Here is a 57,671-nt window from a genome sequence, read left to right as displayed (position 1 = left end):
ACAGCGTAATTTTTGAAACCCAAAATGCTAAAGCCACACAAACCGCTACATTTAACATAAGCGGGGCGTTATCTAATGGTAAGCTTTGCGTTTGGCGCAGTAATGAAAACGAACAGTTTGTACGGCTGGCTGATATTACACCTAAAAACAATACTTATGCCATTACCCTTGACCCTAAATCTATTTATTCTATATCTACAACTACAGGCCAGCAGAAGGGATCATTTGCACAAATACCGGTAGAAAAAAAATTCCCGTTCCCATATTATGAAACGTTCGATGAATATGCCTCACCTAAGCAATATGGGTATTTGCCACATTATACTGCTGATATTTACGGAGCTTTCGAGTTAGCAGAGCGTCCCGATAACAAAGGAAAGTGCCTGCGTCAGGTAGTTCCAGTGCGGCCGATTTCCTGGGCACCTGATTGGCAGACTTACACGATTTTAGGAGATGATAAATGGCAGGACTACGAAATTGGAGCAAATGTATATTTGAACCAAGGCGATACAGCGGCGGTAATGGGTCGCGTCAATGATGTCGGCTCCGGCTATGGGACCATTCCAAAAGGATATTTCCTGCAACTCGGAAGTGATGGCCAGTGCCGTTTGGTAGTAAGTCGTGGCAAAAGGGAAAAGAATAGACTTGTGGGCGATGCCGAACAGCAAGCACTCATTAAAGAGGGTAAGGATTACAGCGAGGGAGGAGAAAAGATTCTTGGAGTTGTAAAAGTTGCTGACGTTTTACCAGACACATGGCACAATTTGAAACTTCGTTTTAAAGGATTTGCAATAACTGCAATAGTAGATGGCAAGCCAGTATTAAATGTAACAGACACGCTTTATTCACACGGAATGGCCGGATTGTTAGCATTAGGCGGAGAAACGAAACTGAGTACACCATACTTTGATAATCTTTTAATCAATGCGCCTGGAGCGAAACTTCCAACTCCTACTGTTTTTTCAAAAAATATTAAACCAATGTATAAAAAGATTCAGAAATGATTGAAGAGTTGAAAAAATATATAATTCGCCTATTCATAAAAAATGGGAGACAGGTTATATCTAAACACAATAAAAAAGCGCAGTAAAAAAATAATAAACGCGGATTCATAAAAGAACAATGTTTACACTAAAGGTTTGGCCGGTTTAATGACTGGTACTGATCCTAAACTGATAAATACCGCTCTTTTCGACAACGTGCTTATTAACAAGGTTAATGCAGAAGTACCTGAACCAGCTACGTTCACCAGTATATCACCTTTATATAAGAAATAACTTTTCAGCTATAAAAAGTCACCGTCTAAGATTTCGCTCAAGAATTTATAATCCAAAATAATAACAAAATGAAAAAAAGCAATTTCGTTGTACTCTTTATCGCTGGCGTATTTTCCACGTCAGTTTGTTTGGCACAAATTAAAACTGCACCACAACAATTCAAATATCAAGCTGATTTAAAGAAAGAGGGTACCAGTAATAGAAAAATTGCTGGTATAGATTCTCTGCTGCAGTCTTTTGTTGATCAAAATAAGGTAAGCAGCGTTGTTGGCTTTGTTGCCAAAGGCGGTAATGTGGTATATAAAAAAGCATTCGGGATGAAGGATGTAGAGAACAAGGTTCCGGCTTCAGCAGATGATTATTATATTTTATTCTCACAAACAAAAGCAATAGTTACGGTTGCCTTTATGACACTTGTTGAGAAAGGATTAGTAAAGATTGATGATCCTGTCTCGAAATATTTTCCTCAAATTCCTGATAGGGTGGCTATAGCTGTCCGTAGCGATGGCACTTATGAAACCCGTCCTGTGGCGAGGCCAATGACGTTTATAGATCTAATGTGCCACTCTTCGGGATTGAACGCTGGTATTGTTGCCAGCAACCGCCGTACTGAAAGGCTAAGAGCCGATTCTATCCGAAAAGCAAATGGAGACACCGCAAAAAGCATAACTCCAGGCCAGCGCAGTGGCGGCACGGGCAATTGGAAGTATCTTAAAGATGCAATGGAAGATTTGGCAAAATATCCGCTCGGTTTTGATCCCGGAAGCGAGTACAGCTACCATATTAGCAGCAATATGCTGGCTTATATGGTTGAAATAATTTCGGGCCAGCCTTTACGCCAGTACGTAAGAGAAAGCGTACTGGAACCGCTTGGCATGAAAAATACGGACTGGTATTATGAGCCTGCAGCACTGCCTCGTTTTGTTAAAGCCTATAATGCCGTTAATGGAAAACTGGAACCCGCATCAAATATGTTCAGCGAAGGAGCAATAAGTAAAAATCGGACTTATGCCGAAGGAGGCCTGGGACTGAATGGCCCGATTGAGGATTATGCTAAATTCTGCCAGATGCTGCTGAACAGGGGAGAATTTAACGGTAGAAGAATCTTAAAACCCGAGACCATTGACTTGATGACAAAAGTTAACCGCTTGCCTGAAGTAAATGCCGGTGGTAAAAATTTTCGTTTCGGTCTTGGATTTGAATTGTATAACCAAAACAGAAAAACAATCCCTGAAGTGTCTAACACGGCGTATGCCTGGGGTGGTGCGTACGGTACCCAATATGTCATTGACCCGGAGAACAACATGATCGTATTGTTTTACATCAATATGCCTAAACATGATGACGTGTTGTATCCTTCTTTCCTCAGCAAAGCATATCAACTCTTCGGGAAATAACCGGTTAATGGGTAGTTCAAACGGAACCCTGAAAAGCGATTATTTTTATCTTATTGCCTGAATGTAATGTAGTTAAAACCATCCATCAATAAATTTTTGCCTGCTTTAAACCGAAACATCTCTGAATCAACTTATCAATCTAAATTTATGAAACAAACCAAGTTTACCAGTAGGATTTACTCAATTACGGTGCAGCCTATGCCAGCCAATTCTTTAAAGGCCCCTGCGAATTTGCGCCATCTTTTTGTGGCGTTACTTTGCTTTTTTTGCCTTTCCCATGCGTATGCACAAAACCCTCCGGCTCGTCCGCCCAGGATTGCTACCCCTAATGATGATTTAGTGTCATTTGAGGTAAATGATGACCAAAGTGCAACATTAAGGCTATATGCGCCGAATGCGAAGTCTGTTGAATTAAGCGGCGACCTCAAAGCGGTAAAGATTGACCGTGCCGAAAACGGCGTATGGACCATGGTGACAGCCCCGCATATTGATCCAAGTGCCTATCGCTACTACTTCACCGTGGATGGCATGAAAGTAAACGATCCGAAAAATCCGATGGTGGCGGATTTTCGCCCGACGGTAGATCTTGTACCCAAAGGCGACACCCTGTTCTGGCAAAGGAAAGCCGTTCCGCATGGCCTTTTGTCCATTGTATATTATGAATCTGCCGCTACAAAAACAACCCGGCGAATGTATGTTTGGACGCCGCCAGGGTATATTTCGAACGGAAAAAAACTTCCGGTACTGTATTTAATGCACGGTGCAGGTGATAATGATACCAATTGGCCGCTGCAGGGAAAGGCAGGATGGATACTCGATAATTTATTTGCTGAAAAAAAGATTGTTCCAATGATTGTTGTTATGCCGGACGGCAGTATCCCAGTTGAAACTTTTGCGCATGATCTGGGAAGCAATATTGTACCATATATCGAAGCGAATTTCCGTGTACAGGCAGATACCAGGCACCGGGCTATAGCAGGGCTTTCTATGGGCGGGTTTGAAACGCTGGAAACACTTCTGGATTATCCCGGCATGTTTTCATATGTCGGCGTTATGAGTTCCGGCTGGTTTTCAAGAGGCCCGGACGCACTTACAAAATTCGATGAGCGGGTGAAAGCAGTAGCCCCGGTCTTAAAAGCGAATATAAAATATTTCAAATTTACAACAGGCGGACAATCAGACCTGGCTGTAAGATTTACTCCTCAAACAAGAGCTGTTTTTACAAAATATGGCATTGAGTCAGAGTTCAGCGAGATGGATGGGGGACATTCAATGTATGTATGGAGAAATGATCTTCATTATTTTACCCAGAAAATATTTAAATAAGTAGAAAGCATGATTTATAAAAGATATTCTTTAGTTCTGCTATTGAGCCTGATAACTGTCATCACTGTTCAGGCGCAGCGCCAGCCCCCAATTAAATTGTGGCCCAATGGCGCACCGGGATCAAATCCAAACGGCGGAGAAGAGATTATACGTATAGACCCGGGAGGTGGAGAGCAAGTCGTGTCCAATGTTCATGAACCGTCTATTACTCCTTATTTCCCAAAAGCGGGAAAAGCCACAGGTATTTCAATTGTTATAGCACCCGGAGGCGCTCATAGAGAACTTTGGATGGACCATGAGGGATACAATATCGCCCAGGAATTGGCAGATCATGGCATAACGGTATTTATTTTGAAATACCGCCTGGCACGTGATAAAAATTCAACCTACACGGTAGAGGGCCATTCTGTAAAAGACATGCTGAGAGCAGTAAGGTTAGTCAGAAGCCGGGCATCAAAATGGAAAATTGACCCCCAAAAAATTGGTATAATGGGCTTTTCTGCCGGCGGACAGGTTGCCGCACTAACAGATTTACAAGCTGATAGCGGCGATATTAAAGCTGCCGACCCTGTGGAGACCGTTAGCAGCAAGCCAAATTTTCAAGTGTTGGTATATCCGGCCTGGGTAAATGATATTACGCTTTCCAAATCATCTGCACCAGCGTTTATTGTTGGTGGCTTTAAGGACATGGAAAGTATTTCAACCGGCATGCCTAAACTTTACTTGAAATTCAAAGAGGTTAATGTACCGGCAGAACTCCATATATACGCTGGTGTAGGCCACGGTTTCGGTGTTAATAAGGTCAATAAAGGCCCTTATTCAAAGTGGCTGGAGCCTTTACTGGCTTGGATGTTTGACATTAATAAAATTGGCGGTGAGTAAATTATTTATGAATTTAAGTAACCTGTCTGCTGTATGAAGAAGAAAATTCTGATCGCCTTAACAATTGCCGGGTTAGCAACAGGCCGGGCCGGGGCGCAGGCAAATAAGAGCGGCACAGTTGACTTTGATGCAGGTTGGAAGTTTCATTTAGGTGGCATGCCGGGTGCCGGGGAAGTAAAAACGGATGATTCGAAATGGCGTACGGTGGACCTGCCTCACGATTGGAGCATTGAAGACGTGCCTGGGACATAGTCGCCTTTTAGCCCCGATGCTATCAGCCAGGTTAATGGGGGTTTTACCACCCAGGGCACTGCATGGTACCGTAAAAGGTGAATTAAAGGATTTTATGGAGATACACAGCGCTAAGCTTAAACTGACGGCGAAGGGCGAAGTGATCAAATCGGAAAAGATCGGAGGTCGCACGACCTATTATACGGATGGGCAGGAGCTTTTTAACTAATCCTAAATTAGCGACCGTACACTATTCTGTAACTCGTCAACGATCTGCCAAACTTCCTTTTCAAAAACCGGTTGCCAAGGTACATTCATTCAAAATAACCGATCGCATCGAATTGTAATTCGCCTTATATGGCAACCCCAAAAAGTGAATAATTCTGCCTTAAAGCGCCTCCTGATGGGATTGCTTCCCCTTTAGTAGTTGAATTTGAGTTTGAGCAGTCTTTTTCACGCAAAAGCTTGGATATTCCTCCGCTAAATGCCAGTTATCGCAGTTAAGGGCAGACAGTAGAGATTGTTCATTAACCCCCTCGACGAAATCTTAATCAATCTCCTTAGGAGTTACTAATGGTAATATAAAGTAGAACTCTGACCCGGAGGCATCGCTGTTTACCCCTACGGTCCCACCATGCCGTTTAATGATCTCCGCTGAGATGTAAAGCCCTAAACCCAGGCCTGAAAATTTTTTTGACGATTCCTGTACCCGATAAAACCTGTCAAATACGTACTGCTGCTGTTCGAATGGTATACCGATACCAAAATCCCTGACCGAAAGCTTAACGGTCTGATCGGTTATATCGCTTCTGATGATGACCTTTTCGGCTCCCGGCGAGTATTTGATAGAGTTGGATAAAAAGTTATTGATAACCTGTTCCAGACGGTGCTGCTCGCCATTTATTTTAGCCGAAACATTATGGGCTATAATAATTTGATGAGTTTGTGTGGTAACCTGTACTTGCGCTACTACCTCTTCGATGAGATTTTTTAAATCGATCTCCGCATAATGGTAGACCATTTGACCAGCATGGATCTTACTTACGTCAAGCAAGTCTTCAATTAGGGAGGTTAGTTTGCCTAACTGTTTATTGGCTTTAAGAATAAAATCTCCGGCGGATGAGTTTTCCTGCGGAGGAATCATTTTTTGAAGGATCTGGAGATATGCTTTGGTAGTAGTAATGGGCGTTTTGAGTTCGTGGCTGGCGACATTCATAAACTCATCCTTCTTTTGCATTAATTCTTCGATTGCCTTTTTGTCTTTTTTTTGTTCAATGAGTGCATCTTTCAAATGCAACCTCATAATATCAATGGTCGCCGCTAATTTTTCCGCTTTGGTTACTGCCTTATCAGCAAAGTCAATGCGGGCTTGCGTACTGAATTCAACCAGCTCCCTGGTAAATAAATTTATTAGGATAGGCAAAATTTCTATCAATGGTCTGATTTGCTCGTCTGATGGTGTTCCGCCCAGGAAAACAATTACAGACTGTTCCGGGCCCAGAAAACCTATGGAGTTTTGTAACGTGTTAGCTTCAGGGAAAGGTAACAAGCCCTGATGGTGCCCGTTTTTAGAACATCCTGAAGTGAAGTCAAGCCAAAATTTTCCAGTGGGTAATGTTTGGGGAAAACCGGGCGCAGGCAGCAGTATCCCGATTTCACGATCGACAATAAATACAAATAAATGCGCGCAACCCAAAAAGTGCGCTAACTTGTTTGCTGCCTGGAACCGGTTGGTCGGGTCATTTAAGCCTGCGACAAGTGATGACAACATTTAATCGGGAATTACGCAAACCACAGCGGTGCAATTCTGAAATCCGCTAAATTGCCCGTTTACCCTTGCCACTTGCCCATAGGTATTGCAGCCTGCATAATTTGCCCCTTGAAGCGTCTCATTGACTTTTTCCAGTTCGAAATCAAATTCTTTTCCCATTCGAAGCCTTGTGGCTACACAGTCAAAAAACAAGGCTACGTTTGGCTTATGATCGCCGAGTTGTTTTATCGCGCCCGCGGCTGCTTCGACCGCCGCTTGTTTTGAACAATCGTTATCTGTCGCCATAAAACTAACATAGGCGCCGTTTGGGATATCGCTTGCCATGGCAACGGAACCATCGGGAAGAACCGCTAATGGCACCCTAAGTTTATAATCACCGGCAACCTCGATCCCAATAATATTATGCAGGAAAAAAGAAATAGGCTCATCAGCATTGAAATTTTGCCCGGTGGTCTCTGCATGGTCTTTAAATAATTCCACGGCAGAACGACCGTTTAAACTAACGAGTTTCATTCCATCGGTTTCTGTCACACGCATCCTGGAACCAACAGGCTTCCAGCCATGGGCAGCGCCAACACCAATAGGCTTGTTTGACAATATTTCTAATATAACTGCAGCATCAGTGTAAGCTTCCGTGTCGTAAAATACGTGCGTCTTTTGAAAATTTGCGTTATCGCCCGCGCCGCCGCCAAAAAACTGGTATTTTCCCGTCGTTTTTTCAGTTAACAACTCTATCAGTTCATCGGTAAACCCCGATAACGCGTCGGCAAATACCATTGCAGAATAATATTGATATTGGTAGTCGTGACCAGGAGATAAGACGTTTAACAACTCATCAGCTACTTTTTCACGGCTCGCAGTTATGGCTTGTCCAATGCCGGCCCTGAATTGCAACTCAGTAGAATACAAGGCTATTGCACAAGCGGAATCAGTGCCGAAATCATTTGAAGTAAATTCACCGGCCGAAGAACTGCCCACCAGAATTCCCGGGATGCAGGTTTCCTTTATCGTACGGAGTAGCGCCGCGTAATCATACACGGAGGAAGCGAAAACGATCACCACGTTTGGTGTTTTGTCAACAAGTTTTTCGATGATCTTTTCTCCAAGCTCTTTTCCGGCAGCGCTGCCATCGTTTTGCTGGGTGAAAACAATTGCGGATTTAGTCATTGTTTTTTATATAGAGGTCTTTTTAAAGTATTTAATGGAAACAACGATCTACCGGTTTTGATTTAAAAAAGCTAAAATTTTCTGTCAATTTAGTTATTGGGCATAATGGGTAACGCAGACAAGGCCATATTCACCCTTTGGAATAATACCTGCTATAATATTTAATTGGTTACATTTTCATTTTCTGTTACTTCTTTGCGGATTCGGTACCGATAACATTGATTTGTTGCAGTACATTACGTAAAACGGGTACCAAGCTTAATCATTGATCTTATCGATCATCAACTTACAATGGCGAAATATTTACCCTACGGGCCGTCATTGAACGATTGAGCAAAAATATGTCCGGAGGATTTAAATTATTCCAGGATCATATGCACAAGCTAAATGACATGAAAGGTATTTATGAATTATCAGATACAGTTAGAAAACGCACACTGGTTTCTACCGTGTTCGACAGCAATTTGTACTACCAAAATGGTATCTATCGAACACCAACCATACTCGCTGGTTTGGATCATAACTATCTGATAATGAAAGAAAATTGATTGCTTGAAATTGAAAAAAAAGGGATAATCTAACGATTATCCCTTCGGGTGGAGCCGGAGGGATTCGAACCCTCGTCCAAACATGGTATAAGGTAAGCTTTCTACATGCTTAGCTGTTATTTAATTGTAGGGACTATGGAAGGTTAACCGCTTACCTGTACCTTAATCCTTAGGTGCTTTGTTTCGCTCGCTTACCACACCTTTAAGCAGGCTATTTCCGTTTTTCGATGCCCCGGTTGCCGATCCAACAGAACAGAAAACCGGCGGGACAAAAGCTATGCTAATTCTAAATTAGGCAGCTAAGGCGTAGTTATTTTCGCCATTTGTAAGTTTGAGCGTTCAGATTTAAGCGCTAATTCACCCAACGCGCTGCATGCTTACTTATTTATCTCCATCCTGTCAATTCCGGTCGACCCCATTTTTTGAGTTGGCAGTATTGTTTGCCAGTTTGCAGATGAAGCAAAGATACGAATTTGTTTGGTTTACGGGCGGGTTTTAGGCGTTCAAAAAATTATACCTGCCGCCTTGTTGCTGAAAATGTTGTAAATAATATTATATTTAGTCGCACTAAACTTATCATTCATATTTAATGTTTCTCCCCGTCTTCATTAAGCATCACCCAAAAAATGGCCAGCGTTTATATAGTATAAGCCATATTGTTTTTTTGCTATTTCTGATGTTTTTTTTCGCAGTACCGGCATTTAGCCAGTTTAAGCAGGTCCATTTGGAAGGTAACGAGAATAGTCATGTCGAAAAAATGGATTTTTACTCGGGGGCGGAAGGGTACATTGCTTTTACCAAAACCCTGGGCTTTACTACAGATAGCGGCAAAACAGTTGCATATAAGCCTATCACTCTTTCTAATGTTAATTACAATGGTTACCAGGTAAATCTAACCTTCGGTTTTGAATTGAGCGGTGTAAAGGCTTTCGACCGTAACAAGCTGCTGGTATATGGAAGTTATGCACTGGTGCCTGCTATTTTATATTCTGCAGATGGCGGAAATACGTTTCAATTGGTTTTTCACTCCCAACCTAATGACGTCCCCGATTCCTTTGTAAGGGACATGGCCTTCCCGGGGAATGGCAGCATAGGTTATGCAGTAGATACATACCGGGTGTTGAAAACTACCGATGGGGGCCTTTCATGGACAGTTAACTTCCGTGATTCCGGAACACATTTTACTAACCTTCAGGCTGTAAGCGATAAAATTGTACACGCTTTTAATACCGATTGGCCCGAATTTAATGCACGATATGTCACTACTGATGGCGGTGGTAACTGGGAACCTGTTTACAGTAACACGGGCATAAATTACCTGTGTTTTTTTAACGCCAATGTTGCCTGGTTAAATACTAAGGACGGCAAAGTTTTTACATCGACAGACGGAGGCAGCAATTGGACGTTGCAAAATAATATTGCAATAGCACCCATCAACCTATCAAAAATGATAGTGGTAAACGATAGCATCGCCTATGGCATACAGGGCTTTGAGGTATATAAAACAAGTAACAAAGGCGAAATTTGGGAGCGGCTGCACCGCGATAATAACTACAGCTATCTTGGCTACTCGCTTAACGATATCCAAATAAAAGGAAACGCCATTTGGGCTGGCGGTGCACATGGTTATCTTGCATTAAGCGGTAACAGCGGCGGGAAAGTGGTACCGCGGGCCTATTTTACCATAGATGAAACCCAGGCCGAAACCACAGGTAACATAAAACTAACTAACTACAGCAAAAGCGGAAATAATTACAAGTGGCTGGTTAATGGTAAGGTTGTAGCTTTTACATACAACGCAGTATATGCCGCCGAATTATACGGGCCGAACGATACCGTTCAGCTTGTGGTATCAAACTCTGCTTATTCCGATACTTTAACAAAAGTAACCTCGTTTAGCCAGGCGGTAAAAATATTGGCCATCACACCTGCCAGCGCAGCAACCGGTGAGCAGATCTATATCAGGGGCGAGCATTTTAAGAATATCACCGGCGTTACACTGGGTGGGGTGCCCGTGGCATCGTTTAGTGTAGATCCGTATGGCGAAGGGATAGGCGTTGTAGTTGGCAAAGGCGCCACTGGCGAAGTAAAGGTTACTTCTACAAAGGCAAGTTCAACCTTTGCTGGGTTCACTTATATACCACCACCCCAAATTATCTCGTTTTCGCCGGCAATTGCTGCTAAAGGCGATTCCGTTACCTTAAAAGGCACTGGTTTCGATCTGGTGGGCGAAGTGTATTTTAATAAAAGACAGACGGGCTTCAGGGTGGTATCCGAAACTGAAATAAGGGCGGTAGTGCCCGGAGGCGATGCCAACGGAAACATTATTTTAAAAGGATATCCGGGTGCAGATACCATAAGTAATTTTAAGTTAAAACCCGTTATCAGTTTGCTTGATGTGAATATAGGGCGTTACAACTCGCCGGTTAGTGTAATAGGCACAGGTTTTTACAATGTAAAAAGTGTAGAACTTGATGGTAAACCGGTTGTTAGTTTTCAATTATATCATGAGACTTACGCATACACGGATAACATAACAGCGGTGTTGGGTGAAGGTGGTACTGAGGGTGAACTTGTGGTTACGTTAGATAACGGCCTAAGTGCAACTTACTCAGGGTTTAAGTACCAATTTACGCCGGCAATAATATCATTTACGCCCACTGCCGCCGCTCCGGGCAGCAAGGTAACTATTACCGGTAATAATTTCAGTACTACACCTACCGAAAACTTTGTGTATTTCGGTTCGGTTAGGGCGGTTGTAAACTCGGCTACCAAAACTACAATGGTAGTTACTGTACCCGCCGGGGCGGTTTATGCCCCCATTACCGTAGCATCCCAATATGCCACCTACAACTCCTCGCGGTATTTTACGCCCACATTTAATGGCGGTACCCCGATAACCGCCGCTTCTTATGGTGCGCTTACCAGCGCCTGGGTGGGCAATAACCCACGATCATTTAGTATAGGCGATTTTAATAAAGATGGCAAAGCCGACATATCTGTTACTGCTTTTGGCGAAAGTAACAGCTTCAACTATTATATGCTCAACAAAAGTACTTCTGGCAACATCTCGCTTTTAAGAGCACAAAGCCTAAGGCTTACATACGGAAACGGTTATAACACCGATGGTGCTAACCTTTCGGAGGTGGCAGATTGGGACTTAGATGGCGACCTTGATGTGATACTTGCCGGTACCTACGAGGATAAACCTGCATATGTGAAGGCCGTTTTCCGGGATTCTATCACATATAAACCGAGTGTGCCGGTATTGGTGTCATCTTTCCAGACAAATTATTTTTATGACGAGAGGGGAATACCAACAGGATTAGGTATAGCCGATATGGATGGCGACGGCCAGGCAGATTACCTCACGTCGGGCTTTCTGCCAGATCATTCTTTATTTCCCAACCTTAAGTTGGCCGATCTGGATGGCGATGGTAAAGCCGATGTATTGGTTCGCTTTGGTGACACACTTGCCGTGTACCGCAACATCAGTATAAAAAATAATATCAAATATGCGCCGAGAGTAAACATACTTGTAGGAGCCACCATCAGTCGTATAGCCCTGGGGGATTTTGACAATGACGGTCGTACAGACATAGCTATGACGGTGAAAAATTCCCCTGGCCTTATCGTTTGGAAAAATATCAGCAATAGCGGTAACATAGCACTTACGCGCGCCCAAAGTTTCGGTACCGACATTGCCCCCACAAGTATTGCGGTTGGCGATCTTGACGGCGATGGCCGGGTCGACATAGGTATTTCGGTGGGCATTGATAAGGTTTTGCTGTATCCAAATAAGAGTGGCGCAAATATTGGGTTCGATGCACCGGTAATTGTTGCGCTTAGTGCACAAACTGAACTTGCTTTTTGCGATCTGGACGGAGACAGCAGGCTGGACCTTATCGCATTAGACCCCGGTGGACTAAACGGGATCGAGCAGGGCTTAAATATTATGCGATACCTTGCCGGCGGGCCGCAAATTACTTCTTTTAGTCCCGAAGGCGGGCCTAAAGGCACTGTTATTGAAATTAAAGGTTCGGGTTTAACCGGCACTACTGCAGTTACCATAGGCGGTACAACGGTGCTCTCATTTAAAGTAAATTCTGATAACAGTATTACCGCTACCGCAGGCGAAGGTTCTAAAGGATATATTGCTCTCGACGGCCCTAAAGGGCCCGGTACATCGTTATCTGTTTTTCACTTTTTACCCGAGCCCGCAGTGTATGTAAATGGTTACCTCACTCAGGCAGCCGCATTTAATTTAGGCGATTCGGCTTCCCTGGATCTTACGCCTTACGACGAGCAGTTTAAATTTCAATGGTATAAAAACGGCGTGGCTATGGCAGGTGCAACCGGCCCGCATCTTACTGCCAAAACAAGCGGTACCTATGCAGGTAGTATGCAGTATGGCAGCGGGCCTGCTATCATGTCGAAACCGGTGGAAGTGCGCGCAATATTAGCTTTACCTGTGAATAATTTTACTGTGGCCGGCACTAACATAACTTGCAGGGGGAGCAAGAATGGTATTATCACTGTAACGGCCAAAACCCCGGCAGCATATACGGCAAATATTACGGGTGCCCTAACCGGGGGAGTTAAATTTTATTCTGATAGAAAAATTGAAAATCTTCCGCCGGGCGAGTACAACGTATGCCTTACGGTGGATAATTATCCCGAATATCAGCAATGCTTCAGCATAACTATCAGCGAGCCTAAAGACTTATCGGTTTACGCCATTGTGAACAAAACCACTAACATGGTAGAGCTTAACTTGGATGGATCTAATCTTTATAATATCAGTGTTAACGGCAAAATATACACAGCCGATAACAGCGTAACCCTGCCACTGGAACAAGGCTACAATAAGATAACCATCAGTACCGATAAACCTTGCCAGGGCATTATTGAAAAAGTGATCGACATTGCGAACAATGTTTTGCCATACCCCAACCCCGTTGTTGATGTGCTGAATATAAACCTGGGAAATAACGTAGCGCCTAATGCAATAATAAGCATCACCAATATTAATGGCGGGCGCATTTTATACACTAAGGAAATTGCCAATCCTTACGGGGTGCTGCAGGTTAACATGGGCGGCTTTCAATACGGGATATACCTGGTAAAGCTGAAATTGGGTAATAAAGAGAGTGTTTATAAAATAACAAAACGGTAATGAAAATAAACCGGGCATTATTCGCTATTTTAATAGTGTTATCAGCTTGTGGCAAGGGCGGCGGCCCTTCTAAAAATGATGATGTTATTCCGACAGTAACTTTGGTTGCCCCGCTTCAAAATGAGGTTTGCTACAGTGGTGCTGTATTATCCGATACGGTAAGCACCGTTGACTTTGAGTGGAAAGCAACCGGGGGGGCAGATTTGTATGAGCTTTATATAACTAATTTGCTTAACAGCCAGGTTGTTAAGCAAACAGTAAATGTTGCAAAGTATACAGCAAGGCTTAAAAGAAGCACACCTTATTCGTGGCGCGTTGTAGTAAAAGGCACCACGCATGATGTGGAGAGCGCGGGGTGGAGATTTTATGTTGCAGGCCCGGCTGCAACCGTTTATGCACCTTTCCCTGCAGAGTTGATCAGCCCGTTACAGGGCGAAAGTATGGTAACAACTTACCCCGTAACCCTAAGTTGGAAAGGGAGTTCGGTATCTGGCAATATCGCATCCTATGATCTTTATTTCGGTACAGCAAGTAACCCGCCCTTGTTTAAGAGTAATTTATCGTCGGCATACAGCAATTATGGTGTAGATGTAGACCGCGGGCATACCTATTATTGGCGTATTGTAACCCGCGACAGCAATGGCGCGACGTCAATCTCGCAACTTTTTCAATTTAATAACAGGTAGTTATTTCACCCTTTGCTGATGTTAGTAATTTGCTTAGGAATCATCTGAAATTGAATGCACAGATAGCATTTATTTGATTGCAAATTGCTTTACCCCGTTAGGTGTTTTAAAACCGGTACTTTACTCATCAACCAGATCAACAACCACGATATCACAAAGCATAATAGCGCTACAAGCGGGATACTCAGCCAGGGATTAAAAATGGCGTACGAAACTCCATTCAGCACCAGTATATTCAATATCAGTGCATGGACGAAGTAGATCCCCAGCGTAAATTTCCCTGCATTTGCCAAAATACGTTCTAATTTGGGTGCTATTTTTACCCTAACGTTCTTCGCGATGAGGAATGCGCTGGCAGACAGCATTACCACAAATGGGCCCACCGGCTCGTAAAAGTAGGTACTCAATTCGTTCGTTCTTACCTCGAGATAATAAGTACCGATGGTGATAATGATTGCGAAGCAGATGAATACTAATACCGCTATAAAAGCCACACCCGGGAAATTGAATTGTTTATTGGCTAAATAATAGCCGAGTACCAGGTAGCCGATGTATCCGCTAAAATATCTTAGTTCTACCGCTGTTTCAAAGCGAGTAAGATAGGGACTGCTTATTAATATCGTGATAACCCAGATTGCCAAAAAGTAAAGGAGTTCTTTCTCTGAGGCGTTCCGCACAAATTTGCTGATGATGGGGATGATGAGGTACAGCCCCACCAGTAAGTATACATACCATAAATGATAGGAACTGCCAATTTTAAGCTGATGTAATACCAGGTTGATATTGCCCAATATCCCGCCATTGAAATAAATAATTTCTTCGTACCATTGGTAGCCCACATAAACCAGGCTCCAGAACAGGAAGGGTAGGAGTAATCGGCCAAGCCGCTTTTTCAGAAAATCGCCCAGTTCATAATCCTTGCCCAATAGCAATGCCCCCGTTATCATCACAAATACAGGAACCGCAAACCTAACTGTGGCGTTGTAAACATCCGCAGCCATCCAATTGCCCAGCGGAACAGTTTTGTAATTGAAAAGCAATGGCGATGCCGTATGCAAAACCACTACCGCAAACATGCCTATCAGTCGTAAATTATTTATCCAACTTACGTTTTTGCTTTTAGCTGCATGGATAGTTTCGCTGAATTTCATGTTGTTGTGCCTGAATGTAGGTAATTCTCCGGAAACGAGCAAAGCCGCTAATACACAAATCTTTGCGTATTAACGGCTTTGGATTATAATTTGGGGCTTTATGGCAAATGCCATTGTGCTAAACTCTTCCCGGATATGCTTTCAGGCCCTCGGCCAAGCAAACCATCGCTTTATTAAGTTCATCGTTATTCAATACATAAGCCATGCGCACTTCGTTAATGCCCGCGCCGGGGGTGCTGTAAAAGCCGGTTGCGGGTGCCATCATTACGGTTTGGTTTTGGTAGCTAAAGCTCTCCAGCATCCACTGGCAAAACTTATCGGCATTATCTATCGGGAATTTGGCCACCACGTAGAATGCGCCGCCCGGGTTAGGGCAGTAAACGCCTTCAATTTTATTCAGTGCCGATACCAGGGTATTGCGGCGTGCGGTGTATTCTTTGTTAACGGCTGTAAAGTATTCGTCGGGGGTATCAACAGCTGCTTCGCCTGCAATTTGCTCTACCATACCTGCAGAAAGGCGTGCCTGTGCAAACTTTAAACCTGCTGCAATAACCGCTTTGTTTTTGGTAATAAGGCAACCCAAACGGGCACCGCAGGCGCTGTAACGCTTGCTTACCGTATCCATTACGATGACATTCTCATCCAACCCATCCAAATGCATGGGGGAGATGAAGGTGCGGCCATCGTAGCAAAACTCGCGGTAAGCCTCATCGCTGAAAATGTACAGGTCGTATTTCAACGCCAGTTCTTTCAATCCATCCAGTTCCGCTTGCGAATAAAGGTAACCTGTAGGGTTATTAGGATTGCAAATGATGATCGCCTTAGTTTTCGGACCGATCAGTTTCTCAAACTCGCTGATAGGCGGCAGCGCGAAACCGTTATCAATATATGATAAAATGGGTTTTACCACCACATCGGTTTGGTTGGCAAAGCCGTTGTAGTTGGCGTAAAATGGCTCGGGGATAATCACCTCGTCACCATCATCCAGGCAGCTCATCATGGCAATAGTGATCGCTTCCGAGCCGCCGGTGGTAACAATTATATTTTCGGGTGTAATGTTGTAGCCCAGCTTGTTATAATACTCTGTAAGTTTTTTGCGATAGCTCAGCGTTCCCTCAGACGGAGTGTAAGCCCATACCTTAAAGTCTATATTCTTAATAGCATTCAGCATCCCCTCCGGGGTTTCAATATCCGGCTGGCCAATATTTAAATGATATACTTTTTTGCCCTCAAGCTTAGCTTTATCGGCAAATGGTGTTAGTTTACGTATAGGTGAAGCAGGCATGCGCTGCCCCTTTTGAGAAATTTTTGGCATGGTGCAAAATTAGTAAAAAAAATATAGCCCAATAAGCGCCATTGTAAAGCCTTTTGGTCTTATAAAAGATCTGTGGACCTTTTTTACACGGAAGTGTTCCACATTAAATGGGAACACTTATTTTAAAAACAATATTGATTATCAGTATTTTACAGTTTTTCGTGAAATACTTTGGAACACCCCTGTTCGTTAAGTAATCCTTATAAGTTGCTGATAATAAAATAATTAACCAAAAATGCAAATTCGACTCAAAACGAGATAAAACACTTTTTTGGAACGCCTATTTTCAGAACAAGTTAATGACTTTGCAATTTGCATAGTGTTACCGGAATGTTAACAGTGGGGCCTTTATCAGAACTATAAAAACCTATAAACGAAAAAGGCACCGAATTTATCGGTGCCTTTAATATTTTCACTACCTCTTCCTTGAAGAGCAAAGGGGTAGATATTTATTTACTGCTTGCTGTTACTTTCTCAACAACTTCGCCAGATATAATTAAATATTTGGTTGGCGTTTTAGAATTTGACGTAACTACAATCGTTTTGTTAAATGCCGATACACCCGCCGCGTTGTAAGTGATCTTGATGGAACCTTTACCACCTTTTAGTACCGGTGTTTTGGTATAATCGGCAATGGTACAGCCACAGGTAGGGCGTACGTCAGTTAAAATAAGAGGCTCCTGGCCAACGTTAGTATACTCAAATACGGTGGTAACGGGTATACCTTTCGGTATTTTACCAAAATCGTGTTTTTCTTCGGTGAATTTAAACTCGGCTTTGGTATCATCCTGCGCCATCGCGGTATTAGCAGTGAAGGCAAGGCCTAAAAACACTGCGCAAATCATCATTATTTTTTTCATGGTTCCTGTTTGATTCTTACAAATATAAAAGGTTTAATGTAAATTAAAAACTATTGCACAAACTATATGTTTTACTACTACCAATTACAAAAACAGAATAGAATTTTATAATTTTACCGCCTAAACAAAATATTGTATGCCCGAAACTGTAATACACCATGGCAATGAACTAAAAGCTGCCGAACTCAGTTTTGATGATTTCAAAAAAATTGTGATCAACGATTACCGCGTTGGTTACGAAAGCAGGCAGGCCAGTATTTTGGGCCGCAGGGAAGTACTTACAGGTAAAGCCAAGTTTGGCATTTTTGGCGACGGCAAAGAAGTCGCCCAGTTGGCTATGGCCAAAGTTTTCCGCAATGGCGACTGGCGCGCAGGTTACTACCGCGACCAGACTTTTATGTTTGCCACAGGTATGAGTAACCTGAAGGAGTTCTTCGCGCAGTTATACGCGCATCCTGATATTGAGAAAGACCCCGCATCGGCCGGCAGGCAAATGAATTGCCACTACGCTACCCGTTATGTTGATAAAGACGGTAACTGGGTAAACCAGGCCGAAACAAAGAATACCGCGTCGGACCTTTCTACTACCGGCGGGCACATGCCGCGCTTATTGGGACTGGCCTACGCATCTAAATTATATCGCCAAAATAAAGAGCTGGAATACCTTAAACAGTTTTCGGTTAACGGTAACGAGGTTGCTTTTGGTACCATTGGTAACGGTTCTACTTCCGAGGGTTTATTTTTTGAGGCTTTTAATGCCGCCGGCGTTTTACAGGTGCCAATGGCTATTTCTATATGGGACGATGCTTACGCGATATCCGTTCCCGCCAAACTGCAAACCACCAAAGAGGATATTTCCGAAGTACTAAAAGGTTTTCAACGCGATAGCAAAGGCGCCGGTTACGAGATATTTAAAGTAAAGGGATGGGATTATGTGGCCCTTTGCGAAACATACGAACGTGCTATAAAGATCTGCCGCGAAGAGCATGTACCCGTGATGATCCACGTAATAGAAATGACCCAACCACAAGGGCACTCTACGTCGGGTTCGCATGAGCGTTACAAATCAAAAGCCAGGTTGGGATGGGAAGATGAGCACGATTGCCTGGTGCAGATGCGCAAATGGATGATAGAATCGGCCATCATCACTACCGAAGATATTGACGAACTGGAAGTGACCGCTAAAAAGCATGTACGCGAATGTCAGAAAGAGGCCTGGGCCGACCTGGAAGGCGAGATAAAAACCGAAATGGACGAGGCTGTTGAACTCATAGAGAACATTGCCGAGTATTCGCCGAAGCATAACGAGTTACACGCGCTGACGCATGAACTGCAAAGCTGCGTTGACCCGGGCCGCAGGGATACCATTGCTGCCGTACGCAAAGCATTACGCATTACCCTTGGCGAAAATTCGCACGAACGCAAGGTGCTGGCCGATTACCTGAAGGATGAATTTGTAAAAAACAAGGAACGTTTCAACTCTAAATTATTTACAGATACACCGCACTCGCCGTTATTAGTACCGGTTGTTAAGGCTGAATATACTGAGGACGCCAGGCTTTTAGATGGCCGCGAAGTGCTGAATGCCTGCTTCGATGCTAATTTCGAACGCGATAAGAGCATTGTAGCCTTTGGTGAAGATGTAGGTGCCATAGGCGATGTAAACCAGGGTTTTGCCGGTTTACAAGCTAAATACGGCGATCTGAGGATCACCGATACCGGCATCCGCGAAGCTACCATAATAGGGCAGGGGCTTGGGCTGGCCATGCGCGGCTTAAGGCCCATTGCCGAGATTCAGTACCTCGATTACCTGTTATATGCCCTCACTGTTTTAAGTGATGATGTGGCCAGCTTAAGCTACCGTACCCGCGGCGGCCAAAAAGCGCCGCTCATCGTCCGTTCGCGCGGCCACAGGCTGGAAGGAATCTGGCACTCAGGCTCACCGCTTGGCACCATCCTAAACTCCATGCGCGGTATGCACATTTGCGTACCCCGCGATATGACACAAGCCGCAGGAATGTACAATACGCTGCTACGCGGCGATGAGCCCGCGCTGGTAATAGAGTGTCTTAACGGGTACCGTTTAAAGGAAAAACTACCAACCAATGTTGGCGAGTTCACCGTACCATTGGGTAAGGCGGAGATCTTAAGGGAAGGCAACGATATTACGGTAGTAACCTATGGCTCCACCCTGCGTATTGTTATGGAAGCAGCCGTGGAACTGGAGAAGATGGGCATCAACATAGAAGTTGTTGACCCGCAAACGCTGTATCCATTCGATACCGAGAACGTATGCGCCAATTCGCTGCGTAAAACCAATAAACTGCTGGTAGTTGATGAAGATATCCCCGGCGGAGGTTCTGCCTATATCCTGCAGAAAGTGATAGAAAAACAAAAAGGCTATTACTCACTGGATGCACAGCCAAAAACACTCTGCGGCGCAGAACACCGCCCGCCATACGGCTCAGACGGTGACTACTTCAGCAAGCCATCGCTTGATGATATAATAGAAGCCGTTTACAGCGTAATGAACGAAGCAAGCCCGGGGAAGTATCCGGCGATTTATTAAGAGATTATAATGGAATTATTGAAAAGCCCTTGGAATTATCTGAGGGCTTTTTTAGTTTTTTTTATTGTATTTTTGAATTATGGAGACGCTTATAGTACAACCCAAAACCAGGGAGCAACTTGCTGCTTTAAAAGCCTTTGTTAAAGCTCTTAAAATCGACTATACATCGAGTGAAAGCCCTTACGACCCGGAATTTGTAGAGAAAATATTACAAGGCCGGGAAGATATCAAAAATGGGAAAGGTGTTAAGATTGACACTAAAGACCTATGGAAGTAATTTTTAATCCTCGCGCTGTTGAGGATTTAAATTATTGGAAGCGGTCGGGAAACAAAGGCGTTCAACAGAAAATTGGTAAATTAATAGATGCTATTAAGGAAAATCCATTTGAAGGAATCGGAAAACCTGAACCGCTAAAACATAACCTATCAGGAGTATGGTCGCGAAAATAACAGGCGAACATCGGTTGGTTTATGACGTTAACGAGCAAAATGAAGTAGTTATTTTGAGTATTCTTTCATTAAAGGGAGATTATTAATCCATCCAGCAAACCCACAGTCGAGTTTACTCCTAATATTACCTGAAGCTTTTTGATTAGCCTTGTGGCATACCCCTAACACGTTATCACCTAATGGAACTTTTTAATAGCCTGCTCCGCTTGTTTTTTGATGTTTTTATCAGGAGCACATTTATAAGTGTGCCTGTGATAATCATTATCTGGGCGATTTTTAAAGGCAAAGTTCAAACACAAAATGCGTTAGCAATTATAAAATGGCTGTTGATTTCTCATACAGTTCTTTACATTGTTCAGCTGGTTGGCGAGTTTGGTTATAGTTATTTTGGGGGAGTAGAATACATGCAATACATTATTCCCGCACGAGCTGTAGGCTCTTATGCAATTTTCTATTGGTTTATGTGGGTCTCAGTTACCCTTTTGCCGTTCTCGTTACTCATCAAAAAGTTAGGCAGAAATGCTTACTTTCTTTTTTTAGTTGCTCTCTTAATGAATTTGGGATGGTTGTTTGAGTTGTTTGTGATACATGTAACCAGTCTACACCGCGATTACATCCCTGGTGTTGATGCTTATCTACTATACCCTGTTGAAATAAGTGTGCTATTGGAAGGCGTAACATGCGGTGTAGTTGCCGTTGTTATAGGGCATTTTGCAAGTAAGAGAAGAGACAAAATTAATGTAACTGGATAGTTCCAATTCTTTAAATCTTACATCTCACTTTTTCTTCTTCCTGTTCTCCAGCATCGCCACAATACTTATCCCTGCACAATCTGCAATTAGTTGTGTAGCTATCTCCATCGGCATCGCTTCCTCAAAGGTAAAATTAACGCAGCCTTTCTGGAATTTGGCTAAAGGCAGCAACGGCTCATATTTTTGATGTATCGTCGGGTTCATATACATGGGCAGGCAATGTAACGAGATATGTGCTTTTACGCCGGATAGCGCGTATTTCATGGTTGTAGCTTCTTTGTAAATGATCATTTCTTTACCCATCATAGGCTCCACAACGGAAACTACGGTTTTATCATTAGCCATAATGGCGTCGTGAAGGGCGGTCATGATAGGCTGGCGCTCGGGGAGTTGCTGGCTGATGTATTCGGTGGCTGTCATGGAGGCTCAAATTGGTAAGCTAATCTAAAATTTTAAATCGGGTTAAAAAAATGCGGCAGCACCACGGTATTCATAAGTAAACGATCTTTTTTACCCAATAAAATTCTGTTCGCCTACAAATTTTAACAAAAAATAAAATTATCTCTTGACAAATTGATTTTTACTTGTACATTTACGGCATAACAACAACAATGAACAATTCACGTGCATATTTTTATGGTTTCTACTTTTACTTTAGCAGTAAAAGCCGGGACTGATATGTACTAACAAAACATACAAAAAACTGAAAAGTCCCGGCCCAAAAAGGCGGGACTTTTTTGCTTTAACACAATGATGAAAACCGAAATACCAAGAGTTGCCATACAGGGGATCCGCGCTTCCTTCCACGAGGAGGCCGCATTTAAGTTTTTTGGCGAAAAGATCCACACGATAGAGTGCAACTCGTTTAAACAAACCTTCGAGGCGCTAAAGAACGGCGAAGCCGACTACATCGTAATGGCCATAGAAAACAGCATTGCCGGCAGCATCCTGCCCAATTACTCGCTGTTGATGAGTTACAGTTTCCCGGTGGTAGGAGAGGTATACGTGCCCATACAGCTGCACCTGATGGCTTTGCCTGGTGTGAAGTTTGAGGATGTAAAATACGTAACATCGCACCCCATCGCCATTCGCCAGTGTGTTGATTTTTTTGATGAATATCCTAACCTGAAGATAGTAGAGAGCAACGATACCGCCGCCTGTGCCAAACGCATCCGCGATGAGCAATTGACCGATACCGTTGCCATAGCTAACGCGCTTGCCGCAAACCTTTACGGACTGGATGTTTTGGAACGCAGGATAGAATCTAATAAAAAGAATTTTACCCGCTTTTTGATCCTGACCACGCACGAGAACGCTAAAAAGAAAGCGGGTAACAAGGCATCGCTTTGTTTCCAGGTGAGTAACGAGGTGGGCTCGCTGGCCAAGGTGCTCAACATCTTCGCGCAGGAAAACGTGAACATGAGCAAAATTCAAAGCATGCCGGTTTTAGGCAAGCGTAACGAATATAATTTTTATGTAGACATAGAGTGGGCGGAGACCAAGCATTACGATGCCTGCATTCGCCAGATCTTAAAATACACCCAAAACTTCAATATTTTGGGCGAGTATGAACGGTTCGAGGAAGAAATAGCACCCTTATTACCAAAGGCACAAAAAGCAAAAAAGTATATCACCATCAAGAAAATAGAATAAAGCCGGTAAGAAGTCCGGAGTCGGAAAGTCCGAAAGAAGGAAAATAGAGATCGGTTATTCGACAGTAACGATAGCCCGAAAGAATAAAATTAAACAGATAACAATAAAATAACATAACCCCAAAATTACTTCCGGACATTCGGCCTGCCCGATTCCGGAACAATAAAAAACGATATGAAACTGAACTTAAACATACAACCGCTTAATACCTGGATCAACAAAACAGGTATCGAACCACTTGTAATTGCCGGCCCATGCAGCGCCGAGACGGAAGACCAACTGGTGGCTACCGCTCACCTATTAGCTAAAACAGGTAAAATAAGCGCCCTGCGCGCAGGTATCTGGAAACCACGCACCCGTCCGGGTGAGTTTGAAGGTATCGGCAGCATTGGTTTGGAGTGGTTAAAACGCGCCAAAGCAGAAACCGGCTTGCCAACTGCCGTAGAAGTTGCTACAGCCAAACACGTTGAAGAAGCTTTAAAAGCTGGTGTAGATATCCTTTGGGTGGGCGCACGTTCAACTGTAAACCCGTTCACCGTACAGGAAATTGCTGATGCACTGCGTGGTGTTGATGTACCGGTAATGGTAAAAAACCCGGTTAACCCCGATCTTTCTTTATGGGTTGGCGCTTTAGAGCGTATAAACAACGCGGGTATCACCAAACTGGCGGCTATTCACCGCGGGTTCTCTTCTTACGAAAAGTCTGCTTTCCGTAACGAACCAATGTGGGACCTGGCCATCGGTTTAAAAACCCTTGCACCGCACTTGCCGATCATTAACGATCCAAGCCACATCACCGGTAACCGCGACCTGATCGGTTATATCTCGCAAAAAGCGTTAGACCTTGATATGCAGGGCCTGATGATCGAATCGCATATCGACCCAAGCGTAGCCTGGACAGATGCAGCGCAACAAGTTACGCCAGCCGCGCTTGCTGATATCATCACCAACCTGCACCTGCGTAAACCAGAAGTTCGTAACACCGAACTGAACGATAAATTGGCCGAACTGCGTAACCAGATAGACAAAATTGACGACCTGGTGATCCAAAAAATGGCTGAGCGTATGAAGATAGTAGAGAAAATTGGTGAATACAAAAGGGATAACAACATCACCATTTTGCAGGTAAACCGTTGGGACGAGATCTTGCACAAACGCACCAGCTACGCAAAAGCATTAAAACTGAGCACCGAGTTTACAGAGAAATTACTGGAACTGATGCACAGCGAATCTATCCGCAAACAAACGGAGATCATGAACAAAAGCGAAGCAGGCCAGGCAGCAGAGAAATTAACACACGCGTAATAAGCTTTCTATAAGTTTTTGCGCCAGGTACTTACAGGGCGCAAAAACAAAACATTTGCGCCGTTACAACAAAGGCAATGGATAAGAAAAGATTATTAGTAGTAGGTTTAGAACCCGCAGATGTACAGGCCATTAAGCAAGGAATTGGCTTTGATTATTTGATAATGCATTGCGATGTTTTGCCAAAAGTACAGCTTGTTGAAGGGCAGTTATTTGTAGAAAGTACTACAGTACAGGGGAAATTCCTCCGTGTTGATGCTGTTATCTTTCACGGGATATTTGAACACGACTTTGATTTTATAACCCTACTTGCGTTGTGGAACGGGCCGTGTTTGCCAAACGCTATGGCAATGATGGATTTGCGGCAACGCATACCTGGCTTGGCAAGGGCGTTGAAGGCCTCAGTTTTTTCGGGTATTAAACGAGGAATGGTTATAGGGCAGGATAGTTATTTTACCGAAACAGAAAGCGTTGCAAAATGGGGTATTTGGCATTGCGGCGAGGATAAAGAACGATTTGCGGGCGACTGGCAAAGTAAAGAGTCGTCTGTTATTGAAGCGTTTATAACAGGCGAAGCCGTGAGGATAATGATAATAGGCGATAAGGCCTGGCAAATAGAACTCACTGGTGATACTTGGCTAAAATCTATCCATAACGAAGGATCGGCAGAGATGCCGATTGACAGTGACTTACTTGCCGATAGCAAACATATCGCTGAGCATTTTGCGCTGGAGATAGTCGGGGTAGATTATATGGTTGCGGCCAATGGGCAGAAATATTTGCTGGAGGTGAACCATATCCCCAATGTGACGGTATTTAGCTTTGTAAATGAAGCATTTATTGAATTTGCAAAAACATGGGTTGCACTCAATTGAACTACCCAAACGAACTAAAAATGAAGCATAACATCATACTTACCAAAACAGGCAGATCGGCCAATGGAACGATACAACTCACGGGATCTAAAAGTGAGTGTAACCGGGCATTGATCATTGAGGCGCTGAGCGATGGTAAGGTAAAAGTGGAAAACGTGTCTGATGCGGCGGATGCCGTTTTATTAGCCGGGATTCTGAGGAAGACGAAAGCCGAAAGTCAAAAGTCGAAAGTTGAAAGCCCGGAGGTAGTTGTGGGCACAGATGAAGTGCATGAGGTTGAAGTGATAGACGAGAATCTTTCGTCTTCCGGCTATGAACCATCAACTATTAACCATGAACCAAAAACCGTCAACATCGGTCCCGCTGGTACGGCCATGCGTTTTTTAACGGCGTACTATGGCATCGGGAATGAAGAAGTAATATTAACGGGCAGTGAGAGGATGAAGCAAAGGCCAATAGGTATATTGGTTGATGCGCTGAGGACGTTGGGTGCCCAAATTGATTATGAAGAGCAGGAGGGGTATCCCCCTATCAAACTTAAAGGCAGCTTTGAGCAGCAAACTCGTAAGATCAGTATAAAAGGTAATATCAGCAGTCAGTATATCACTGCCCTATTACTCATCGCTGTCAAGCTGCCTTTTGGTTTGGAATTACATATCGAAGGCGAGTTAACCTCGCGTCCTTATGTAGAAATGACGTTAGCTATGCTTAAGGAGGCAAATATACTGCACACCTGGGAGGGGAGTGTCATTTCTATACCAAATCAGGAGTTTGCAACCACATCGTTACACATAGAACCGGACTGGAGCGCGGCATCTTACTGGTACGCTATAGCGGCGCTAAGCGATGAGGCGGAATTATTTCTGCCCGGCTTAACCTCGTATAGCTTGCAGGGCGATAGCGTGATCACCGAGATAATGGCCAACTTTGGCATCACCTCGCAGTTTAAGGATGGCGGCGTGCATTTAACCAAAGAAGTTAAGCCCATCTTCCGCAAGATCTTTGATATGAAGGAATGCCCGGATCTGGCGCAAACCGTTATTGTGGTATGCGCGGCATTGGGCCACGAAGCAACCTTTACCGGCTTGGAAACTTTAAAAATTAAAGAGACCGACCGGATTCTGGCCCTGCAAACCGAACTGGCAAAAATTGGCGTTAAGCTGATAGAAAAAGGGCAGGTTTACAAACTGGATTGCAGCGAAAAGCAATTGCCGCAGCGCATGTTTATAAGCACTTACCACGATCACCGCATGGCCATGGCTTTTGCGCCGCTGGCCATCCTGATTCCCGAACTGGAAATTGAAGATGCCGATGTGGTAGGAAAATCGTACCCGGCGTTCTGGACAGATCTGGCGAAGGTGGGGTTTCATGCGAGCCCCCCAACCCCCTGAAGGGGGAGCAGGAGTTTTAATCGGGCTTAATTTATAAATTCACAATACAAAACATTCCCCCTTCAGGGGGTTAGGGGGCCACATGGCAGGTAACTCATTCGGGCAATTATTCAGAATAACAACTTTTGGCGAATCGCATGGCGAGGCTATCGGCGTAATAGTAGATGGCTGCCCGGCGGGCTTAACCGTAGACCTTGATTACATCCAGGGCGAATTGGATAAACGTAAACCCGGCCAAAGCAAAATAACTACGCAGCGCAAAGAGGCTGATACGGTGAAGATCCTTTCGGGTACGTTCGAGGGGAAAACCACCGGTACGCCTATCGCCATGATCATCCCTAATGAAGATCAGCGATCTAAGGATTACGGGCACAATGTAGACGTGTTCCGCCCATCGCATGCCGATTATACCTACCATACCAAATACGGTATCCGCGATCATCGCGGCGGTGGCCGTTCTTCTGCCCGCGAAACGGCGGCACGTGTTGCAGCCGGTGCGCTGGCAAAACTATTGCTGAAAACGCAAGGCATCGAAGTGCTGGCCCACGTGAGCAGCGTTGGTAAAATTGATGCGCCAAATGTGAGCATTACCAGCGCAGAAGAATTTTTAGCGGAAAGAGAGAAGAACATCGTCCGCTGTGCCGACCTGGCCACTGCGGAGGAGATGATAGAATTTATCGACAGCATCCGCAAGCAGGGCGACACCGTTGGCGGTAAAGTGAGCTGCCACATTCAAAATTGCCCCGTGGGCCTTGGCGACCCGGTTTTTGATAAATTGCATGCCGACCTTGGTAAAGCAATGCTCAGCATCAACGCCGTACATGGTTTTGAATTTGGTTCAGGCTTTGCAGGCAGCGAAATGCGCGGCTCGGAACATAACGACATCTTTGTAAAGGACGAGGCGGGTAAAGTAACTACCATCACCAATTTCAGTGGTGGCATCCAGGGCGGTATCAGCAATGGTATGCCTATCGATTTTAAGGTAGCCTTTAAGCCCGTGGCCACCATTATGCACAACCAGCAAACGGTAGATAGCGAAGGCAACGCCGCCGAAATTTCCGGCAAAGGCCGCCACGACCCTTGCGTGGTTCCCCGTGCCGTACCTATTGTAGAAGCCATGGCCGCGTTGGTACTGGCAGACCATTGGTTAAGGAATAGGGTTTCGCGTTTAGATTAGTAAGAAAGCCCTTAATATGGATAGTGTATAGTCGCGACTTTAAGACTTCCACTTGTCATGTGGCAAAAATCTCGCTCGTCTGTATCTTTATAGATAAAAACTTCTACCTTGAATTTTCAATGAGGTTGTTATGAAAATCTGGTTCACGTTATTACTGTTATTCCTTATTAGCAACGCTGTAATTGCACAGCATCCTGCAAATGAAGCTTTGCCTTCCGGCTACCTACCGCAAAATATAAAGGCTGTAGATAGCATTGTAAATGCTTTTATGTGCAAATATGATGTGCCGGGTGTGTCACTGGCCATTGCGCAAAACGACAGCCTAAAGCTACAACGTACCTATGGTTATGCCGATAGCGTAAAAAAGCAAAAGCTTAATGCTGTTTACCGTTTCCGTATTGCCAGCGTAAGCAAGCCTTTTACGGCTACCGCTATCATGCTGTTGGTGCAGCAGGGCAAATTGCGCTTAAGCGATAAAGTATTTGGCAGAGGCGCGGTGCTGGGCACCACTTATGGCAAAAAAAATTACGCCAAGTGGGTTACAGCAATTACCGTTGAGAACTTATTAGAGCATTTGGGCGGCGGTTGGGGCAATCGCGATAACGACCCGATGTTTATGCATCCCGAACTATCACAAGCCCAACTTATTAGTTGGACGCTGGATAACCAGCCGCTCAGCCATGAACCCGGTACCGATTTTCTATATTCTAACTTTGGATTTTGCGTGCTGGGTCGTGTAATTGAAAAGGTAAGCGGGCTGAAGTATGCCGAATTTGTCCGTAAGAACGTGCTGGTCCCATCAGGAATTAGCACCATGGAGATAGGCGGCAATACTTTAAGCGAGCGTAAACTAAATGAAGTTTATTATTACGATAAAGACGAAAGCCCTTACACTATGGATCAGCGGCGTATGGACAGCCACGGTGGCTGGATAGCCACACCTACCGATTTGGTGAAGTTTGTAGTTAGGGTAGATAAATTCCCGCAAAAGGTTGATATCCTGCAACCAGTTACGCTACAATCCATGTACACGGCATCAACAGTTGAGCCAACTTATGCTAAGGGTTGGGCCGTAAATAAAGCAGGTAATTACTGGCACAACGGCAGCCTACCCGGTGAGCAGTCCATTGTTGCCCGTACGCATCAGGGTTTCTGTTGGGCAGTAATGACCAACACCCGTAAGGAAGGCGATTTTGGTTCAGAACTGGATGAACTGATGTGGAAGATACGTAGTGCAATTAAACAATGGCCCAACTACGATAAGTTCTAAACTAAGTTATGGGGACTATCCGTAAATCGTGGTCAATAATTGTTAACGAATAGCCGCTTAAATATAAATCCTGATACCGTGTCAATACTGCAACTATATAAAAAAGCTTACAGCGGCTTGTGCCGCAACAACTGGTATTTAAGCATCGTAATGCTTATTAACCGGGCCGGGACTATGGTGGTGCCTTTCCTCACGCTTTACTGCATCAATCAACTGCATTTCACGGTTAGCCAGGCGGGTATCATCATGGCGCTTTTTGGGCTGGGTTCCATCATCGGCGCGTACATCGGCGGCTGGCTTGCCGATAGGATAGGTTTTTACGATATGCAAACAGGCACCCTGCTTGCCGGCGGTTGCATGTTTATCCTGTTGGGTTTTCAAACCACGTTTCTGCACATGGCTATCGGGGCATTTATGCTGAGTTTCTGTAACGAATCTTTCCGGCCTGCAAATTCTATGGCCATTGCCTTTTATAGCAAGCCCGAAAATAAAACGCGTTCTTATTCATTGCATCGGCTGGCCGTTAATCTGGGCTGGGCAGTTGGTGCGGGCACGGGCGGCGCTTTGGCGGCCATTAACTACCATTTGTTGTTTTGGGTAGACGGATGCACCAACATCCTTGCCGCGCTGATGCTGCTGAAACTCATCCCGCGCTCAAGTTTCACAAAGGCAGCAAAGGTGATTAGTACTGCCGTAGCAACCGTTTCGGCATATAAGGATAAAACCTACCTGCTGTTTATCGGCCTCACCACTTTTTTTAACATCTGCTTCTTCCAGTTCTTTTTAATGGAGCCCGTGTTTTATAAGCTCGAATGGCATTTTAGCGAAAGCCTTATCGGCTTTTTACTTGCCCTCAACGGCATTTTGATAGTAGTGGTAGAAATGGTGATGATCAACTATCTCGAAGGTAAAAAGCACCCCCTGATTTTCATCGCCAGCGGCGTTGCGGTTACCGGCATCGGTTACGTGCTGCTCAATTTTTTACCGCCCGGCGTAGCAGCGGGGTTGCTCGTAGTTGTTATTATCACCTTTGGCGAAATGTTAAGTATGCCTTTTGGTACTTCCTTTTGGGTAACCCGCTCATCAGAGCATAACCGCGGTCAGTACGCGGCGTTGTATACAATGTCGTGGTCGGCAGCGCAGGTTATCGCGCCCGCTTTGGGCAGCCAGGTGATACAGCATGGCGGTTTCCGGGTATTATGGTGGCTGCTGGGAGGTATTTGCGCGGCAGTTACCATAGGCGTTTTGCTGATGTACCGCTTTAATGCCGAAACCAAAGTAGTGGCCGATATTAAGCTGGCCAAAGCGGAGATGGGGGAGTAGGGACACTTTTATTTTATTCCCTCCCCAAGCTACTGTGTGCCTACATTTTTTACAATTAAGCAAAATTCTATGTCCCGTTAGGGATTACCTGTTTGTAGTTTATAAATAAAACATTTAATTGCCCCGTTAGGGGTTACCCAAACCGAGTGCTGTGTCTAACTTGCAAATTAGGGGTAGCACCTAAAGTGCACAATTAATTCCCTGGCAAAATTCTACAAACAGATAGCCCCATGGGGCAAATATAGGATGTGTGTACATGGTAACTCCCCAGGAAGTATATAAAAAGCTGCTATGGCTTGCGGGTTAAAGCCCCCGAAAAGTCGTCCCCACCGCCAGTACGATAAAGCCGATCATTACCAGCGTAAAGCTGTATAACGTTAAATATGGAACTGCTATTAAATGGCCAATAATACCGGCGATGCCGCAGGCTAAGCCAATTATCCAGGTGATTCTTTTTGGGGCGGATGGGTTTGTCATGATGAAAGGTTTACGTGTCTGTAAATAATTAATTGTGAATGTGTTAGGAGGGTAACGCAATGGGTGGCAAAAGGTTTTGCCAAACAAATAATATCTATACCCTTCACGTGAAATACGTCATGCCGATTTAGTTCAGCACCCCACATGCAAAGTCGGCATGTGCAAGGCGGCTTTGTATGTGGCTGCCTGTCCAGTGGGGTCCTGAAACAAGTTCAGGATGACGTTAATTGTTGTTTTGTGACTACCTGATTTAAAATCCATCCCTATCTTTACCCCTATGAAACGCGTACTCATCCTCGATCTTGATAACACCATTTATCCCGTAAATTCCATCGCTCACCACCTATTCGGTAAACTATTTAGACTGATTGACGAGCAACTGGAACCCGGCGACAGCGATATGGTTAATAAAGCAAAAGATGAGCTTACCCGCCGCCCTTACCAGCATGTAGCCGATGAGTTTGGCTTTAGTGCCGAACTAAAAGCAAAAGGGATGGAAATGCTCAGCAATATCGAGTTTACAGATGCCATGCACGCTTTTCCCGAGTATGCAGATATACGTTCGATAGATATTGATAAATACCTGGTCACAACCGGCTTTACCAAACTGCAATTAAGTAAGGTAAAAATGCTGGGCATTGAGGCCGATTTTAAAGGTATTTATATTGTTGATCCCGAGCTTTCCGGCCAAACCAAAAAAGATGTTTTCGCAATGATCATGGCTGATAACGGGTATACTGCAGAAGATGTATTAGTAATAGGCGACGACCCCAAATCAGAAATAAAAGCAGCGATAGACTTAGGCATCGATACCTTCCTTTTTGACCCGGGCGATAAGCATACCGAGGCAACAGTAACGCATAGAGGAAAGGATTATAAAGAGGTGCTGAGGATAGTAGGAAAATAAGGAAGTAACACGGTGTTCAACCAGGCTATTAATCTACTCCCTACTCACCCCTCACTACCCTCACCGTCACCAGCAACTGCCCCAAATGCCGCATGGTATGCTCCGCCGAATGCGTATAAAGCCCGATAACCGTAGATGGCAACTTTCCCCTGCCCACTGGCCGGTAATCGCTTAGAGATGCTGTATCAACCCCGCTCAATTGAGTCAGTGCCGCATCTACCTGCTTGTTAAAAGCCTCCACCAAATATGGAGTAGTGTATGTTTTATTGGTCGGCTTGCCCTCTTTGCTTAGATACTCCAATTGCCCGGGCGTAAGTATTTCATTTTGTGCATAAGTAAAAAGCCTGTTTAAAACACCCGTGAGGTGTTGTAAATGAAACCCAGGTGATGCCATACCCGCTACCTTTTCCCACAGTAATTCATCAGGGAAATCCGTCATCAATTCATTCAACTCTTCGCGCGCCTGCAATAGGGCGTGTGCTACCGGCTGCAATAAAACGGGTATTTCAGGCAGGGGGCCGCGTAGCCAAACTTCGGGTTGGGTGCTCATGGGGTTAGGGCCTGGTGGCGAGCTTGGCCTTCACATCATCGTGGTTAAGCGTTTGCGGCAGGTTGTATATTTCCTTTGCGCGGCCTTTGGGGTTATCGGTCCAAAGCCAGCTGGTCCAGGTCATAAACCAAAGCCATTTTGGCTGCGCTTTTAGCACCTGCGGATTAGGGATCTCGCCGTTTTCCGTAAGCGCTATAGGTTTCCCGGCAGCCAGGGCAAGCAATTCGTTATAGTCGCTTTGCTCGTAATCGAAGTGATAAACATCTGTACCTAAAATATCTACATAATTAGCGCCCGGGTAATAATCTTTATAATGATATGCCTCATCCTCAGGGATATCGCGCAGGCTGTTGGCACCCCATATCCAAATTAAGTTATTTAAATGATGGTAATTGGTGTACCTGTCGTACATCATTTTGTAAAGCTTGGCAATGCCATCGGGGCCTTTTTTGTTTCCCCACCAAAACCAAACGCCGTTCATCTCGTGGTAAGGGCGCCAAAGAACTGGCACCTTAGCATCTTGTAATTGCTTCAAATAACCGGCAATAACATCTATTTGGGCCATCCATTTTTTGTTTAACGCGGTGCCGGGAGTGGTTAGTTCCGTCCATTGCGCAGGTGTTAATTTCCCTTGCACACTTTCTTTCCAGCCGTAGGGTGGGTTGTCAATCGGCCTGCCCTGGTGCCACATCAGGGTAACCAAATAGCCCTCGCGCGATTTTTTTATCGATTCGTTTACAATGTTCTGCCCAAGGTCTTTATCGCCCCATAAAATAAAATCGGTTCCCCAAAGCGCAGGGTACTTGCCGGTAATGGCCTTTGCCGAATCGGAGAATACGTTCAGATCGCTGTTATAATTATGCTGGCCCGATAGGATATGCTTACCGTTTATTTCGTACAGGTAGGCCAGGAGGTCGGTAGCTTCTTTACTGGCATTTTTATTTACTGGTTTAAAAGTTTGCGCCATTGGGCTGCAGGCAACAAGCAGTAAAATAGGGATCAGGAATACTATTTTTTTCATACGGTTGAACGGGCTTTATCGCCGGAAATAAACGTTTTAAACGAAATTGGAATTGTGGTATAGCTATTGCTATATGCAACCAAAATTAATATTATAATTCATACCGATGATAAACTTCAACTTAAAAAAAATCTCTCTTATGCCCGCGCTGCTATTGTTTGCAGCTTTGTTGTTGGTGTGCCAGAGTTGTAAAAAAAGCCGGTCGGATCTGGGCGCGCAACTTTATAAAAAAACCAAGAACAAGGTTTTTAAAGACGCCACCCCCGAAGGCCTTGCCGATGTATTTAAACAGGTTTTGGTTGACGAACGCAAAAACATGACCAACCCCAATCTCATCACCGCTTATTACGAGCAAAACGATTATGACCCTGCCTTTGTAGTGGATCATATTTTTAATGGCGATGTAGATCTTACAGCCAATTACTTTGAAAAAGTAAGCCAGCATGGCTTGGACCCCAAGATGTTCAATGCCGATAAGATAAAGGCGCTGGTTGATAAATTCCAGGATAAGAAAGCGATCAAAAACCTTGATGAAGCCTACCGCGATATCGCTTTGCTGGAGATCACCACGGCAAACTCACTTATTAATTATTCTAATGCGTTACAATATGGCATTTTAAGCCCGCGTAAAATATACGAGCGCTATTTTACCGAAACCAAACGCCCGGATAGCGCAGGCATGTCGAAGATCTTTTACATCACCAACATGAAAGCTTACCTGGATAGCATCCAGCCTAAAGACCCGCAATACTTGGCCTTACAAAAGGCTTTGGTGGATGGCAGCACAGCGCCGGGTATGAGCAAAGAAGAAACAACCCGTTACCTGGTTGCCAACATGGAACGCTTGCGCTGGAAGAACAAACCAAGCCAGGCAAAATACGTGATCGTGAACATTCCTGATTACCGTTTAGATGTAATGGAAAACGGCCATTCGGTATTAAATATGAAGGTGTGTGTTGGCGAAGGGCGTAATAAGGATAAACAAAATTCGCTGGTAGATTATGACGAAAGTGATAAAATAGACCGCCCTTTTAGCCGTGAAACCCCACAGCTGAACAGTATGATCCACAGTGTACAGGTTAACCCGGTTTGGAATATCCCGGAAAGCATAGCCAGTAAAGAAATTATGGTAGAAGCTGCTAAAGACCCTTACTATCTGGATAATAAAAATATTGATGCTTACGAGAATGGAAAGAAGATAGAAGACCCCGAAACTATAGACTGGGCATCCGCGCCGAAAGATAAATATGAGTTTAAACAACGCCCCGGTGATGATAATGCATTAGGGAAGATTAAATTTCTTTTCAATAATAAAAGCAGCGTTTACCTGCACGATACCCCGGCTAAAGAACCATTTAACTGGGCAATGCGCGCGGTAAGCCATGGCTGTGTACGTCTGGGCGACCCACAAGGTCTTGCGCAACAACTATTTGGTCAGGGTGCTACATTTGACAGGATTACCAAAGCAATGGGCGAGGATAACCCGGAACCAACTACCATTGGTGTGCCTACCAAAATGCCGGTTTACATTACGTACGTAACTTGCTGGGCAGATAGTAGCGGCATTATCCAGTTCCGCCCGGATGTTTATGGGTTGGATATAGTGCTATACGGCCACCTGCAAAAGTTTTTACCAACTACAGATCAGTTAGCGAAATTGTAGATATGAGACGTTAGATATGAGATAAGAGTATAATTCTAATCTGTGAAATCTATAACAATAATAAAGCCCGGTATCAGAGATGATACCGGGCTTTATTATTTATAATTGGTTAGTAGTATTAAAGGCTGGCAACGCGGCTCGAATCTACTTTCGCAGTATCGATACCAGCGGGCATCAGGTAGTTTAAAGGAGCACTTTCATCTAAAAATTTAGATGTATAATTGCTGCTGTTTCCATTGATAAATAGCATTGAATGTCCTTTAATGGTGTTGATAACCAAATCAGAAACGGCTGGGCTTACTGCCGGGCAACCAAAGCTGCGGCCTAAGCGGCCAATAGCGTTAATAGTACCCTGGCTTACATAGTCAGCGGCGTGTACAACAATACCACGTGCTAAAGCTCCGCTGTTGATGCCCTGATCTAAACCGTTAAGGCGTAAAGAACGACCGTGTTTGCCCATGTAAACATCATCGGTTAAGTAAAAACCAAGGCTGCTCTGGTGCGATTCGTTATTGTTTGAAAAAGCGGTTGCCATATCATTACCACTGCCTTGTCCGTGAGCAACAAGAGTGTTCAGTAACAGGGTTTTGTTAACCACGTCGATGATCCACATCCGTTTTTCGCGGCTCGACTTATTAAAATCGATCACGGTTATAATATTGCTGTTTTTGGGCAGTTTGTTGGCCAGTTTCAGGTTTAAATAGCCGGTGATCGCTTTCTGAAACACGGCAACATCCATACCCGATTGCTGCAATTGTGCAGCCTGGTAAATATCGTTTACGTATTGCGCAAAATATTCTTTCGCGCCTAACGTAACTGCCGATTTTACCTCAATATTTTTTGACGCGTTTGAAGGTTTCCAACTGATAACAGTTGTAGAAATTAACAATAAAACGCAGATAGTCCACCAAAGATTCTTTTTCATAATTTATACGGTTTAATCCAATAATTTAATCAAGTCAGGGAACGCAGGTACAGGATTTGTTGGTTTACAAATTGTGATTTGTTAGAACAAATATACGCAATATAGGTAAAAATATTGTCATTGCAAAGCAATCGTATACTTTAAGGATAATTTGTTTCAAATTGGTTAATTCAAATAATTGGTGAAAAGGAAAAAGCCCCATTCAATTCCTTCTTAAATAAGGAATTGAATGAGGCTTTTTTATACGTAGGGAGCCTGCGTATTGTTGTTATTTATTCCAGATAATCTTTTCCTCTATCGGAATTTTGCGTACACCGGCTGGCTGGGTTTCGGTATAACCTAAATAGATAACGCCTAATACGCTGTCTTCTGTGCCCAGGCCGAAATGTTCTGCGAATGCTGGTTTTAAGGCCATGCCTCCGGTGCTCCAAAACGCGCCGATGTTTAAGGCAGTAGCGCCTAAAAGCATATTTTGCACTGCGCATGATGCCGCTATAACCTCCTCGAACTGCGGGATCTTTGGCAGATCGCCACGTTTTTGGTAGGCAATAACCACGTGCGATGTATTATTACCCTGGCTGCTTAGGTTAGCAAAGGTGGTGGCGTTAAAAGTTTCTTCGGTAGTGCCGGCTTTGTAGATCTCGGCGTGCTGCGCGCAATATTTCAAAGGCTCTTCAAATACAATGAAACGCCATGGCTCGGTTAAACCGTGGGTAGGCGCCCAGTCGGCAAGCTCTAAAATGGAGGCCACATGGCCGTTTGGTATTTTATTACCGTTCATGGTAGACGGCTTGATGGTGCGGCGTGCCTTGATATTGTTGGCAATGGTTGCGAAAGTAGTTTCCATAGTATATTATTGTGCTGAGGCGCAAAAGTAGCAAAAATGGGCTTTGATCGGGCCAAAAAAGGTATATTGAATTGTCAACCTTTAAAAAATCTGCAAATATTATGGAGGGGTAGCTGTAGCCGCGATTTAATGCGATAAAATTTTTACCTTTCACCAATGCCGGTTACGGCAAGCACTACTGATATGAATAACTGGATAAAAAATTATAGCGGGATTATTTGGCTGCTTACGGGGATCCTCGTCGGCTCCATAGTGGGCGTTGTACTTGGTAAAGATGCTGAGGTATTAAAACCCATCGGCGATATTTTTCTTAACCTGCTGTTTGTAGCCGTGATCCCGCTGGTTTTCTTCGCTATTGCATCGGCTATCGCCAACCTGCAGGGTACGCAAAAGCTAAGCCGAATTATGGGTGTAATGACCGCGGTTTTTCTGGGAACGATATTGGTGGCTGCTATATTAACCATTATTGCTTTATGGATACTGCCGATTGGCAACAGCATGGGTGCCGCGTCAGTGGATCTATCAGGCGAAGCCGGCAAAAAATTCACCGGCGATTCTGTTGTGCAATTATTTACCACCAGCGAATTCTTCAACCTCTTATCGCGTAAGAACATGCTGGCCATGATCATCTTTGCCATATTAGTGGGCTTCGGCGCATTACGGTCGGGCGATAAAGGCAAAGCATTTGCCGGTTTCTTAAACTCCGGCAATGAGGTATTTAAACAAGTGTTCATCATCATCATGAAAGCGGGCCCGGTTGGCCTGGGCGCATACTTTGCATACCAGGTGGCCGTTTTCGGACCGAGCTTATTTGGCACTTATGCCCATGTTTTGGGGATCGGCTATGGGGTTAGCCTGTTTTTATACGCTGTATTTTATTCGCTTTACGCTTTTATTGCCGGCGGTATCAGCGGCATCAGGCGTTATTGGCGTAATAACATCATCCCGTCTGCCACGGCTGTTGCAACCTGCAGCAGCATTGCTACCATCCCCGCTAATTTAGATGCGGCCAAGAAAATGGGCGTGAGCAACGTAATAGCCGGGATCACTATCCCGCTGGGTGGCACATTGCATAAAGATGGTTCCAGCATATCCTCTATATTAAAAATGGCGGTTGTTTTTGCCATGTTCGGCAAAGGCTTTGATAGCGCGGGAGTAATCGTTATTGCCCTTGGGATGACCGTTTTGGTAAGCATTGTAGAAGGCGGCATCCCCAACGGCGGGTATATAGGCGAATTGCTTTTTATATCAGCGTATGGCTTCCCGCCTGAAGCACTGCCACCGGCTATTATTATTGGTACGCTAATAGATCCTGTTGCTACCTTGTTAAACGCTACGGGCGATACCATAGCAGCCATGATGATAACGCGGTTTGCTGAAGGGAAGTTGGTGGCGGAAGAATCTTTGTAATGAATAATATAGGGCGGACTCTCTTTATTTTTTTAACCCTGTTGCCTTTAATGGCAGAAGCTCATGGAGAGGAAATACTTGCTGTTTTTATCCCGGCGGTTATGGCCGGAGTGTTATTTGTGATGTTGTTGTTTGTGAGGTTTCCGGTAATTACAAGGGTAATATTATCCATCACTTATTTCATAACTTTTACCGCGATGTTTTTCTTCGCTGATAAGTTGCCATTCGAGGATAGCGATGCTGCAATTTGGGTAATACTCGTGTTTCCGGTTTTGACAACCATAGCGCTTTACTACGTTTTCAAAGCTAAAGGATTAGGTAGAGCTCAGAAACATACTAAATAGCGTAACTGTTTAGCAGGGGGTTACAAAAACTAAGCGCTTTTTTTGTAAAAATGCCGGATACCGGCGCGGTCTATCTTCCGCTCCGCATGCCACAATTCATAGTTGTTTTGCAGGTTCACCCAAAATTGGGCAGAATTACCGAACGCTTCGGAAAGCTTTACAGCTAATTCCGGGCTGATACCCAAATGGCCGTTAATTACGGACGATAGGTTTGCCCTTGCCATGTTCAACCCTTTAGCTACTTCGGTGATTGTTAAGCCACGTTCAGTAATGAACATCTCCTTCAGTATTTCGCCGGGGTGCGATGGTGGTAATCCTCTTTTTAGCATGGTGGTTGTTTTAATGATAATCTATATAATCAACATCGAAGATACTGCCGTCTTCAAAACGAAAGATGATTCGATAATTGGCACTAACTTTCATCGACCAGTAGTCTTTCATATTTCCAGTCAGCTTATGTATTCCAGAACCAAGCTGCTTGATGTCATCTTCAGATGATACGGCATCCAGGGCTGTTAAGATTCTGGCGATTTTAGATAACTGTTCGCGCGGCAATTTAGCGCTATTCCCATCCTCATAATAAAGTCTTAAAGCTTTGCTATCGATGGTTTCAATCATAATACAAATGTAACATGTAGTACTACATGTTACAATAGAAATTTGAAAATGTTATATTAAATAATACATTTAGAAGATGAAAACCCCAAAAATAACCTTGTCAATAATTTTCCTGATTCTGCCGTTGTTGGCAAGCGCCCACGGCGAGGAAGCTTTATTAACCGGGTTTATTTATGTGGTTTCCGTTATCGTATTTTTTATCAGCCTGATATTTATTAATCTGCCTGGGAAAAGTAAAGGCCTTTTAGCGCTGTCTTATTTTGGTGCCTTTGTCGTTACTGTTATTATTGTGAACAGCATGCCTTTTATGGATCATATGGCGCTGATAAACCTTATATCGGTTTTTTTGCCGGCAGCTGTGGTTGCCTGCGTTTATCACCGATTGAAACCAGCATCATAATAATTTAGTTTCTTTAAACTTCTTTCTCATTATACTCCCGCTGCATCGCCCTTGCTGTTTGCGTGCTACCGTCGTGGCTCCAGCCGGGCGGGTTAACAAAATATAAAAGCTTGTTCTTTAATCCCGGCGCGTGTTTTACATCGTGCAGTAACGCTTTCCATTCGTGGAAGAGGATATTTACCGGCCCCAAATCCTCCGGCTGGTGGGTAAGCCCGTATTTTACAGGTTCGGCAGGGTCTTCGTCATGGAAGGTGCCGAATAGCCTGTCCCACACAATAAACATCATGCCCATATTTTTATCGAGGTAGGGGATGTTGCTTGCATGATGCACCCGGTGATGGGCCGGTGTTACAAAAATATAGCCGTACCATTTGGGCAGCGGGATGTGGTATTGCGTATGCACCAAATTGCCATATAGCTGCGTAAGCAGGTAGGCGTATAAAATATCCACCGCGGTAAAGCCAAACAGCGCCAGTGGCATGTAAAAGAAAGTGCGGTATAACGGTTCGAACACGGTTGAACGGAAGCCTGTACTAAAATTAAAATGCTCCGAGGAATGGTGGGTTACATGCATGGCCCAAAATAGCCGGCAGTAATGCCCGGTATAATGCAGCACCCAGTACAAAAAATCTTGTGCTACCACCAGTACAAACCAATACACAAACAGGTTATTTATCTGCACAAATCTGAACTGGTAAGCAAAGTTCAGCAGAAAGAAAGCCATGCCGTTTACCAGCAGGTTCATGAAAAAAGCAAGCGTAGTGAGGTAGATATTGGTAAGCGTGTCCCTCTTTTCGTAGTAGTGCCGGTTTTCGCGATAGCTAAACCACATCTCGGTTAAAGTAAGGAGTACCAGCAAACCTACCAGTATCGCTACAGCTTCGTTTCGGGCATCTAAAGGGGGCATTTTTCTATAAAGTAGTGTAATATCTCAAACTGTCGCAAAGTTCTTGCTCAGTGCAGATATTATCAATACTGTATTGCCCAATGCTTGTCAGCAGGGTGCAATTTATTTGGCCGTTCTGATTTTTCTTATCGTTCTGCATGAGTTGGAACAATGCAGAATAACAATCATCGGCTATAGAATGTTTAGGATAAAGTTTACCAAATACTTCAGCTATCTCCGCCAGTTGCTCATCAGGCAGGCCAACTTTTTTATTAGAGAGCCAGGCCTCGCACACCATACCAACAGCAATGGCTTCGCCATGGGTGAGCGGGTTGCTGTCGTTCAGCATAGAATAAGTTTCTACCGCGTGACCAACGGTGTGCCCAAAATTTAAAGCCTTGCGGATGCCTTTTTCGTGCGGGTCTTCAATAACCACTTCGTTTTTTATTTCTACCGAACGGTGTACCAGTTCTATGGCAGGCAGACTAAGGTCGCTGGTTTTTAGTTTATCCCAGTAGGCGGCATCGCAGATCAGGCCGTGTTTTAGCATCTCGGCAAGGCCGGAAAGGATCTGGCGTTCGGGCAGGGTTTTAAAGAAATCGGCCACCATAAACACCGCTTTTGGCTGTGTAAATGTGCCGATGATGTTTTTGATGCTATCCAAATCCACACCGGTTTTGCCCCCAACGGAAGCATCCACCTGCGAAAGCAGGGTAGTGGGCACCTGTACAAAATCGATACCTCGTTTGTAAGTAGAGGCCACAAAACCACCCAGATCGGTAACTACACCGCCGCCAAGGTTTATCATCAGGGCTTTACGGTCGGCACCAAAATCTATCAGCATCTTCCAAACGCCTATGCAAAAATCAAGGTTTTTGCTCTCCTCGCCCGCATTTATTTCAATGATATCAAAATTGTCCGCCTCGCCAAGGTATTGCTGCAACAGGGGCAGGCAGTGTACTGCTGTGTTCTCGTCGGTTAAAACAAAACTGCGGGAGTATTTGCCCTCTTTTATAAAATTAACCAGCTGGGTTAAGCTGTCTTCGAAAAATATCTGGTAGCCGTCGCTTTGTATTGTGTTCATATTATATCACCTTGATCTGCTGACCTCTGAATTCAACCAAATCGCCGGGTTTAACTTTCAAGCGTTTGCGGTAATCTATGGCACCGTTATAACTTACCTCGCCATATTGCACGGCTATTTGGGCTTCGCCGCCGGTTTGTACCAAGCCGGCCGCTTTTAGCAGTTGTATCATGGGGATATAGTCGCCGATTACCTTAAATTCAATCATGGGTGGCAAAAATAAACTATTCGTGCAATAATGGGTTATCATTTTATAATTTTGCAGCCTGTTGGCAGTTAATAGTTCATGGTTAATAGTTCATAGTAGCCCGCAGCTGCCATGAACCATCACCTATGAACTATGAGCAATCAGCCATCAACCATGAACTATAGATGAATAACAAACTGTCCTTCGAAAATACCGAGATCGCTTTTAAACACTCCAGCAATACCGACCTTAACCGCGCCTACTGGCTGTTTAAGGTTATCAACGTGAATTTTTTGGTGAAGATAGGCCCTCCTATCACCAACTTTTTTATGAAGATAGGCATGCCTATCAAAAGCCTCATCAAAGCCACCATATTTAAACATTTTTGCGGCGGCGAAACCATTGAGGAGTGCAACAAAACCATAAAAAACCTGGCCGATGGCGGCGTAGGTACCATCCTCGATTATTCGATAGAAGGAGAGGATGATGAGTCTGTTTTTGATAACACCCGCGATGAGATCATCCGCACCATTGTGCGGGCGTCTAAAGATAAAGCCATCCCCCTTACCGTATTTAAAGTTACAGGCGTTGGCCGTTTTTCTTTGTTAGAGAAACTGGATGAAGGCCTGAAACTGAATATGGACGAACAGATGGAATGGCAAAAAGTGCAGGATCGTGTGCTGGAGATCTGCGAAATGGCCCACTCTGAAGGTGTACCTGTGATGATAGATGCCGAAGAAAGCTGGATCCAAAAAACCATCGACCACCTGGCCATTAACATGATGCGCTTTTTTAATAAAGAACAGGCTATTGTTTACAATACCTACCAAATGTACCGCCACGATAAGCTGGCCTCCATTATTACCGATTTTACCGTTGCCGAGGATGAACGCTTCATTTTAGGCGCGAAAATAGTGCGCGGCGCTTACATGGAAAAGGAACGTAAACGGGCCGAAGAACGCAGCTATCCATCACCAATACAGCCGGATAAAGCCGCCACCGACCGCGATTACAATGACGCCCTTGTTTTTTGTGCCGACCATGTAGATAAGATAGCCATTGTAGCCGGTACCCATAACGAGGACAGCTGCCGCCTGCTTGCCGACCTGCTCGACGAGAAGAAAATAGCCCACAATAACCCCCACGTATATTTTTCTCAACTGCTGGGCATGAGCGATAACCTGAGCTTTAACCTTGCCGATGGCAGTTACAACGTAGCCAAATACGTGCCCTATGGGCCTATAAAAGCCGTGTTGCCATACCTGTTCCGCCGTGCGCAGGAGAACACCGCTATTGCCGGGCAAATGAGCAGGGAGCTAAGTTTGATCGTCAAGGAAAAGAAGAGAAGGGGGTAGAAAGATTTCGAATTTCGGATTTTTCCTCAAGCGTCATGCGAGGAACGAAGCAATCTCAGAACTTTGCATAACGGCCTTGCAATCGCCGACCTGCCTATCAGAAGATTGCTTCGTTCCTCGCAAAGACGAGGTGGTTAAGCGATTATTACTCCCTCACCACATCCGTATCAACCGGCACATAGCCCAATTGCCGGCTCATATTTACCACCTGCCCTTTGTGATGAAATTCATGCGTGATAGCGTGGGTAAATACCTCAAAGGGCGACCGCGTTAGCTGGCTGCCATCCGGCCGTGTGATGAGGATCTGCTGATCGAATGAATTGGTGAAATGATGCAAAAAATCATTCATCACAAGGTCTACCTGCGCGTATGCGTTGCGTACAGCGGGCAGGTCCTGGTGCTCGTCGTTTTTAAAGAAGGGGCGCTGTTGCTCCATCAGAGATTTTGATAACCAAAACAAGTAGCAGTTGGCCACGTGCATCAATTGCGTTATCATGCTTTCGTTATTGAATGTTGCAAGCGGCGTAAGCAGATCTTCCGTTTTTACCGTTTCGCAATAATCAAACAAAGCCGTACGGGCGGAGAGTAATAACTGGTATTGATGCAGCAGGGTTGTGTACATAGGTGCTAAATTAAATGTTCGCGTTTGGCGAAAGCCTGCAGGGTATCGGGCACGGTCATTAAAAAGGTTTTTATGCCTAATGTTTTGGCTGCTTCCAGGTGCTGCGGACTATCGTCTATAAACAACGTTTCGGCGGCAATAAGGTTGTTCTCTTTAAGCACTTGTTCAAAAATATGCCGCTCGGGTTTACGTTTGCCAACCAGATGTGAGTAATAGGTTTTCTCGAAGAGATGCTCGTTATTATCAAAACCAAATTCATCTTTCAGATACTTCATGATGTAGGTGTAATGAATATCATTGATATTACTGAGCAGGAAAGTGCGGTATTTGTCTTTCAGTTTCAATAATAAGTCGTGATTGCCGGGGGCGATGCCTAATAAAAGGCTGTTCCAGGCATCGGTGATCTGCTGGTCGGTAACCTCGGCATTGCCTATCTTTTTCTTTACATAGGTACGAAACTCATCAGCGGTAACCTCGCCACGGTCGAATTTATCAAAGATCTGGTCCTGCTGGCGGTGGCCGAAAAAGCCTTCGGCATCGGTAACGCCCAGTTTTTTAAAAGCCTGCTGCGCGATGCGAAAATCAATGCTGAAGATAACGTTACCGTAGTCGAATATGATGTTTTTGATGTTTTGCATAAACATTTTGTAATTTGATGGCAAATATGTGCAAACGGCTTTAAAATTCTGTTGCGCATAAAGCCAAAATTAAACCTTTAATGCCATGCTGAGCAGCAAAAATGGTCAATTATTACTCATGCCTTCACTTTGCCTGCGGGCATTTATAAGCCTCAGTCTTTTACGAAAGCCGGTTGCCGGCTGGATGGATTGAAATCCCCTGCTAATCTTTTAACAACTTCTTGAAGAAGGGGTTAAGCTGCTCCGCTAAAATAGCATGGTCCTCCACGCTGGGGTGCCCGCTGCAACCGCGTGGATCCATCGGCGGGAAAAAGAAGGTGGCAACGGGTTTATCTTTAGGGTAAAGCGCGTCAATTTTGGCTTTGATGGATCTCAGGCAGTTCTCTAACATTTTACCGGATTCACCCTTTACCATTGGGCTGCTTAATAAAGCTATCTGTGCTTTAGGATATTTAGTTTTTACCAACTGAATAAATTTTACAAAGTTGCCTTCATAAACCGCGGTATCAAAAGGTTTGCGTGGGTGTACGCGATCGCCTTTACTGATATCGTTTGTGCCTAAAGCGATGCTTACAATTTTGGGGCTGTAGGTAGTAAAATCCCATTTCTGCTGCCCACCCACCTGGAAATCTGCATTCTCATAAACCTGCGGCATAGACGGGCTATCCATATTCCAGGTGCGGTAAATGCCGATGCCGCTTACGCTGCTTAAAATAAAATTGGTTTTAAGTGCCCGGGCCACCCTTGGGCCGTAGGCCATATAAGCGTTATGCTGATCGTGGTAGGCACCCGTGCCGCACGGCACTTCAGAAGCATCTGCCGCTGCACCACAGGTAATACTATTGCCAATAAACTCGATCAGGGGCAGTTTTTGTACCGATAAGGGCGTTATTTTCTCGGCAGCGATCTTCTCTATAATTATTGCCCCGGTATGTGCCTCGGTGGCCTTATAGATCCAGATGGTGTGCTTGCCGGGTGTGGTAGTTATTACGATAGGCGCTTTTGAGTTTCCGTTTACGCGTAGCCGTTTTTGATAAACGCCATCCAGCTCGTATTGCAGGTAATTATGCGCACTTGCATCGGCAAGGCTTACGTATAATGCGCAGGTTTCGCCGGTAAAGCTAATACCAAAATGCACTGCCGAACTTATCAGTTCCAGGTTATGCTGCTGGTTATACAAATAGCGCCCATAAGGCTTTAATTGTTGGGCGGTTAGTGTATCGGCTTTAATAGTTGACTGTGCATCGCACGATCCTAATAAAAAAAAAGCGATAAATGATAGTATAAATAAACGCAGCCGAGGTGCCATAGGTGTGAATAATTGGTGGATACAAGTATAAGACCTGCAGGGAATAAACCCAAACGCGTAGCTTTATTTGTAAACAAAATGCTAATAAAGTACCAAAGTTCTACAGCGCTGAACCGGGCGATACCCCGTTATTTGATCACTGATAGCCTATGCCTGGCCCGGTATTCATTAGGCGAACAGCTATAGATCTTTTTAAACTCCCTGAAAAAGTACGTTTTGTTATTGAACCCGGTACGGTAAAATATTTCGGATACGGTGAGGTCCGACGCGGTTAACAGTACCGATGCCTTTTGCAGGCGAATATGCCTGATGAGTTCGGTCGGTGTCATATCCGAGAGGGTTTTTATCTTCCGGTACAGCTGAATTTTGCTGAGGTTAAGCGCGTTCTCTAAAAATGCACCGTCGAGTTCTTCGTCAATATTATCCTCAATTACGCGTGTTACTTTTTCAATAAAGCTTTTGTCGCTGGCATCCAGGTCGCGGGTATCTAACTGAAGCCCTGTACTGCCCGCGCTAAATACCTGGTGCAGTTTATCGCGGTACTCCAGTAATTTTTGCACGCGCACCAGCAGGTGCTCGGTTTGGAATGGCTTAGGGATATAGGCATCGGCACCGCAGCTGTAGCCCTCCGTCATGTGTTGAATGGTGGTACGGGCAGAGAGCACGACGAATGGAATATGGCAGGTTTCGGCTGTGTTTTTCACGAGGTCGCACAGTTGTAACCCGTTCATATCGGGCATCATAATGTCGCTGATGATGAGATCGGGCATGGCGCGGTTGATCACCTCAATGGCCTGTTTGCCGGTTGATGCTTCGTAAATGATGTAACCCTCGCCTAAAATATCTTTTAAAAGGAAACGAATGAGCTCCTCATCGTCCACTATTAAAATGGCTTTCTTCTCCTCCTGTTCAAAGCTTTTTACCAGCGATTTTTTGTTATTATCTGCCAGGTTAAAATGACCGACCGGGTTCTGCGTATCCGGCAGCGAACCGAAGATATACGATGCGCTGTCGTTTTTATCGCTAAGCTCAACGGTTTGGTGCGCGTCAGCAGGAACAAAATTCAAGGGTAGCAACACTTTAAACGCAATCCAGTTATTTTCGCAACTTACGCTGATCTCGCCGCCAATCAGGTTCACCAGCTGGCGGGTAAAGGCCAGCCCAATGCCCGAACTGATCTTATTTTGCTGGCTGCCATCCAGTACAAAAAAACGGTCGAACAGTTGGCCGGTTTCTTTATCGGTAAGTTTACAGCCGGAGTTAGCTACCACAATTTCCAGCATACCGGTGCCTTTTTTGGGGTGGGCATCAAATATGATATACTCTTTGGCTTCGCAGTGTTTAAAAGCGTTGGATAGGAGGTTGAAGATGATCTTCTCCAGCTTGTCCTTATCCATCCACATGCTCATCCCGCCGTCTACATTGCAGGAGAAATCGAGCTGTTTTTGTTCCACCAGGGCATTGAACAAGCCGGAACGGTTAATCAGCAATTCCGATACATCTAAATAGCTGTAATGGTTTTGTAATTGCCCCGATTCTGCCTTGCGGAACTCTAATAATTGGTGCACCAGGAAATGCAGCCTCGATGCTTCCTGTTTTACGATGGAAAGGAAATTACCCCCTTTTTCTTGCTGCCCAGCGTTTTTTGATTTGAACAGGTAGCGCTCCAGGGAGCCTAATATGAGTGTTAATGGCGTTTGCAGTTCGTGCGCTATATTGGTGAAAAAGTTGAGTTGTTCCTGGTGCAGGTGCTCGTCTTTCTCGCGCAGCAAGTGTTCCATTTTTAACTCCTGCGCCATCACGAACTTGTTTTTGCGGTAGCGAACAAACAGGGAGACCGCGCAAAAAATAAGCGTGATGTAACCCGCGAACGCGATAGGGGTAAGCCACCAATACTGCTTAACGGTAACGGTGAAAGCGGTTACGCCGGGTGTCCAAACACCCTCGCCATTGCTCCATTTTATCCGCAAGGTGTAGTCGCCGGGAGGGAGGTTGTTATAAATGATCTTCTCGTGCTTACCTATAAAGTGCCAGCCTTTATCGCTCCCGGCCAAAAAATAAGCGTACTGGCATTTTTGCGAATTGGTGTAGGTGATAGGCTGCAGGTTCAGTTCAAAGTAATTATCCTGTGGCTTTAAAACATAATGCTGGTTAATTACCGAGCCGTTCTTAGTAAGCACTTTTAGCCCTCTTTCCGGCGCGTTCTTTCCGGCGAATTGCATATCCGAGATGAGCAGGTGGGGTTGCTCGTTGCTTACATTTATATTTTGCGGCATAAAATAATTAAAGCCATAAATACCCCCAAAGTACAGCATTCCTGCCCTATCCTTCCAAACCGCGTTATCGCTAAACTCGTCGCTTTGCAAACCGTCCGATTCCTTGTAATGCACAATTTTTAAGGTCTGCGGGTTTATCTTCGCCAACCCCTTGTTGGTACTGATCCAGATGTTGTTTTGGTTATCATCATTAATGGCGTGGATGGTGTTGTTTGGCAGGCCGTTGCCGGTATTCAGTTTTTTAAATACCGGGTGGGTAGCGGTTGCCGCTTCGTTTTCGTTTATCCAGTTGAGGCCAAAGCTGGTACCTACCCATAACCTTTGCGCCTTATCTACAAAGAGCGACAGCACATCATTGTTAGACAGGCTGCCATTGTAGGAGAATGCCTTGAAGGTTTTAAAAGTCTTTGTCGCTTTATCAAATACGTTTAGTCCACCATACCGGCAACCGATCCATATACGGTTGTTGCTGCCCTGTGCCAGCGTATAGATCACATCGTTGGCCGGGCCTTTGTTATCGCCCGTGAAACGGTAGGTTTGCAGGTAACTGATCCGTACCTGCCCCGCGGTGTTTTGCTCCAATTTTAAATGCACCAAACCCGTTTCGTTCAAGCCAAGCCAAACGGAACCATCCTTGTCCGGGAGTACGCAATGCACAGAACCAAAGGACGGGTAATCTTTACTGTTGATGATCTCGCTCCAGCGGATAAAATTCTTCCGTTTAAGGTCGTAAACGGTTATACCCTCGGCATCTGAGCCGATATAAGCCAGCCCATCCCGCCCTTTTTCGATGGCGTAAACACAGTTATCCAGCAGATCCACATTGGTGTGAAAGGTATTGATGGACGAGAAGGACACATTTTTGCTGCCCCAATCTTTTATGGTGATGATGCCGTTGCCCTTGGTGCCGATCCACAATTCGCCGTTGATATCTGAGAATGCCCTTACGGGGATATGGAAAGATTGCCCGTTCGGTTGCTTTTGCACAATGCCGAAGTAGTTCTCTTTTTTAGCCACTTTCATTACACCGTTGCCATCGGTGCCAAACCAAAGCAGACTGGTGGCATCATTCATCAGCGAGGTAATCCGCACATTTTGCAGTACTGGGATCTGCACGGCAATAATGGGGGTAGGTTTAAATTGCTCATCATATTCGCCAATGCCCTTTGATGCCCATGCAAATACATAATGATTTTTAAAGAAACCCATGGAACGTACCTCGTGCGGCAGGCTGGTCAATTGTTGTTTTTGATATTGCTTGTCAATCAAATTCAGCTGCCCGGTTTTGGTAGTGTAAAACACGCGGTGGTTGCTGAAGAAAACGTTATCGATATCTTGTACCGATTTAAATTGCTTCACCGCTTCAAAGCCTTTTTCGGTGTGCTTAAAAGCTTCGAGGATGCCATTATCCTTTAATAGCCATAGGTTATCCTGTTCATCAAAAAGGATCTTCACCAGCATAAAATCGGGCAGGCCTTTAATTGCTATCTTATCAAAAGCGTCTTTCTGTTTATTGTAATGATAAAGCTGCGAACTGTTTTTGTTTGCGGCGAATACCTCGTCGTGACTATCTATCGCCACGGTAAATCCGCTCGATTTGATCTTTTTGGCGTTGTAGAAGTAGTTGGTGAAATCGCCGGTGTTTTTATTGAATTTACTGAGGCCCTGCACTGTACCGATCCAGATGTTGCGGCTTTTATCGCCCTCTATCTGGTAGATCACATTGCTCGCGATGGCGTTTTTATTGCCGGCCTTTTCGTAATTAAAAACGTGGATATTGTTGCCGTCGTAGTAGTTTAGTCCATCCCAGGTGCCAAACCAAATGATGTTATCGCTATCCTGGTAAATGGAGTTGATGCAGCTGTTGGATAAACCGCTGCTGTTATCTATTTGCTGAATAGTGAACTGCGCTTTACAAACATTTGCAAACAGCGCAAACGAAAGCAACAGGATGAATGCTCGTAAATATCTCATGCAACCGGCGTGTAATTTAGCAAATGTTGACAGGGGGATATCTCAGGAAGCATCCCGACCGGTCATTTATAATTGTATATCAAAGCTAAGTTTAGGCGCTAAAATAAAGTAATACTATTTTAACATTTAGCGGTGATGAAGACGTGTAAACCGTGTTTGCCGCATTTGAGACAATATTTTTACAATACAAAATTTGCACCTTAGCCATCAAAAGTACCGATAAAATCACGTTTGAGATTGTGTTAGCATATAGCGGGTCAGGACGGGTCATACTGATAATAAAAGGTGCAAAATATGTTAACCCTGTAAAAAATTAAACAGTTGTATATCAGTGTGTTATAAAATATATATTTGAATTGTGTTAAGTTATGTTAACCCTAAACCAGCCGTATTTACAACTAAAATACGCGCCTTCCCTAAGCAACAAGAAAGGGCGGAGATACCCCCGCCCAATCAACCAATATAAACTAAACTATAATCTTACCAGCCCGGCATTTTATCCAGATTCACCACTCTTGGCGATGTATACAGTGCTTTGATATTCGCCTCCGTATTGCCCGAAAAGGTAAGTTCCGACCAGCTCATGAAGAACGTCCACCTTGGCTGTGCAGATAGCTCATCAGCCGTGGGCAGCTTTTCGCACTCACCAATGGCAATGGGCTTACCGGCTGCCGCTGCCACCATAATATCGTATTTGGCTTTGGTGTAGCCGCTGCCATCGTACACATCCAGCGCTGCTACGTCCCAGTATGCATCGCCCGGTTTATAGGCAGATGCATCGCTGCCTAATGAGCCAAAATCCTGGATATCCCACACCCAAATGAGGTTGGTGAGGCCTTTTGTTTTGGTCATATAATCGTGCAGTTGCTCGTACAGCTTGCGGGTACCGTTGGCGCCCGGGCGGCCACCCCACCAAAATGCGCCCTGGTTCATTTCGTGGTATGGGCGCCAAAGCACCTCCACGTTTTTATCTTTTAATTGCTGCAGGTACACGCAGATCTCATCCACCAAACCTTTCCATTTGGTGTTGATGACGGTACCGTCTGTTAGTAGTTCCGTCCATTGCGCGTCGGTTAATTTGCTTTGCACACCGGTGGCGTCAAAGCCGCAAGGTTCTGCAAGGGCAGGGTTGCAGGAGTGCCACATAATATTTACCAAAGCACCTTTTTTAAACTGGGCGACGGCTTCATCCGTCATTACCTGGCGGTTCATAATGTTATCCGCCTGGAACAGGAAATCGCCGCTCCACAGCGCCGGGTATTTGCCGGTAACGCTGAAGGCTTTGTTGGTCCACACAGCAGGGGTGGAGTTTGGCTCGCGGTTGTGGATTCCGCTCAGCACTTTTGTGCCACTGATGCTGTACAGATATTTTAACGATTTAAACGGCGTGTTGGGGATCACCGGTAAAATAACCTCCGGTGCCGGCGGCGATTGTTTAACCTCTTTTTGGCAGGCGTAAAAGGCAAATGCCATCCCCATTAAGCCTATTGCTGAAATTATAGCTCTCTTTTTCATAGATAACGATCTTAGGTACCGTATTACCGGCTGTTTTTTTATGGCATCCGCAAGTGAACTTGTGTTTGCCGTTTTCTTACTGATTTTCAGGGTATTCACCATCAGGCTTAAGTGTTAACAGCGGGCATAAACATTACGCCCGCTGTTATAAATTTACTATTGTTTCTTAACATCAATCCAAAGCTTGTATGGGCGCTTTACTATCTTATCATAGTCGCTGTAGATATTGCCGTAATCATCGGCACCCGCTATGGCGAATGTGAACGCATTGTCGGTAATGGTTTTCTTCAGCCCGTTGCCCAGGTCGCTGGTGCCCGCGCCATCAAAGGTGCACACCTTGGTTGTACCATCGGTAAAGGTGAACGTGATGGTATTATTAGCGTAGTTGTGCAGCCATTTGCCGGTACCTTTGGGGATAACGCGGTACTTGCCGTTTACATCGGTAACCGGGTTTTTAATGTAGGTGAAATCGGCGTAAGCGCCATCGGCACCTGCCGCGTTCACTACGTCGCCCTGCGTATTACCATCGGCTGTAATACCGGTGTAAGTAAAGGTTAAGGTGTTGTCGTATTCCGATGCCGGTCCGTTTGCGGGCCATACCGATTTGGACGCCATATTCAACACAGACCCGCCACCATACTGAGGACCTGTACCGCCATACAGGGTATAATCCTGAATGGTAAAGGTGCCTAAAAGCGCCTCGGTAAATGGCTGGATGATCACCGTCCATTCGCGGGCTTCACCGGTTTCGGAAGTTACGGTGTATTTAGCCCGGTTGCTGTTGGCGGCAAAATCTACCACCTGGCCGGATGCCGGGGTAACCGACGATTTGTAAGAGGTTTGGATGGTAGGCTTCACCGCGTTAAACGTGGTGCCCGCTTGCAGCAATACACGTACGGTAACGGTAGCGTTGGGCCTGTCTACCACGGCCGGGCCAACCTGCACCAGCCCGTCGCTTAGGCTTACGGCCTCTATGGCGCGCTCGTGGCTTTGGATGCCTGCCGCCGGGTCTTTTTTACAGGCCGCGAAGAGCAACACCGTAAGTATAAATAGATAATTTATGCGTTTCATTTTCTTGATTCTTTTTTGTTTAAAGATTTGGGTTCCTGTCAACTTCCGATTGCGGGATGGGAAAAAAGTACGGGTCCCCGCTTACGGTTTTGCCGTATTTGGTTACCAGTATATTTTCTATGTTATGCGTGCGGCGGAGGTCGAAAAGGCGCTGACCCTCAAAGCACAACTCCCATGAGCGTTCCTGCAATACGGCATCTCTGAATTGCTGCACGGTTAAGCCCGGCGGCAGATCGCCAAGCCCGGCGCGGATGCGAATGGCTTTAACAGCGGCGTAACCTTCGGTAGTTGGGCCACTTGCCTCGGCATAAACCAATAACACGTCCGAGTAGCGGAGGATAGGGGTATTGCAGCTGGTTTGGTCGCCCGCCTGCCAGCCCGAATCGTTAAACTTATTGCTGAACGGACGGGTGTAAGCATCTGTGATGCTTAAATTCTGCGTTGGGCCGGTGCCGGAATTACCGCCGTTTACATCACTTATGGTGGAGATGATGAGCTGGGTTTTCCGTTTATCATTCGCGTCGAAACTGTTATAAAGGGCTGCCTCGGTTAAGAACTCATTGAAGCCACCCGGTACGAATACACCGTTCGGCAACCTGAAGTTGAGGTTAGGCATAAACATTTTAGGCAGTTTGGAATAAAGGCCTTCGTTGGTGCCGGTACGGTCGGCACTGGCATCCCAAAGGTGCTCGGGACCTGCCTTTTTGTTCACGTCGTAAATGGCAACCAGGCTTGGGTCTAAACCGTAGGCGGTTTGCTCGTTGATCACCTTGCCCGAAAACTCTTTGGCTTTAGCGTACATCTCATCGGCATTAGCCACAAAATCGTACCCCGGCGAACCGCTTGCCTTGCCCGATGCCAGCGTTAAGTACACTTTAGATAACAGCCCCCAGGCACCAACCTGGTTTACACGGCCAAGGCGGCGGGTTTGGTCCATCATGCCTGCTGCCTGGGTTAGGTCGGCAATAATCTGATCATAAATCACCTTCATAGATGATTTAGACAGGTTGGTTTTGCTCGGGTCATCAACAGGCTCCAGGTGCATCGGCACTGCGCCAAATAAACGCACCAGGTTAAAGTAATGCAGGGCACGCAATGTGTATGCTTCGCCTATTATCTCGTTTTTGGCGGCATCGCTTATTTTGGTGATGGCAGGTACATAGGCGATAACCAAATTCGCCCGGTTTATACCAACGTAAGGCAGCTGAAAGCCCGGCCTAAGCGTAGCGTTTGTTGATGTTGCCGATAGTTTATCCAGCAAAACGTTATCCGCGCTTTTACCTGCGGCTATCTCCATATCCTCAGTGGGTGCCTCGGTTAGGGTGATGAAGTTACGCGAGTAATAATCCAGATCGGGTAGGATAGAGTAGGCGTAGATCAACGCCGAATTAGCATCTGCCTCTGTTTTGTAAAAGTTCTCGGTAGAAAGAAATCCGTACGGCTTTTCGTCCAGTTGTTTTCTACAGGCGGTGAAGCCGGTAACAGCTAAAACCAGCGCTATATATTTTATTTTTTTCATGTTGTTTGCTCTTAAAAATTAGAAACTAACGTTTACGCCCAATGAATAAGTCCGTGGTTTACGGTAGTTGCCACCAAACTGCCCGTTCTCCTGCACTTCAGGATCGAAGCTTGGGTTGAACTTGGTGAAGGTGTACAGGTTGTTCCCCGAGAAGTAAACCCGCAGGTTGGAGATACCTTTGATGGTTTGCGGCTTAAGCGTGTACCCTAAATTCACATTCTGGATGCGCAGGAAGGAGCCGCTTTCGATATACCAGTCCGACGCGTAATTTACCCTGGTAGAGTTTACGCTTGGGAAAAGGTTGGTTGGGTTATCGGGTGTCCAGCGTTGCAGTTGCGCGCTTGGGGTGAATTTAGAAAAGTTGAACACATCATTCCCTTTCACGCCGTAAAACTGGGTGGAAAGGTCGAACCTTGCATACTTTAAGCTGGTGTTAAAGCTGTAAGTAAAATCGGGGTTAGGGTTACCGATGATGTACTTACCGTTTTGGCCAACCGCCAGCGGACCGCCTGCAATGTATTTCAGGTCGCCTGCTTTTTGCACCGTGCCGTCTACCGGGGAAGTGCCACCGGTTTGCTGCACAATACCATCAAACAAGTAACCTACAAATACCTGTGCCGGGTAACCGTTAATGTAGTAATTAAGCGGCGCACGGATGGCCTCTATATCGCCTTGCGCGGCCTCAATAGAGTTGCCACCACCAATGTTCAGCACCTTGTTACGGTTTAAGTTGAAGTTACCGCCAACACTCCAATCGAATTTGCCCTGCAGGATCTGCGCGTTTACGCCCATCTCAAAACCCTTGTTATCAATAACACCATCGTTGATCTGGATAACGCTGTAGCCTGATGAAAGGGCTATCTGGTTCAGTCTTAAAAGGTCGGTAGTGTGTTTAAAGTAGTAATCGGCGTTGAGGGTAAAGCGCTGGTTAAACAAGCCCAGGTCTATACCAATATCCAGCTGACGGGTGGTTTCCCATTTCAGGCTTTTGTTACCTAAGCCGTTGAACACTTTACCATTTGTATTAGAGCCATCGTTAAAAAACGGCGGGCCGTAACCGGTTTGGAAGCCGCCATCGGTAAAGTATTTGTAGCTACCGAGCAAGGATAACGATTGGTAAGGAGAGATGCCCTGGTTACCAACGATACCATAGCTGCCGCGCAGTTTCAGTTCTGATACCTGCGGGATGTTCTTCATAAACGCCTCTTCGTTCACTTTCCAGGCTACTGCGCCGGTAGGGAAGAAGGCGTATTTGTTGTTAGCACCGAATTTTGACGAACCATCAGTACGGCCGGTAAAGGTGAACAGGTAACGGTTAAGGAAACTGTAGTTGAACCTGCCGTAGTACGACTCCAATACCGATTTGGTGGAGTTATTGGCAACCAGGTAAGTGGTTGCACCTGCAAGGTTCTCGTCCTTTAAAATATCATTCACAAAGCCCTGGCCCTGTATGCTGGAGGTACGCACGGTTTGGGTTTCGTAGCTGGTACCTGCCACAAAGTTGATGTGATGTTTGGTGCCAAAGTCCCTGTCGTAGGTTAAAAAGTTCTCTACGATGAGGTGGTTCGAATCATAATTGCTCACCGTACCCAAACCCTGGAACTGGTAGCCCGATGAAGTAGCATCCCTTGGCTGGTAATTATCGCTGATGGAGTTACCGAAGGCATTGCTGATACGGGTACGGAAATTTAAGCCTTTCACGATATCCCAGCTGATATAGGCTGACGACAAGAGGTCTAACGTTTTGCTTTTGTTAAGCACCTCGTTGGCAATTTGTACCGGGTTGTTATAATCGTTACTGCCGATATGGAAGTAAGTACCATCGGGATTGTAAGCCGGGAAAATGATGTTCCTATCTACAGATAAGCCTTGCCCGTAGTTCTTTGTCCAGTTGGCGATGATGTTTACGCAAAGGGTAACATTCGATTTTAATTTTTGCTCCAGGTTGGCGCGGCCGATGTATTTTTCATAACCGTTTTTAATGGCCAGGCCTTGCTCATTGTAGTAATTGCCCGAAACGGAGTATTTTGTTTTATCGGTACCGCCATCTGCCGAGAGCGTATAGCTCTGCGAGATAGGGTTGCGGTAAACCAAGTTTACCCAGTTGGTTTTGTAAGGCCATGGCTGTTTTGTTGGGTCGATACCGCGCAGTTCTGCTACAGAAGGGTAGTATGTACCACCGATAACCTGACCAACATATTGGGGCGCTTCGCCACCGTTGATGCGCGATTCGTTGTTGATGCTCGCCACATCCACCGGGTCGGTAAACAGATCGAGCTTGTTACCCAGGGTTGATACCGTAGTCAACGCGGTCAGACCGATGCGTGCCTGCCCGGTTTTGCCTCGGCGGGTGGTAATGAGGATAACCCCGTTTGCACCGCGCGAACCGTAGATAGCCGCTGATGACGCATCTTTTAATACCTCGATAGATTCGATATCATCCGGGTTTACCTGCTTAATGCCGCCGGCATCGCCCAAGGGGATCCCGTCGATAACCACCAACGCGTTAGCATCGCTGCGCGAGCCGTAACCACGCACACGGATAGTTGCACCTGCACCGGGCTGGCCAGATGGCGCGATAACCTGCACACCGGGAATTTTGCCCTGTAAAAGCTGGTCTACGTTGGCCGATGGTACACGGTTAAGATCGCTGCCTTTGATGGAGCCTACCGAGCCGGTAACGTCGCTCTTTTTGGTGGTACCATAACCTACAACCACCACCTCGTTAAGGTCGCGGCTGGCATTTTGCAGCGATACATCTACTTTGCTTTGCCCGACTGCAACCTGCACCTCGCGGGTTTTCATCCCGATGAACGAAAAAACAAGCGTGGCCTCCTTGCCGGGTAAAGAGATGGAGAAAGCGCCTTTGGCATCTGAGACTGCCCCAGAGGATGTGCCCTTTACCGCGATGGTGACGCCAGGCAGCGTAATTCCCTGCTGATCTGTCACCACGCCGGTTACCTGGCGTTGCTGTGCCAACGCGGTTGCAGCGCTGATACAAAGCCAGATGACACACATGAAAGTTGTGTAAATTGTCCTCATAAATTTTTAATTGGTTTATGAGGACAATGTTACCTGCGCGGTTATAAAAGCTATTCCACTATTGTTTCAATATGGTACACCGTTGTTTTAATTAATTTAAATTCAGATTGTTATATATTTAGTGGTTCTTATTTTTTCTGTCGACAAAGCAAACCAAGCGCTAAAATAAGAGAGCAGCCAACCGGATAGGCAGTTGCTCTTTTGCTTGAGGTATATTAATAAGCGTTTTCGGAACTCATGCGGAATCTATCAGGCGCGGCTGTATTGTTCGTCGGTAACCTGTTCCATCCAATCTACCGGCGAACCGTTCAGTTTTTCCTGTATCGCAATATGGCTCATGGCTGTGGTGGCGGTAGCACCGTGCCAGTGTTTTTCGCCCGGGGTAAAATATACTACGTCGCCCTGGTGGATCTCCTGCCTCGTTTCGCCCTCATGCTGCACCCAACCAGCACCTGCGGTAACTATAAGCGTTTGCCCAA

The 57,671-nt window shown here is 45.2% G+C and carries 51 protein-coding genes and 1 other RNA gene (2 of these 52 cut by a window edge); 26 read left to right on the top strand and 26 right to left on the bottom strand.

From position 1 onward, the window contains the following. The 6 genes from ABIX36_RS23330 to ABIX36_RS23305 form a co-directional block, all read left to right on the top strand. Positions 1-1,004: the final stretch of a hypothetical protein gene (locus tag ABIX36_RS23330; protein ID WP_348084573.1), read on the top strand. Its footprint begins 1,129 nt before the window's first position; 1,004 of the gene's 2,133 nt are visible here — the last part of the coding sequence; its start codon lies beyond the left edge, outside the window; the stop codon is at positions 1,002-1,004. 341 nt (positions 1,005-1,345) lie between these two features. After that, the gene (locus tag ABIX36_RS23325; RefSeq protein ID WP_348084572.1) at positions 1,346-2,674 is read left to right on the top strand and encodes a serine hydrolase domain-containing protein; all 1,329 of its coding nucleotides are present in this window, start codon (positions 1,346-1,348) and stop codon (positions 2,672-2,674) included. A gap of 147 nt (positions 2,675-2,821) precedes the next feature. Next, positions 2,822-4,000 carry an alpha/beta hydrolase-fold protein gene (locus ABIX36_RS23320; protein WP_348084571.1) on the top strand — a complete coding sequence of 393 codons (1,179 nt, stop codon included), beginning with the start codon at positions 2,822-2,824 and terminating at the stop codon, positions 3,998-4,000. 9 nt (positions 4,001-4,009) lie between these two features. After that, on the top strand, positions 4,010-4,882 hold the full coding sequence (locus ABIX36_RS23315; protein WP_348084570.1) for an alpha/beta hydrolase: 873 nt from the start codon (positions 4,010-4,012) through the stop codon (positions 4,880-4,882). 33 nt (positions 4,883-4,915) lie between these two features. Beyond that, positions 4,916-5,134 carry a hypothetical protein gene (locus ABIX36_RS23310; RefSeq protein ID WP_348084569.1) on the top strand — a complete coding sequence of 73 codons (219 nt, stop codon included), beginning with the start codon at positions 4,916-4,918 and terminating at the stop codon, positions 5,132-5,134. A 16-nt stretch (positions 5,135-5,150) separates the two neighbouring features. Beyond that, complete coding sequence (locus ABIX36_RS23305; protein WP_348084568.1) at positions 5,151-5,342, top strand: hypothetical protein; 192 nt, start codon at positions 5,151-5,153, stop codon at positions 5,340-5,342. A 318-nt stretch (positions 5,343-5,660) separates the two neighbouring features. Here the strand turns inward: ABIX36_RS23305 and ABIX36_RS23300 are convergent, their stop codons facing one another. Continuing rightward, the gene (locus ABIX36_RS23300; RefSeq protein WP_348084567.1) at positions 5,661-6,884 is read right to left on the bottom strand and encodes a HAMP domain-containing sensor histidine kinase; all 1,224 of its coding nucleotides are present in this window, start codon (positions 6,882-6,884) and stop codon (positions 5,661-5,663) included. After that, positions 6,885-8,051, bottom strand: coding sequence for an FIST N-terminal domain-containing protein (locus ABIX36_RS23295; RefSeq protein ID WP_348084566.1), 1,167 nt, complete (start codon positions 8,049-8,051; stop codon positions 6,885-6,887). Between the two features lie 374 nt (positions 8,052-8,425). On the opposite strand from ABIX36_RS23295, the gene ABIX36_RS23290 reads away from it, so the two are divergent. Further along, positions 8,426-8,599, top strand: coding sequence for a hypothetical protein (locus ABIX36_RS23290; RefSeq protein ID WP_348084565.1), 174 nt, complete (start codon positions 8,426-8,428; stop codon positions 8,597-8,599). A 46-nt stretch (positions 8,600-8,645) separates the two neighbouring features. On the opposite strand, the gene ssrA is transcribed toward ABIX36_RS23290, so the two are convergent. Next, positions 8,646-9,016, bottom strand: a transfer-messenger RNA (tmRNA) gene (gene ssrA, locus ABIX36_RS23285). Between the two features lie 259 nt (positions 9,017-9,275). Here ssrA and ABIX36_RS23280 point away from each other — a divergent pair. Continuing rightward, the gene (locus ABIX36_RS23280) at positions 9,276-13,775 is read left to right on the top strand and encodes an IPT/TIG domain-containing protein (RefSeq protein ID WP_348084564.1); all 4,500 of its coding nucleotides are present in this window, start codon (positions 9,276-9,278) and stop codon (positions 13,773-13,775) included. Next, positions 13,775-14,461 carry a hypothetical protein gene (locus tag ABIX36_RS23275; protein WP_348084563.1) on the top strand — a complete coding sequence of 229 codons (687 nt, stop codon included), beginning with the start codon at positions 13,775-13,777 and terminating at the stop codon, positions 14,459-14,461. The genes ABIX36_RS23280 and ABIX36_RS23275 overlap by 1 nt, the downstream gene beginning before the upstream one ends. 89 nt (positions 14,462-14,550) lie before the next feature. On the opposite strand, the gene ABIX36_RS23270 is transcribed toward ABIX36_RS23275, so the two are convergent. The 3 genes from ABIX36_RS23270 to ABIX36_RS23260 form a co-directional block, all read right to left on the bottom strand. Then, positions 14,551-15,612, bottom strand: a complete 1,062-nt coding sequence (locus ABIX36_RS23270) for an acyltransferase family protein (RefSeq protein ID WP_348084562.1) — start codon at positions 15,610-15,612, stop codon at positions 14,551-14,553. Between the two features lie 118 nt (positions 15,613-15,730). Then, entirely contained in the window at positions 15,731-16,927 is a 1,197-nt protein-coding gene (locus ABIX36_RS23265) for a pyridoxal phosphate-dependent aminotransferase (protein ID WP_348084561.1), read from the bottom strand. Positions 16,928-17,376: 449 nt separating this feature from the next. Continuing rightward, complete coding sequence (locus ABIX36_RS23260; RefSeq protein ID WP_128533318.1) at positions 17,377-17,787, bottom strand: DUF1573 domain-containing protein; 411 nt, start codon at positions 17,785-17,787, stop codon at positions 17,377-17,379. A 136-nt stretch (positions 17,788-17,923) separates the two neighbouring features. On the opposite strand from ABIX36_RS23260, the gene ABIX36_RS23255 reads away from it, so the two are divergent. The 4 genes from ABIX36_RS23255 (at position 17,924) to ABIX36_RS23240 (ending at position 21,558) form a co-directional block, all read left to right on the top strand. Beyond that, positions 17,924-20,356 carry a thiamine pyrophosphate-dependent enzyme gene (locus ABIX36_RS23255; protein ID WP_348084560.1) on the top strand — a complete coding sequence of 811 codons (2,433 nt, stop codon included), beginning with the start codon at positions 17,924-17,926 and terminating at the stop codon, positions 20,354-20,356. 79 nt (positions 20,357-20,435) lie between these two features. Next, a complete protein-coding gene (locus tag ABIX36_RS23250; protein ID WP_348084559.1) occupies positions 20,436-20,633 on the top strand; it encodes a DUF2683 family protein in 198 nt (65 codons plus the stop codon). After that, positions 20,624-20,806 carry a Txe/YoeB family addiction module toxin gene (locus ABIX36_RS23245; RefSeq protein WP_348084558.1) on the top strand — a complete coding sequence of 61 codons (183 nt, stop codon included), beginning with the start codon at positions 20,624-20,626 and terminating at the stop codon, positions 20,804-20,806. Before ABIX36_RS23250 ends, ABIX36_RS23245 begins: the two co-directional genes overlap by 10 nt. A gap of 179 nt (positions 20,807-20,985) precedes the next feature. Further along, positions 20,986-21,558, top strand: coding sequence for a hypothetical protein (locus tag ABIX36_RS23240; protein ID WP_348084557.1), 573 nt, complete (start codon positions 20,986-20,988; stop codon positions 21,556-21,558). 24 nt (positions 21,559-21,582) lie between these two features. Here the strand turns inward: ABIX36_RS23240 and ABIX36_RS23235 are convergent, their stop codons facing one another. Further along, a complete protein-coding gene (locus ABIX36_RS23235) occupies positions 21,583-21,978 on the bottom strand; it encodes a hypothetical protein (RefSeq protein ID WP_348084556.1) in 396 nt (131 codons plus the stop codon). A 333-nt stretch (positions 21,979-22,311) separates the two neighbouring features. Here ABIX36_RS23235 and ABIX36_RS23230 point away from each other — a divergent pair, with 333 nt between their 5' ends. The 7 genes from ABIX36_RS23230 to ABIX36_RS23200 all read left to right on the top strand — a co-directional run bounded on the left by ABIX36_RS23230 (position 22,312) and on the right by ABIX36_RS23200 (position 30,552). Next, complete coding sequence (locus tag ABIX36_RS23230) at positions 22,312-23,211, top strand: prephenate dehydratase (protein ID WP_348084580.1); 900 nt, start codon at positions 22,312-22,314, stop codon at positions 23,209-23,211. Positions 23,212-23,385: 174 nt separating this feature from the next. Beyond that, on the top strand, positions 23,386-24,516 hold the full coding sequence (locus tag ABIX36_RS23225; RefSeq protein WP_348084555.1) for a bifunctional 3-deoxy-7-phosphoheptulonate synthase/chorismate mutase type II: 1,131 nt from the start codon (positions 23,386-23,388) through the stop codon (positions 24,514-24,516). A 77-nt stretch (positions 24,517-24,593) separates the two neighbouring features. Beyond that, positions 24,594-25,391, top strand: a complete 798-nt coding sequence (locus tag ABIX36_RS23220; RefSeq protein ID WP_348084554.1) for a hypothetical protein — start codon at positions 24,594-24,596, stop codon at positions 25,389-25,391. Between the two features lie 20 nt (positions 25,392-25,411). Continuing rightward, positions 25,412-26,782, top strand: a complete 1,371-nt coding sequence (aroA, locus tag ABIX36_RS23215; RefSeq protein WP_348084553.1) for a 3-phosphoshikimate 1-carboxyvinyltransferase — start codon at positions 25,412-25,414, stop codon at positions 26,780-26,782. Positions 26,783-26,864: 82 nt separating this feature from the next. After that, the gene (gene aroC / locus ABIX36_RS23210; RefSeq protein WP_348084552.1) at positions 26,865-27,959 is read left to right on the top strand and encodes a chorismate synthase; all 1,095 of its coding nucleotides are present in this window, start codon (positions 26,865-26,867) and stop codon (positions 27,957-27,959) included. 130 nt (positions 27,960-28,089) lie between these two features. Beyond that, positions 28,090-29,229 (top strand): serine hydrolase domain-containing protein, encoded by a 1,140-nt coding sequence (locus ABIX36_RS23205; RefSeq protein ID WP_348084551.1) that lies wholly within the window; start codon positions 28,090-28,092, stop codon positions 29,227-29,229. 78 nt (positions 29,230-29,307) lie between these two features. Then, complete coding sequence (locus ABIX36_RS23200) at positions 29,308-30,552, top strand: MFS transporter (protein ID WP_348084550.1); 1,245 nt, start codon at positions 29,308-29,310, stop codon at positions 30,550-30,552. Positions 30,553-30,855: 303 nt separating this feature from the next. Here the strand turns inward: ABIX36_RS23200 and ABIX36_RS23195 are convergent, their stop codons facing one another. Then, positions 30,856-31,029 (bottom strand): hypothetical protein, encoded by a 174-nt coding sequence (locus ABIX36_RS23195; protein ID WP_348084549.1) that lies wholly within the window; start codon positions 31,027-31,029, stop codon positions 30,856-30,858. Between the two features lie 277 nt (positions 31,030-31,306). Between ABIX36_RS23195 and ABIX36_RS23190 the strand changes: the two genes are divergently transcribed. Next, positions 31,307-31,936 (top strand): HAD family hydrolase, encoded by a 630-nt coding sequence (locus ABIX36_RS23190; RefSeq protein WP_348084548.1) that lies wholly within the window; start codon positions 31,307-31,309, stop codon positions 31,934-31,936. Between the two features lie 40 nt (positions 31,937-31,976). Here the strand turns inward: ABIX36_RS23190 and ABIX36_RS23185 are convergent, their stop codons facing one another. Together ABIX36_RS23185 and ABIX36_RS23180 are read right to left on the bottom strand one after the other, a co-directional pair. Next, positions 31,977-32,486 (bottom strand): DinB family protein, encoded by a 510-nt coding sequence (locus ABIX36_RS23185; protein ID WP_348084547.1) that lies wholly within the window; start codon positions 32,484-32,486, stop codon positions 31,977-31,979. 4 nt (positions 32,487-32,490) lie between these two features. Next, positions 32,491-33,507 (bottom strand): glycosyl hydrolase, encoded by a 1,017-nt coding sequence (locus tag ABIX36_RS23180; protein WP_348084546.1) that lies wholly within the window; start codon positions 33,505-33,507, stop codon positions 32,491-32,493. Positions 33,508-33,646: 139 nt separating this feature from the next. On the opposite strand from ABIX36_RS23180, the gene ABIX36_RS23175 reads away from it, so the two are divergent. Beyond that, entirely contained in the window at positions 33,647-35,170 is a 1,524-nt protein-coding gene (locus tag ABIX36_RS23175; RefSeq protein ID WP_348084545.1) for a L,D-transpeptidase family protein, read from the top strand. 118 nt (positions 35,171-35,288) lie between these two features. Here ABIX36_RS23175 and ABIX36_RS23170 read toward each other — a convergent pair whose 3' ends face one another. Continuing rightward, a complete protein-coding gene (locus tag ABIX36_RS23170; RefSeq protein ID WP_348084544.1) occupies positions 35,289-36,095 on the bottom strand; it encodes a murein L,D-transpeptidase catalytic domain family protein in 807 nt (268 codons plus the stop codon). A gap of 268 nt (positions 36,096-36,363) precedes the next feature. Beyond that, the gene (locus ABIX36_RS23165) at positions 36,364-36,942 is read right to left on the bottom strand and encodes a nitroreductase (protein WP_348084543.1); all 579 of its coding nucleotides are present in this window, start codon (positions 36,940-36,942) and stop codon (positions 36,364-36,366) included. 156 nt (positions 36,943-37,098) lie between these two features. On the opposite strand from ABIX36_RS23165, the gene ABIX36_RS23160 reads away from it, so the two are divergent. After that, complete coding sequence (locus ABIX36_RS23160) at positions 37,099-38,352, top strand: dicarboxylate/amino acid:cation symporter (RefSeq protein ID WP_348084542.1); 1,254 nt, start codon at positions 37,099-37,101, stop codon at positions 38,350-38,352. Continuing rightward, positions 38,352-38,696 (top strand): hypothetical protein, encoded by a 345-nt coding sequence (locus tag ABIX36_RS23155; RefSeq protein ID WP_348084541.1) that lies wholly within the window; start codon positions 38,352-38,354, stop codon positions 38,694-38,696. The genes ABIX36_RS23160 and ABIX36_RS23155 overlap by 1 nt, the downstream gene beginning before the upstream one ends. Before the next feature lie 29 nt (positions 38,697-38,725). Here the strand turns inward: ABIX36_RS23155 and ABIX36_RS23150 are convergent, their stop codons facing one another. Further along, on the bottom strand, positions 38,726-39,025 hold the full coding sequence (locus ABIX36_RS23150) for a HigA family addiction module antitoxin (protein ID WP_348084540.1): 300 nt from the start codon (positions 39,023-39,025) through the stop codon (positions 38,726-38,728). 10 nt (positions 39,026-39,035) lie between these two features. Continuing rightward, positions 39,036-39,314 (bottom strand): type II toxin-antitoxin system RelE/ParE family toxin, encoded by a 279-nt coding sequence (locus ABIX36_RS23145; RefSeq protein WP_348084539.1) that lies wholly within the window; start codon positions 39,312-39,314, stop codon positions 39,036-39,038. A gap of 76 nt (positions 39,315-39,390) precedes the next feature. Here ABIX36_RS23145 and ABIX36_RS23140 point away from each other — a divergent pair, with 76 nt between their 5' ends. Then, the gene (locus tag ABIX36_RS23140) at positions 39,391-39,714 is read left to right on the top strand and encodes a hypothetical protein (RefSeq protein ID WP_348084538.1); all 324 of its coding nucleotides are present in this window, start codon (positions 39,391-39,393) and stop codon (positions 39,712-39,714) included. A gap of 13 nt (positions 39,715-39,727) precedes the next feature. Here ABIX36_RS23140 and ABIX36_RS23135 read toward each other — a convergent pair whose 3' ends face one another. From ABIX36_RS23135 to ABIX36_RS23125, 3 genes are read right to left on the bottom strand one after another with little or no spacing between them, the layout of a single operon-like run. Further along, on the bottom strand, positions 39,728-40,621 hold the full coding sequence (locus ABIX36_RS23135; protein WP_348084537.1) for a sterol desaturase family protein: 894 nt from the start codon (positions 40,619-40,621) through the stop codon (positions 39,728-39,730). Positions 40,622-40,625: 4 nt separating this feature from the next. After that, positions 40,626-41,684, bottom strand: a complete 1,059-nt coding sequence (aroB, locus tag ABIX36_RS23130; protein ID WP_348084536.1) for a 3-dehydroquinate synthase — start codon at positions 41,682-41,684, stop codon at positions 40,626-40,628. 1 nt (position 41,685) lies between these two features. Next, positions 41,686-41,892, bottom strand: a complete 207-nt coding sequence (locus ABIX36_RS23125; protein ID WP_128533335.1) for an RNA-binding S4 domain-containing protein — start codon at positions 41,890-41,892, stop codon at positions 41,686-41,688. A gap of 164 nt (positions 41,893-42,056) precedes the next feature. Between ABIX36_RS23125 and ABIX36_RS23120 the strand changes: the two genes are divergently transcribed. Beyond that, complete coding sequence (locus ABIX36_RS23120) at positions 42,057-43,226, top strand: proline dehydrogenase family protein (protein WP_348084535.1); 1,170 nt, start codon at positions 42,057-42,059, stop codon at positions 43,224-43,226. Positions 43,227-43,371: 145 nt separating this feature from the next. On the opposite strand, the gene ABIX36_RS23115 is transcribed toward ABIX36_RS23120, so the two are convergent. From ABIX36_RS23115 to ABIX36_RS23075, 9 genes are all read right to left on the bottom strand, one after another. Then, positions 43,372-43,848, bottom strand: coding sequence for a DinB family protein (locus ABIX36_RS23115; RefSeq protein ID WP_348084534.1), 477 nt, complete (start codon positions 43,846-43,848; stop codon positions 43,372-43,374). Between the two features lie 5 nt (positions 43,849-43,853). Next, entirely contained in the window at positions 43,854-44,486 is a 633-nt protein-coding gene (locus tag ABIX36_RS23110; RefSeq protein ID WP_348084533.1) for an HAD family phosphatase, read from the bottom strand. A gap of 202 nt (positions 44,487-44,688) precedes the next feature. Further along, positions 44,689-45,795, bottom strand: a complete 1,107-nt coding sequence (locus ABIX36_RS23105) for a GDSL-type esterase/lipase family protein (RefSeq protein ID WP_348084532.1) — start codon at positions 45,793-45,795, stop codon at positions 44,689-44,691. Positions 45,796-45,923: 128 nt separating this feature from the next. Beyond that, positions 45,924-50,045, bottom strand: a complete 4,122-nt coding sequence (locus ABIX36_RS23100) for a two-component regulator propeller domain-containing protein (RefSeq protein WP_348084531.1) — start codon at positions 50,043-50,045, stop codon at positions 45,924-45,926. A 480-nt stretch (positions 50,046-50,525) separates the two neighbouring features. After that, positions 50,526-51,560 carry a glycosyl hydrolase gene (locus tag ABIX36_RS23095; RefSeq protein WP_348084530.1) on the bottom strand — a complete coding sequence of 345 codons (1,035 nt, stop codon included), beginning with the start codon at positions 51,558-51,560 and terminating at the stop codon, positions 50,526-50,528. A gap of 156 nt (positions 51,561-51,716) precedes the next feature. After that, positions 51,717-52,631, bottom strand: coding sequence for a hypothetical protein (locus tag ABIX36_RS23090; protein WP_348084529.1), 915 nt, complete (start codon positions 52,629-52,631; stop codon positions 51,717-51,719). 19 nt (positions 52,632-52,650) lie between these two features. Continuing rightward, positions 52,651-54,150 carry a RagB/SusD family nutrient uptake outer membrane protein gene (locus tag ABIX36_RS23085; RefSeq protein ID WP_348084528.1) on the bottom strand — a complete coding sequence of 500 codons (1,500 nt, stop codon included), beginning with the start codon at positions 54,148-54,150 and terminating at the stop codon, positions 52,651-52,653. A gap of 18 nt (positions 54,151-54,168) precedes the next feature. Continuing rightward, positions 54,169-57,192, bottom strand: a complete 3,024-nt coding sequence (locus ABIX36_RS23080; protein ID WP_348084527.1) for a TonB-dependent receptor — start codon at positions 57,190-57,192, stop codon at positions 54,169-54,171. A gap of 249 nt (positions 57,193-57,441) precedes the next feature. Further along, on the bottom strand, positions 57,442-57,671 hold the 3' portion of the coding sequence (locus ABIX36_RS23075; RefSeq protein WP_348084526.1) for a cupin domain-containing protein. 169 nt of this gene lie beyond the right edge of the window; only the last 230 of its 399 coding nucleotides appear in the window; its start codon lies beyond the right edge, outside the window; its stop codon occupies positions 57,442-57,444.

The sequence above is a fragment of the Mucilaginibacter sp. genome, assembly GCF_039925265.1.
Taxonomy (GTDB): domain Bacteria; phylum Bacteroidota; class Bacteroidia; order Sphingobacteriales; family Sphingobacteriaceae; genus Mucilaginibacter.
The sequence above is the reverse complement of the archived record's forward strand: the minus strand, read 5'-3'. Positions and strand labels throughout refer to the sequence as shown.

What these genes read in the sequence shown, in the direction of transcription:
- ABIX36_RS23180 (WP_348084546.1), bottom strand. Translation starts at nt 33,507, where the DNA reads ATGAAAAAAATAGTATTCCTGATCCCTATTTTACTGCTTGTTGCCTGC.
- ABIX36_RS23245 (WP_348084558.1), top strand. Translation starts at nt 20,624, where the DNA reads ATGGAAGTAATTTTTAATCCTCGCGCTGTTGAGGATTTAAATTATTGG.
- ABIX36_RS23195 (WP_348084549.1), bottom strand. Translation starts at nt 31,029, where the DNA reads ATGACAAACCCATCCGCCCCAAAAAGAATCACCTGGATAATTGGCTTA.
- ABIX36_RS23155 (WP_348084541.1), top strand. Translation starts at nt 38,352, where the DNA reads ATGAATAATATAGGGCGGACTCTCTTTATTTTTTTAACCCTGTTGCCT.
- ABIX36_RS23080 (WP_348084527.1), bottom strand. Translation starts at nt 57,192, where the DNA reads ATGAGGACAATTTACACAACTTTCATGTGTGTCATCTGGCTTTGTATC.
- ABIX36_RS23125 (WP_128533335.1), bottom strand. Translation starts at nt 41,892, where the DNA reads ATGATTGAATTTAAGGTAATCGGCGACTATATCCCCATGATACAACTG.
- aroA (WP_348084553.1), top strand. Translation starts at nt 25,412, where the DNA reads ATGAAGCATAACATCATACTTACCAAAACAGGCAGATCGGCCAATGGA.
- ABIX36_RS23275 (WP_348084563.1), top strand. Translation starts at nt 13,775, where the DNA reads ATGAAAATAAACCGGGCATTATTCGCTATTTTAATAGTGTTATCAGCT.
- ABIX36_RS23240 (WP_348084557.1), top strand. Translation starts at nt 20,986, where the DNA reads ATGGAACTTTTTAATAGCCTGCTCCGCTTGTTTTTTGATGTTTTTATC.
- ABIX36_RS23190 (WP_348084548.1), top strand. Translation starts at nt 31,307, where the DNA reads ATGAAACGCGTACTCATCCTCGATCTTGATAACACCATTTATCCCGTA.
- ABIX36_RS23255 (WP_348084560.1), top strand. Translation starts at nt 17,924, where the DNA reads ATGCCCGAAACTGTAATACACCATGGCAATGAACTAAAAGCTGCCGAA.
- ABIX36_RS23270 (WP_348084562.1), bottom strand. Translation starts at nt 15,612, where the DNA reads ATGAAATTCAGCGAAACTATCCATGCAGCTAAAAGCAAAAACGTAAGT.
- ABIX36_RS23115 (WP_348084534.1), bottom strand. Translation starts at nt 43,848, where the DNA reads ATGTACACAACCCTGCTGCATCAATACCAGTTATTACTCTCCGCCCGT.
- ABIX36_RS23325 (WP_348084572.1), top strand. Translation starts at nt 1,346, where the DNA reads ATGAAAAAAAGCAATTTCGTTGTACTCTTTATCGCTGGCGTATTTTCC.
- ABIX36_RS23105 (WP_348084532.1), bottom strand. Translation starts at nt 45,795, where the DNA reads ATGGCACCTCGGCTGCGTTTATTTATACTATCATTTATCGCTTTTTTT.
- ABIX36_RS23085 (WP_348084528.1), bottom strand. Translation starts at nt 54,150, where the DNA reads ATGAAAAAAATAAAATATATAGCGCTGGTTTTAGCTGTTACCGGCTTC.
- ABIX36_RS23205 (WP_348084551.1), top strand. Translation starts at nt 28,090, where the DNA reads ATGAAAATCTGGTTCACGTTATTACTGTTATTCCTTATTAGCAACGCT.
- ABIX36_RS23290 (WP_348084565.1), top strand. Translation starts at nt 8,426, where the DNA reads ATGCACAAGCTAAATGACATGAAAGGTATTTATGAATTATCAGATACA.
- ABIX36_RS23300 (WP_348084567.1), bottom strand. Translation starts at nt 6,884, where the DNA reads ATGTTGTCATCACTTGTCGCAGGCTTAAATGACCCGACCAACCGGTTC.
- ABIX36_RS23225 (WP_348084555.1), top strand. Translation starts at nt 23,386, where the DNA reads ATGAAACTGAACTTAAACATACAACCGCTTAATACCTGGATCAACAAA.
- ABIX36_RS23260 (WP_128533318.1), bottom strand. Translation starts at nt 17,787, where the DNA reads ATGAAAAAAATAATGATGATTTGCGCAGTGTTTTTAGGCCTTGCCTTC.
- ABIX36_RS23185 (WP_348084547.1), bottom strand. Translation starts at nt 32,486, where the DNA reads ATGAGCACCCAACCCGAAGTTTGGCTACGCGGCCCCCTGCCTGAAATA.
- ABIX36_RS23160 (WP_348084542.1), top strand. Translation starts at nt 37,099, where the DNA reads ATGCCGGTTACGGCAAGCACTACTGATATGAATAACTGGATAAAAAAT.
- ABIX36_RS23280 (WP_348084564.1), top strand. Translation starts at nt 9,276, where the DNA reads ATGTTTTTTTTCGCAGTACCGGCATTTAGCCAGTTTAAGCAGGTCCAT.
- ABIX36_RS23230 (WP_348084580.1), top strand. Translation starts at nt 22,312, where the DNA reads ATGAAAACCGAAATACCAAGAGTTGCCATACAGGGGATCCGCGCTTCC.
- ABIX36_RS23170 (WP_348084544.1), bottom strand. Translation starts at nt 36,095, where the DNA reads ATGAAAAAGAATCTTTGGTGGACTATCTGCGTTTTATTGTTAATTTCT.
- ABIX36_RS23265 (WP_348084561.1), bottom strand. Translation starts at nt 16,927, where the DNA reads ATGCCAAAAATTTCTCAAAAGGGGCAGCGCATGCCTGCTTCACCTATA.
- ABIX36_RS23165 (WP_348084543.1), bottom strand. Translation starts at nt 36,942, where the DNA reads ATGGAAACTACTTTCGCAACCATTGCCAACAATATCAAGGCACGCCGC.
- ABIX36_RS23250 (WP_348084559.1), top strand. Translation starts at nt 20,436, where the DNA reads ATGGAGACGCTTATAGTACAACCCAAAACCAGGGAGCAACTTGCTGCT.
- ABIX36_RS23110 (WP_348084533.1), bottom strand. Translation starts at nt 44,486, where the DNA reads ATGCAAAACATCAAAAACATCATATTCGACTACGGTAACGTTATCTTC.
- ABIX36_RS23100 (WP_348084531.1), bottom strand. Translation starts at nt 50,045, where the DNA reads ATGAGATATTTACGAGCATTCATCCTGTTGCTTTCGTTTGCGCTGTTT.
- ABIX36_RS23175 (WP_348084545.1), top strand. Translation starts at nt 33,647, where the DNA reads ATGCCCGCGCTGCTATTGTTTGCAGCTTTGTTGTTGGTGTGCCAGAGT.
- ABIX36_RS23090 (WP_348084529.1), bottom strand. Translation starts at nt 52,631, where the DNA reads ATGAAACGCATAAATTATCTATTTATACTTACGGTGTTGCTCTTCGCG.
- ABIX36_RS23145 (WP_348084539.1), bottom strand. Translation starts at nt 39,314, where the DNA reads ATGATTGAAACCATCGATAGCAAAGCTTTAAGACTTTATTATGAGGAT.
- ABIX36_RS23140 (WP_348084538.1), top strand. Translation starts at nt 39,391, where the DNA reads ATGAAAACCCCAAAAATAACCTTGTCAATAATTTTCCTGATTCTGCCG.
- ABIX36_RS23320 (WP_348084571.1), top strand. Translation starts at nt 2,822, where the DNA reads ATGAAACAAACCAAGTTTACCAGTAGGATTTACTCAATTACGGTGCAG.
- ABIX36_RS23150 (WP_348084540.1), bottom strand. Translation starts at nt 39,025, where the DNA reads ATGCTAAAAAGAGGATTACCACCATCGCACCCCGGCGAAATACTGAAG.
- ABIX36_RS23305 (WP_348084568.1), top strand. Translation starts at nt 5,151, where the DNA reads ATGCTATCAGCCAGGTTAATGGGGGTTTTACCACCCAGGGCACTGCAT.
- ABIX36_RS23120 (WP_348084535.1), top strand. Translation starts at nt 42,057, where the DNA reads ATGAATAACAAACTGTCCTTCGAAAATACCGAGATCGCTTTTAAACAC.
- aroB (WP_348084536.1), bottom strand. Translation starts at nt 41,684, where the DNA reads ATGAACACAATACAAAGCGACGGCTACCAGATATTTTTCGAAGACAGC.
- aroC (WP_348084552.1), top strand. Translation starts at nt 26,865, where the DNA reads ATGGCAGGTAACTCATTCGGGCAATTATTCAGAATAACAACTTTTGGC.
- ABIX36_RS23315 (WP_348084570.1), top strand. Translation starts at nt 4,010, where the DNA reads ATGATTTATAAAAGATATTCTTTAGTTCTGCTATTGAGCCTGATAACT.
- ABIX36_RS23135 (WP_348084537.1), bottom strand. Translation starts at nt 40,621, where the DNA reads ATGCCCCCTTTAGATGCCCGAAACGAAGCTGTAGCGATACTGGTAGGT.
- ABIX36_RS23235 (WP_348084556.1), bottom strand. Translation starts at nt 21,978, where the DNA reads ATGACAGCCACCGAATACATCAGCCAGCAACTCCCCGAGCGCCAGCCT.
- ABIX36_RS23310 (WP_348084569.1), top strand. Translation starts at nt 4,916, where the DNA reads ATGAAGAAGAAAATTCTGATCGCCTTAACAATTGCCGGGTTAGCAACA.
- ABIX36_RS23220 (WP_348084554.1), top strand. Translation starts at nt 24,594, where the DNA reads ATGGATAAGAAAAGATTATTAGTAGTAGGTTTAGAACCCGCAGATGTA.
- ABIX36_RS23095 (WP_348084530.1), bottom strand. Translation starts at nt 51,560, where the DNA reads ATGAAAAAGAGAGCTATAATTTCAGCAATAGGCTTAATGGGGATGGCA.
- ABIX36_RS23295 (WP_348084566.1), bottom strand. Translation starts at nt 8,051, where the DNA reads ATGACTAAATCCGCAATTGTTTTCACCCAGCAAAACGATGGCAGCGCT.